The following is a 55,659-nucleotide window of genomic DNA, read 5'->3' on the forward strand; positions in this document are numbered from 1 at the left end:
CCGCTTTGTCGCTGGCCAGCTTGGCCTTGGTGCGGTACTTGCCGTTGGGCTGCAGGGTGGCGAGGTCAAAGGTGTGTTTGGCGATGTCGATGCCGATGACGCTGGGCATGGATTCTCCTCTCGATCCGTTCAGACGCGATCATCACTGCACCCGGCCCAACCTTGTGAATGCGAGCTCAAGGCTCTGGATACCGTTCGGGCTGTTCGAGTGAGTGTGGAGGGGCGGAGCACTATCTACGTTGCAGGCTCGCGGCCTAAGGGTGGGCACGGCTTCCTATCCCTCCCCCGATGATCAGTCGGGGACTATGCCCCTGGGGTGGGGCTGTAGTCGAGATACAAGGGTGGGCTTCAGCCCACCGCTTTCTACGGCACGCCCGACGTTCAACTGACTGCCGCGCATCGCTGATGCCTTCCGCTTCACCCTCCCGGCCGAATCCCTGACTTCTGCTCAGGGCTGCCGGGGGGCGGCGCAACACTTGGAGAAACGCGGTGGGCTGAAGCCCACCCTACGCCTCCCCACGCCTCCCCACGCCTCCCCTACGTCAGCGCGCCGACGACGCCACATACCTGACCGAAAACGCCGCTCCCAGGTGTTATCCACAGGCGGGAGCGGCGCTCGCTTGGTTGCTGTGCTCGGGCCTCAGCCCTGCAGGAACCGCAGTGCATCGGCGGCCGTCTGCTCGGGGATTTCTTCCATGGGGATGTGCCCCACGCCCGGGTAGGTGAGCACCTGGATGCCCGGGACGTCGCGCTGCCAGAGCGGTACGTGCTTGGGCGAGATCCAGCGGTCGCGCTCGCCCCACATCAGCAGGGTGGGTGCCTGGAGGGCGGCGACGCGCTCGGGGGTGCCTGCCAGCTCGTCCTTGTTGACCTTCAGCAGCACGCGGAAGATCTCCATCATCGCGCGGCGGTTGCCGGGGCGGCGGGTCAGGTCGTAGTAGCGGTCCACCACGCCGGGCTTGATCCGCCCCGGCTCGCCGTAGACCTCCTTGATGCCCTGGGCGATCAGCGCGCGGGGCATCCACATCGGCATCGCCACGGTGGCGCCCGGCAGCGCAGCGGCGGCGATCATCCAGGGCACCTTGCGCATCGGGTAGCCGGCCGGGTCCACCAGCACCAGGCGGTTGACCCGGTGCGGCTGCGCCAGGGCGAAGTTCCAGGCGATGTAACCGCCCAGGGAGTTGCCGGCGATGGAGGCCTTATCCACCCGCAGGTGATCCAGCAGCAGGCCGAGGATGCGCACCATGCGCTCGCCGGAGTAGTCACCGCTGCGCTTGGGGCCGGTCAGGCCGAAGCCGGGGACGTCGAAGCGGATGATCCGGTAGTGCGGCGCGAAGGCCTTCACCCAGCCATCCCAGGTGTGCAGCGAAGCGACCACGCCGTGGATCATCACCAGCGCCGGTTTGTCCCGGCTGCCTTCGTCGCGGTAGTGGACGTTGAAGCCGTCCAGCTCGATGTAGCGCGAGCCGGACTCGGCGTTGCCGTAGCGGGACTTGAGCCGGTCGAGCGGCAGCGAACCGAAGCCCAGGCGGGCAACGCCGACGGCCAGCGGGGGCATCATCGGCAGGCTGGTGGCGGTCATGGGAGGCACCTCGTGGTTGTTATTGTCGGTGCCTTATCAGAGCACGCCCCCACGGAGCCGGTGGCCCAGCCTAAGGTTGTGTCACGCCGGCCCGGCCTGGGGGCGCAGGGCGGCGATCAGCAGGTCGCCGAGCACCGCCGTGGCCTGCTCGATCTGCGCACGGGGCGCGGCGCTGGCGAGCAGGTCGAGGGAGGCGGCCTCCAGCGCCCAGATCAGCGCCCGCCCGGTGAGTGGCTCCAGGGCCGGCCCGCTGATCCGCAGGCGTTCGTCGAGCAGCGCCACCAGCGCTTCATGGGCCCGCCTGCGGTGGCTGGCCAGGGGCGAGCCGCTGCGCATGGCCTCCTCCTGCATCAGGCGAATGATCGGCCCGACGGCCAGGTGGTAGTCGAAGAAGCAGCGCACCATGGCGCGCAGCCAGGCCTCGTCGCTGCCGCTGGCTTCGCGCAGGGCGCGGAAGCGTTCCAGCAGCAGCACCACCGAGGTCTGGTAGATGCACGCCAGCACATCCATCTTGTTGGCGAAGTGCTTGTAGAAGGTGCGTCGCGACACCCGCGCCGCCTCCAGCAGGTCGTTCACCGTGGTGTCGTCGATGCCCTTGCGGGCGAACACCGGGATGGCCGCCAGCTGGATGTTGGTCTTCAGCAGGTGCCCCACCAGCGGACCGCCGCCCTCCCCTTGCTGGCGCGCCACGGCGCCGTAGCCGCCGAGGTCTTCGAACACCGCCAGAACGGCCCCACGCTCGCCCCCTTCCATCACGTCTCCTCACCGAACCAAGGCGCGGGTGACGGCGCCGCGCCGCCTCGCTACTCTTGGCGCGCCCCTTCCCGCCGGACCCGAATGCCGATGACGCTATCACGCCGCCTGCCCTGGCCGCTGGCCATCCTTTTGCTGGTGCTGTGCCTGCCGGCCGGCGCCGCCGACCTGTACTACCTTGGGCAGAAACTGCCGGACCTGCAGCGTCCCTGGGGCAGCCCGGAGTACCAGCAGCTGATCGAGGCCCTGGAGCGCATCGACAAGACCCAGGCCAACGCCCTGCCCCGCCGCAGCGGCGAGTTCACCGGGCCGATCTACCAGCGCATGGTCAATGAAGAGAACTTCAAGCCGCAGCTGAACATCTACGCCCCGCTGGAGCTGCGCCAGAACGAGGCGCGGGAGGTGCTGTTCCGCCTCAAGGAGCTGATGCGCCTGTACTTCGACTTCAAGGCCCCGCAGCAACCCTACGGCGCCGAAGCCCTGGGGCTGATGAGCTACTCCCTGCGCCAGCAGGCGGTGCTGTTCTCCCTGACGGTGGAGTTCTGGATGACCCTCTCGGAGAGCGAGCAGACCAGCGCGATCCGCCTCCAGGGCCTGCAGGAGACCAAGGACGCCGCCGCCATGCTCACCTCCAGCGCGCTGGACTACCTGGGCCTGACCAAGCAGTTCAACCGCGAGGACCTGGTGCTCTACGGCGCCGAACTGGCCAAGCAACTGCCGGAGCTGTACATCCACCTGCGCAGCGAGGTGCGCGCCCAGTTGCTGGCACGGGTCGGCGAGCTGGCGGAGAAGCACCCCTACCCCGAGGTGCGCGCCAGCATGAGCAGCCTGCTGCCGGTGCTGGCCGGCATCCAGCAGGATGTGGAAAAACAGCTGGCACAGCCGCCGAAGACCAAGCCGGCGGCACCGGCCCTGGACCTCAGCGCACCGCCGGCAACCTCAGCGCAATAGACCGAGGGCCTTGGCCCGGGCCACGGCCTGGGTGCGCCGCTCGACCCCGAGCTTGCCGTTGATGTGGCGGGCGTGGGTCTTCACCGTGTGCAGCGAGATGAACAGCCGCTCGCTGATCTCCTGGTTGGAACAGCCCTGTGCAATCAGCTGCAGCACCGCCAGCTCGCGGGTGCTGAGCATTTCCCCGCTGCCCAGCGACTCGCCAGGCGCGTCGCCCGCCGAGTCGCCGAGGTGTTCCAGCAGGGTCGCCTGGGGACCATCCGGGCGCGCGGCGATCTGTTCGCGCAACCAGCCACCGCGCTGGGTCAGCAGTACGTGGAACGGCAGCAAGGCGCCGCCGGCCATGGCATCGAACGCGCTGCCCAGGGCGAGTGACGCATCGCGCTCCTTGCCCATTTCCAGCAGCAGGTGCACCAGCGCGACTTGCGCGAACTGGGCCAACAACAGCGCACCGGCTTCCCGGGCGCGCAGTGCCAGGGCCCGCAGGCGACGCTCGGCCTCGGCGGCACGCCCCTCCACCCGGGCCAGGGCGGCCTGCTGCAATTCGACGTACATCGGCAACTGCGGGTGGAACTCCGGCGCGGCGGCCGGCTGCTCGCCGCCGTAGGTTTCCGACAGCCGCACCAGCCAGGCATTGGCCAGTTCCAGTTGCCCCTGGGCCAGCCACAGCTCGCATTTCACCAGGGTGGCCATGGCCAGGTAGTAGACCGGGGGAATGTCCCAGATGTGCATCAGCCGCTCGGCCTCGGCGAGCAGGGCGAAGGCGGCGGCGAAGCGGCCTTCGCGCCCTTCCAGGCTGGCCAGCACGGCGTAGCCGGTGAGCAGGCTGATGTCGCGACAGGCGCGGGCTTCGGCGATCCCGGCGAGCAGGCGGCTGCGTGCCGCCTCGGGCTGCAGGCGCTGGGCCAGCAGGTAGCCCTCGTACATCATCAGCCGTGCCCGTGCCGCGTAGTGGCGCTGGGGTGACAGGTCGCGCAGGCAATCGAGGCCCAGCTGCACTTCCAGGTAGGCCCGGTGCACCTCGCCCCGGGCGTGCAGCAGGCGCGAGCGGTCGTAGTGGGCGACGGCTTCGAACAGCGGGTTGCCGATGCGCTGGGCCAGTTCCAGGGCATCCCGGTTCAGGCCGCGGGCGCGCCACAGGTCGCCGCGCACCACGGCGATGTTGGCCAGGGTCGACAGGCACAGCAGGCGCTGGCCATAGCGCTCAGGGCTGAGGGTAGCGACCGCTTCGGCGCAGTGACGCTCGGCCAGGTCGATGTCGCCGCGCCCCCGGGCGATGACACCGCTCAGGGCGAGCCACTGGGACAGCAGGTTCTGCTGGGCCTGGGCGCTGGGCGCGGGCAGGAAGCGCGCCAGCTGTGCGCCCAGCTCCTCGGCGGCATCCAGCTGGCAGGCCAGGGCCAGCGCCAGGCTGTAGAGCATGATCAGCCGCGGGGTGCTGACCAGCAGGCTGTCGGGCAGGTCCATCTTCCAGCGCAGCAGCATGGCGATGTTCTGCTCGGCCAACAGTTGCTCCTCGGAGAGGTTCTGCACCAGGCTGGCGGCCACGTCGGGCTGGCCGGCGCGCAGGGCCTGTTCGATGGCCTCGTCCAGCAACCCCTGGGCGCTGAACCAGCGGCAGGCGCGCAGGTGCAGGCTGGCCTGGGGCAGGCTGCCGGCGCCGGTCGGCCGCGCCCGCAGCAGGTCGGAGAACAGGTGGTGGTAGCGGAACCAGCGGCCGTGCTCGTCCAGCGGGACGAGGAACACCTGGTTGGCCTGCAGCTGCTGGAGCAGCGCGGCGCTGTCGTGGCTGTCGCGCACGGCGTCGCAGAGTTCGGCGCAGAAGCGGTCGAGGCAGGCGGTGTCATAAAGGAAGGCCTGGATGTCCGCCCCCTGCCGTTCGATCACCTCTTCCAGGAGGTAGTCGCGGATCAAGCCTTCGTCACCGTGGGGGCCACGGGCCAGGGCCTGGGTGTCGCCTTCGTCCTGGCTGGCCAGCAGCCACAGGCGCAGGCCGGCGGCCCAGCCTTCGCTGCGCGACAGCAGGTGTTCGAGGCCGGCGCCCTCCAGCTCGACACCCTGGGCCTGGAGCAGTGCGGCGCTCTCCGCCTCGGTCAGGCGCAGGTCCTGCTCGTTGAGCTCCACCAGCTGCCGCGACAGGCGCAGGCGCGCCAGGTGCCAGTCCGGGCGCTGGCGGCTGGTCACCAGCAGCACCAGGCCGGCAGGCAGGTGGTTGAGGACGAACTGCAGGCAGCGGTCGAGCACGGCGCCCTGGGCAAGGTGGTAGTCATCCAGCACCAGCAGCACGGGCTGGCGGGGGTCAAGCCGGGCGGAGAGTTCGTCCAGCAGGCCGTCGATCCACTGCTCGAAGGCGAAGGGCTGGTGCCGCTGGCGCAGCTTCAGCAGGCCCATGGCCTCCTCGCCCAGACCGGGCAGAAGCTGGCGCAGGCCGTCGAGCAGGCGTTCGAGGAAGCGGCCGGGGTCGTTGTCCCGACGCCCGAGCCCGAGCCACAGGGTGCGCCAGGCCTCGGGCAACCCTTCGCAGAACTCAATGGCCAGGGAGCTCTTGCCGAAACCAGCCGGGGCGCTGACCAGCAGCAGGCGGCCGGAAAGCCCGTCGACCAGGCGGTCACACAGACGGGGGCGGGACAGGTGTCCTGCCGGCAACGGGGGTCGGAAGAAGCGTTCGCCCACCACCGGCATGGCAGTGGGCGCGAAGGACCGCGAACTGGAAAGGTCTGTCATCACCCGGCTTCTAGTAATGGTTATGCCGCGGGGGCGTGGACGTGGTGGCAGCCTATCCCCTCGGCCGATTCATTTGAAGTACCCGGGGAAATCATGGACAAGAAAAAGCCGGCCCGAGGGCCGGCTTTTTTACAACGTCCTACAGGATCAGCGAACGCCTGCCTGACGCAGGGCCGCCGGGGTGTAGTCGCTCTCGGAAGCGCTGTAGTTGAAGTCGTAGGACTGCTTCTCCTCGTTCTTCATGCCCAGGGCCAGGTAACGGCCGGAGAGCAGGTCGTACAGGGTTTCCACGGCGTACCAGGGCACCTGCTTGTCGTAGTAGTACTCGGCATGGGCCTCGGCAACGCGCCACAGGGTGCCACGGCCGTCGTAGTGGTCGATGGCCGCGGCTTGCCAGGTGTCTTCGTCGATGTAGAAGTCACGCTTGGCGTAGATGTGGCGCTCGCCCGGCTTCAGGGTGGCGACGACGTGCCACACGCGGTGCAGCTCGTAGCGGGCCAGGTCCTGGTTGATGTGGCCGGCCTTGATGATGTCGTCGTACTTCAGCTTCGGCGAGTCGAGGCGGTAGCTGTTGTAGGGGATGTAGATCTCCTTCTTGCCTTCCAGCTTCCAGTCGTAGCGGTCGGGCGCGCCGTTGTACATGTCGAAGTTGTCGGACGTACGCAGGCCGTCGGCAGCGGTACCCGGGCCGTCGTAGGACACCTGCGGTGCACGACGGACGCGGCGCTGGCCGGCGTTGTACAGCCACGCCAGGCGCGGCTCCTTCACCTGGTTGAGGGTCTCGTGCACCAGCAGGACGTTACCGGCCAGGCGCGAGGGCGCCGTCACGCGCTGCTTGAAGTAGAACAGCACGTTGCTGGGCTTGCTCGGGTCGTAGTCCTTCAGCTTGTCGCGGAAGGTGAACTCGTCCTGGAAGTACACCAGGCTGTAGGAGCCGTTGGGCTGCGGGGTGGCCTGGGTCACCAGGCGACGCACGCTGCCACCGCGATAGCGGGTGATGTGGTTCCAGATCGCTTCCAGGCCGTTCTGCGGGATCGGGAACGGGTTGGCGGTCTTGAAGTTCTCCAGGCCGTTACCGCCTTCCACCAGCTTGGTGGCGGTGGCGTTGGCCTTGGCGGCGGCGATCACGTCAGCCGGCACGGTGGCCGAACGGTGGGAGGGGAACACCGGCATCTTGTAGGAGTCCGGGTAGCGCTTGAACATGGCGTACTGGCCGGGGGTCAGCTTGTCCTTGTACTGGTCCACGTTCTGCGCGGTGATGGTGAACAGCGGCTTCTCGCTGGCGAAGGGGTCGGCGAGGAAGCCCTTGTCGTCCACCGCACCGGCGTTCTGCGGCAGGCCGCCGGTCCACTCGGGGATGCTGCCATCGGCATTGCCGGCCTTCTCCGCGCCCAGCGGGGTCAGGCTGGTGCCCAGCTTGGCCGCCTCGTCGGCCGGCACCGCCGCCATGACGGCGGAGGCCAGCAGCGACAGCGCCAGGGCACCGGTTTGCAGAAGAGTCTTTGTTGTTTTCATGGTGAGTCCTTGTCTTCCGGAGCCGCTTAGAAGTTCATGCCGAAGCTGAGCGCGAGGAAGTCGCGGTCAGTCAGGGTGTTGTACTTGCCGCCGAAGAAGTCGGTGTAGCTGAGGCTGGCGGTGTAGGTGTTCTGGTACTCGGCGTCCATACCCAGGCTCACAGCCTTGGCGCCTTCGGTGAACAGGCCGTTGGGGCCGTAGCCATGGACGTCGTGGGACCAGACTACGTTCGGCTTCAGGTTGATACCGGCGAAGACGTCGTTGTAATCCCAGACCGCGCGGATGCGGTAACCCCAGGAGGTGCTGGTGACATAGCCGTCGTCTTCGCAGTACTTGCTGACGTTGTCCGGGGAAGTGCCTGCGCCAGAACCGTTGAGAGTGCCCTTGTTCAAGCCCACGCAGGCCGAGTTACTGGCGCTGGCCGGGAAAACAGAGCCTGCACTATTGGGCAGTGTTCCTGGCAGGGGACCAGGGCCGAATACCGGATCACGTCCGTAGCGAACGTCAGAGGTACTCTCAAGCCCACCCACGTGTACAACACCCACCTCACCCACAAGAGTTACGCGCTCAGCGCCCATCACCTGATCGAAGAAGTGAGTCAACGTGGTCTGGAACTGGGTGATCTCCTTGCGGCGATAGCCGTGCTGGTCCTGACCCGGCACCCCACTCAGGAGCGAAACGTTGCTACGTCCAGGTAGAGGCGTAAGCCCGGAGTAGAGAATGTCGGTGGTATTCAGTTGCACCGGCGCGTTGGGGCGGTAGCTGATCTCGCCACTCCAGGCGGTACCGGTTGGCAACGTCGTGGAGAAGCTCAGGCCGTACAGGCGAATGTCCTCGGGGTACTCGATGAAGTAGTTCGAGTTACCTGCCACCACCAGCGGGGTCAAGGCACCGCCCGGACCGACGGATGCATAGCGGGACAGCGGAGCACCCGTGGCACTGAAGATGGGCGCGCGGCTGTGATAGTTCATGAAGAAGGCGCCGAACTCGGTATTCAGCTCATCGGAGAAATACCGAAGTGCGGTACCCCATTGCCCACTGTCTCGGGCATCACGGTCCTTCCCACGGCGCACGAGGACACCTTCCTCGTTGATGTCCACATTGTTGGCGGCCAAGGCCGGCAGCAATGCTGCGTTGATGGTGGAGCGCTTGTTCAACACTCGCAGGTTATCGGTACAGCCATCCGCGACGATATCCGGCTGAGCAAAGAAGGTACCGCAGTTGTCGGTAACGGTCTGGTCCCACTCCAGCTGGTAGAAGGCCTCGGCAGACAGGTTCTCGGTCAGGCTCTGGGACACATAGAACATGTTGACCGGGATCAGGCCTTCCTTGATCTCCGCGCCTGGGCGGCGGAATGCCGAGACATCGATCGGGTTGATGCTGTTGATACTGTTACCGATGAAGGTGCTCTCACCCCAGCTCACCACCTGCTTGCCCAGACGCACGGAGCCCGGCAGGTCGGCGATGTTGTAGTTGTGGTAGATGAAGGCGTCGAGGATCTGGCCGCCGGAGGACTTGGCGCCCTCTTTACGATTGTGGTCGTCGATGTCCTTGAACAGGCGACTCTCGTCTTTCAGCTCGAAGTCGTACCAGTACTTGCCACGAATGAAGACACCGGTATCCCCATACTTCAGCTCCAGGTCGTGGATGCCCTTGAAGATCTTCGAAAAGGTCTCGCCGCGCTTGAAGTTCAGGTGCGAGTCGTCGGAGGTCTGCGACAGGCCGCGACCGCCATTGTTCGAACCGATCAGGTCCTTGTCCGGACTGGCCATGGACCAGCTGGCCCCCACGGACAGCGACGAGTCGAACTGCCCCTCGATCTCACCGATGTTGAAAGTCACGCCGAATGCCGGGGCGGCGAGGGTGGATGCGAGGCTGACGGCTACGGGCAGCCGCGCCAGTCGCCAGATGGGTTTTCTAGTTGTTGTCATCGACGCTACTCCATGTGTGTTTTTTGTTATGGAATGAGCGGACTATAGCCAGCGGGCTATACCGCTTGATCCCTCTAAAGTGTGATTTGCTGCCCTGCGTACGGCCCGAGTCGCTCTGGCTCGCAGGTTTGGAGACTAGACCGAAGTAGCGATAGGTAAAGGCGGGGGTGACGCGGCAAGAGGCCGCAATCACTGGGCCAAGCGTTTGCTTGGTGGCTGGGCCGGGCCTTTCGGCCCGACCCAAGGGTGGGTCAGAGGGCGGAGAGGAAAGCGCTGCCGGAGGCCTGCCATTGGGCGATGTCGGCGCGGATACGTTTCTTGTCCAGTTTGCCCACGCTGGTCTTGGGAATTTCAGTAACAACGGCGATCTGGCTGGGAATGGCCCACTTGTTGATGTGGCCCTGCTCCACGAAGGGCTTGAGGTGCTCCTTCAGTTCCTTCGCATCCAGGGTGCAGCCGTCGCGGACCACCAGCAGTGCGAACGGGCGCTCGCCCCACTGCGGATCGGGCACCCCGACCACCGCCACCTCGCGCACCGCCGGATGACGGCTGACCAGGTCCTCCAGCTCCAGGGAAGAGATCCACTCGCCCCCGGTCTTGATCACGTCCTTGATGCGGTCGCGGATGTCGATGAAGCCCATGCCGTCCAGGGTCGCCACGTCACCGGTGTGCAGCCAGCCGTGCTCCCACAGCTCCTCGCTCTTCTGCGGCTCGTTGAAGTAGCCCTGGGTCAGCCAGGGGGCGCGCAGCACCAGCTCGCCCTGGGTTTCGCCATCCACCGGCAGCAGGTGGCCCTCGGCGTCCATGATGGCCGCCTCCACCAGCGGTACCGGCACACCGGCCTTGATGCGGTAGGTGGTGCGCTCGTCTTCGCTGCCAGCACGCAGTTCCTCGTTGAGGTGGGCGACGGAAATCAGCGGGCAGGTCTCGGACATGCCGTAGGCCGCCGTGAGCTGGATGCCACGGGCCTTGGCGGCTTCGTAAAGGGCGCGGTTCAGCGCGCTGCCGCCGATGATCACCTTGAGCCCACCGAAGTCATGGCCCTGGGCGCTCGGGGTGTTGAGCATCATCTGCAGGATGGTGGGCACGCAGTGGGAGAAGGTCACCTTCTCCTCGCGGATCAGCCGGCAGAGCATCTCCGGCTCGTAGCGCCCCGGGTAGACCTGCTTCACCCCCAGCATGGTGGCCACGTAGGGCACGCCCCAGGCGTGAACGTGGAACATCGGGGTGATGGGCATGTAGACGTCGTCGGTACCCATCAGGCGGATGCTGTCCAGCGCGCCGATGGTGGAGGCCATGGACAGGGTGTGCAGTACCAGTTGCCGGTGGGTGAAGTACACCCCCTTCGGGTTGCCGGTGGTGCCGGTGGTATAGAAGGTGGTGGCTACGGAATCCTCGTCGAAATCCGGGAAGGCGTAGCGGGGGCTGGCGACGGCCATCAGCGTCTCGTACTCGCCGACGAGGTTCGGCAGGTCGGCGCGCTTGTCGGCCGCGTCGGTCAGCAGCAGGGTCTTCTCCACCGTGGTCAGCTGGCCTTCGATGGCCTTGTAGATCGGCACGAACTCGCTGTTGACCAGCACGAAGCGGTCCTCCGCGTGGTTCATGGTGTAGAGGATCTGGTCCGGCGAGAGGCGGATGTTGATGGTGTGCAGCACCGCGCCGATCATCGGGATGGCGAACATGCACTCCAGGTAGCGGTGGCTGTCCCAGTCCATCACCGCCACCGTGTCACCGGCCTTCACACCGGCCTCGGTCAGCACGTTGGCCAGGCGCGCCACGCGCTCGACGAAGGTGGCGTAGCTGTAGCGCACCTGGTCGCGGTAGACGATTTCCCGGGTCTTCTCGTAGCGGCTGCCGGAGAGCAGCAGACGCTTGATCAGCAAGGGGTAGGTGTAGGCGTTGTCGGCCGGTTTGATGACTCGGGTCTGCACCATGGGAAAGCACCTGCGTACAAAGGGGTTTCATGTAGTCATGCGCACTCTAGAGCCCCGCGTCCAGTGCTCAATCAGTCAAAAGAATGATTTGCCACGTGACCCTTTGGCCACTTCCGGTCACGAGATAGAATCGTCCCACCCGGCCGGTCGCGGCCTGTCCCCACAGAGGAATCAAGAAGATGTCCGAGATCGTAATCGTCAGCGGCGCCCGCACCCCCATGGGCGGTTTCCAGGGCAGCCTCGCCGGTGTGTCCGCCGTCGACCTGGGCGCCCTGGCCATCCGTGAAGCCGTGGCCCGCGCCGGTATCGACGCCGCCGACGTGCAGGAAGTGATCATGGGTTGCGTGCTGCCCGCCGGCCTCAAGCAGGGCCCGGCCCGCCAGGCGTCCCTGAACGCCGGCCTGCCCGCCGCCACCGGCTGCACCACCATCAACAAGCTCTGCGGCTCCGGCATGAAGGCCGTGATGCTGGCCCACGACCTGCTCAAGGCCGGCACCAACAGCGTCATGGTCGCCGGCGGCATGGAGAGCATGTCCAACGCCCCCTACGTGCTGGAGAAGGCCCGCACCGGCCTGCGCATGGGCCACGGCGAGATCAAGGACCACATGTTCCTCGACGGCCTGGAAGACGCCCGCACCGGCCGCCTGATGGGCTCCTTCGCCCAGGAGACCGCCGACACGTACAACATCACCCGCGAAGAGATGGACGCCTACGCCATCGAGTCCCTCAAGCGTGCCCAGGCCGCCATCGCCGAGGGTGCCCTCGCCGCCGAGATCGTCCCGGTCACCGTCACCACCCGCAAGGGCGAGACCCTGGTGAAGGACGACGAGCAGCCGCTGACCGCCAACCTCGACAAGATCCCGACCCTGCGCCCGGCCTTCCGCAAGGACGGCACCATCACCGCCGCCAACGCCAGCTCCATCTCCGACGGCGCCAGCGCCCTGGTGCTGATGACCGCCGAGGAAGCCCAGCGCCGTGGCCTCAAGCCCCTGGCGAAGATCGTCGGCCACGCCACCCAGAGCCAGGACCCGAGCGAATTCACCCTCGCCCCCATCGGCGCCATGACCAACCTGTTCAGGAAGACCGGCTGGAGCAAGGACGACGTGGACCTGTTCGAGATCAACGAAGCCTTCGCCATGGTCACCATGCTCGCCATGCGCGAGCACGGCCTCGACCACGCAAAGGTCAACGTCTACGGCGGCGCCTGCGCCCAGGGCCACCCGGTGGGCTCCACCGGCTCGCGCATCATCCTCACCCTGATCAACGCCCTGCGTAACAAGGGCGGCAAGCGTGGCGTCGCCTCGCTGTGCATCGGTGGCGGCGAAGCCACTGCCGTGGCGGTGGAACTGCTGTAACCCGCCCGCGCGGCCAATGAAAAGGGGCTCCCGGACCAACGTCCGGGAGCCCCTTTTCATTCCACCCGGGCGAACCTCAGGCGGGCACCGCCTTGGGCGCGTGAGCCGGCGTCCTCGGGAAGGCCAGCGCCGCCGCGAAGGTCAGCGCACCGAACACCGCCAGCACCAGGTACAGCCCCACCAGCCCATGGCGCGGTTCGATGAAGGCGATCATCGGGATGGCCGCCGCACTGGCGCCGAAGGACAGGAAGTAGCGCAACGCGAAGACCCGCGCCTGCCACTGCGGCGCGACGAAGTTGGCCACCATCGCATCGTTCACCGTCACCTGGCCGAACACCGCGAACATGAAGGCGGCGCCCAGGGCGATCACCGCCCAGCCATCGGCATAGGCCATGGCCACCAGCAATGGCCCCTGGCAGAGGGTCATCACCACGAACGGCAGCTTCAGGCTGTAGCGATCCAGCACGCGGCCCATCAGCAACTGCGCCACGGCACCGAAGGCGTAGGCGATGCTGACGACGATGCCGAGGCTTTCCGGCGAGGCGAACAGGTCCACCAGGCGCTCCTGGAACAGCTTCGGATAGGTCATGGTCGAGGCGTTGAATATCACCCCGCCGGTGGCCGTCACCAGCGCCAGCACACCGAACACCAGGCGCATCGACACCTGCCCCGCCCCGCCACCCCGATGGGTGCCGGCCGCTGCGACGGGAGACGCCTCGTCCCTTACGCAGAGGGCGAACCACACGCCAATGGCCACCGACAAAGCGCCCGGCAGGATGAACGCCGCGCGCCAGCCGAAATGCGCGGTGAGAAAGCCCGTGACCAGCGCCGAGAACGCCACGCCCAGGTTGCCCCACATGCCGTTGATGCCGATCTCGCGACCACGGTTCTGCGCATGGGCCACCAGCATCGCCGTGCCCACCGGGTGGTAGATGGCGGCGAACACGCCCATCAGCCCCAGCCCCAGCACCAGCATCGGCGTGCTGCGGCTCAGCCCGGTGAAGATCGCCGCGCCGCCGATGCCGAGGAAGAACACCAGCATCATGTGGCGGCGGCTCCATTTATCCCCCAGCCAGCCGGCCGGTAGCGAGCAGGCCCCGAAGGCGATGAAGCCGCCGAGGGACAGGCCGATCAGTTCGGCATACGACAGCTCGAAGGTAGCGGTCATGCCCAGCACGGCGGCAGGGAAGATGAGCATGAACATATGGTCGATGATGTGGGCGGCGTTGATGAAGCGGATGACGGTACGCGGTCGGTTCATGGCAGTTTCGCTGCTGTTTGGTTGTTGTGGACCGCCATGCTAGGTTGGCCGCTTAGCAACGTTCTGCCAAAAAGATCATCGGAACAGCCATGTTCATCGACCATCTGCCCCAGGGCCGGATCGGCGCCGTCGCCCTCGACTACCCCGACGGCGCCCATGTCGACCTGCACCTGCACAACCAGGCGCAATTCCTCTACGCGGCGCAGGGGCTGATGCGCCTGGTCACCGAGGCCGGCGCCTGGGTCATCCCGCCGACCCGCGCGGTGTGGATCCCACCGGGTATCGAGCACCAGATCTTCATGTCCGGGCAGGTGCAGATGCGCACCCTGTTCATCGCCGCCGACGCCGCACCACCGAACCTCGATGCCTGCTGCGTGCTGGCGGTACCGCCGCTGCTGCGGGAGCTGATCCTGCGCCTGGTGGCGCTGGAGGCCGGGGATACCGATGACGAACACCGCAGCCTGGTGCAGCGCCTGATCCTCCACGAGATCGCCGCCCTGGAGCGCATGCCCCTGCACCTGCCGATGCCCCAGGACCGACGCCTGCAAGCCATCTGCCTGGCCCTGCTGGAAACCCCGGAGAGCACCCGCACCCTCGACGACTGGAGCCTGGAGGTGGGCGCCAGCACCCGCACCCTCAGCCGGCTGTTCGCCCAGGAGCTGGGCATGAGCTTCAACGACTGGCGCCAGCAACTGCGCCTCACCGAAGCCCTGCCGCGCCTGCTGGCCGGACACGGCGTGCAACAGGTCGCCCACGACCTGGGCTACGGCAGCGGCCGCGCCTTCAGCGCCATGTTCCGCCGCCTGCTGGGGGAAAACCCGAGGGAGTACGTGGCCAGCCTGGGGTTGCTGGCGACGCTGGAGAAAGGCTGATGTGCCAGATGCCGCCTGGTGGAGCGCAGGTGGCGGTGATGCGGTTCGCCGAGTTCACCGCATCCTACGGGATGCACACCACGGCTCCGTAGGATGGGCTGAGCTGTGCGAAGCCCATCGTTGCGAGGTGGAGCGCTTACTTCATCGAGGTGAACGCCAGCTTGATCCCCAGGCCCACCAGCACGGCGCCCATCAGGCGGTCGAACCAGTGGCCCAGGCGGGCAAAACCACTGCGCACACGCTCCTGGCTGAACAGCATCGCCACCAGGCAGAACCACACGGCGGTGGCACAGGCCAGGTAGAGGCCGTAGCCGGCCTGCACCGTCAGCGGGGTGTGGGGGTTGATGACCACGGTGAACAGCGAGAGGAAGAACAGCGTCGCCTTGGGGTTCAGCCCGTTGGTGACGAAGCCGGTGACGAAGGCACCGCGCGGGCTGCGCACCTCGCGGGTGAGTTCCGCCTCGGCCGCCGCCGGGTCGGCCGGGCGCGCCCGCAGGGCCTTGATGCCGATGTACAGCAGGTAGGCCGCCGCCAGCCATTTCAGCGCGTTGAACAGCACGATGGACTGGGAAACGATCAGGCCGATGCCCAGCAGCGAATAGGCCACGTGGACGAAGATCCCCGTGCCCACGCCGATCGCCGTCCAGGTCCCGGCGCGCCGTCCATGGGCCACGCTCTCGCGCACCACGATGGCGAAGTCCGGTCCCGGGCTGGCCACGGCCAGCAGGTGGATCAGGGCAACGGTGAGGAATTCCGTCCAGTACATGGCGCCTCCAGATTCGAGCCAAGGGTCTGTTAGGCTGGCCACCTTACGCCTCCCCAAGCCTCGGAAAAAGGTACAGCTGATGACCAACAGCCTCCGCGCCGTGTTCCTCGACCACGCCTCCCTCGACCTCGGTGACCTCGACCTGACGCCCCTGCGCCAGCTCTTCGGCGAACTGGTGCTGCACGAGCAGAGCGCCCAGGCCGACGTGGTGGAGCGCCTCCGGGGTGCGCCGGTGGCGATTACCAACAAGGTGGTGATCGACGCCGACGCCATGGCCGCCCTGCCCGACCTGCGGCTGATCCTGGTCAGCGCCACCGGCACCAACAACGTCGACCTCGCGGCGGCCCGCCAGCGCGGCATCACCGTCAGCAACTGCCGGGGCTATGGCACGCCCTCCGTGGCCCAGCACACCCTGATGCTGATGCTCAACCTGGCCACGGCCTTCCTCGACTACCAGCGCGACGTGCGCCAGGACCGCTGGCAGAAGGCAAGCCAGTTCTGCCTGCTGGATCACCCCATCGTCGAACTGGAAGGCAAGACCCTCGGCCTGCTCGGCCATGGCGAACTGGGCGGCGCGGTGGCGCGCCTGGCCGAAGCCTTCGGCATGCGCGTGCTGCTGGGTGCGCTGCCCGGCCGCCCCGACCGGGCCGATCGTCTGCCCCTGGAGGACCTGCTGCCGCAGGTGGACTTCCTCAGCCTGCACTGCCCACTGACCGAGCACACCCGCCACCTGATCGACGCCCACGCGCTGGCGCGGATGAAGCGCGGCGCCTTCCTGGTCAACACGGCCCGGGGCGGCCTGGTGGACGAACATGCCCTGGCCGACGCCCTGCGCAGCGGCCACCTGGGGGGCGCCGCCACCGATGTACTGACCCAGGAACCACCGAAGGACGGCAACCCGCTGCTGGCGGTGGACATCCCGCGCCTGATCGTCACCCCTCACAACGCCTGGGGCAGCCGCGAGGCGCGCCAGCGCATGGTGGAGCAGATGACCGAGAACACCGAGGCCTGGCTGGCGGGCACCCCGTGCCGTACGGTCGTCTAGGGCGGGTGAGTTTCTGGTAAAGTTCGCCGCTTTTATCAGGACCGACCCATGGACCCGCGCAGCGAAGTCGTGCTTCGACAGGCCGAACTGTTCCAGGGCCCGCTGCTGGCAGCGGGTCTTCCCGCCGACGACCTGCTCGGCACCCTGCCCCAGGCCCGGGGCTGGAGCTGGCACGCGGGCGAGCACGCCAGCCTGGAAGCCCGCTTCGCCGGCCGCACCACCTTCGGGGTGCAGGCGCCGGACGAGCCCTTCGAACAAGCCCTGCTGTTCCTGCCCAAGTCCCGCGAACTGACCGATTACCTGCTGGCCGCCCTGGCCGCCCGCCTGCCCGGCCGTCAGCTGTTCCTGGTGGGCGAGAAGCGCGGCGGCATCGAGCGTGCCGCCAAGCAGCTGGCCGCCTTCGGCACCCCGCGCAAGCTGGACAGCGCGCGCCATTGCCAGCTGTGGCAGGTGCGCGTCGACCAGGCCCCCGAACGCCCCGACCTGGACAGCCTGGCCCAGCGCTACAGCCTGGAGTTGCCCGATGGGCCGCTGCAGGTGGTCAGCCTGCCCGGCGTGTTCAGCCACGGTCGCCTGGACCGGGGCACCGCCCTGCTGCTGCCGCACCTCGACGACCTGCCCGTCGGCCCGGTGCTGGATTTCGGCTGTGGGGCCGGCGTCATCGGCGCCAGCCTCAAGCGCCGCTACCCGGCCAGCGAACTGCTGCTGCTGGACGTGGACGCCTTCGCCGTCGCCAGCAGCCGCCTGACCCTGGCCGCCAACGGCCTCGCTGCCGAGGTGATCGCCGGCGACGGTATCCACGCCGCGCCCAAGGGGCTGGCCGCCATCGTCAGCAACCCGCCCTTCCACCAGGGCGTGCACACCGACTACCAGGCCAGCGAAACCCTGCTGCGGGCCGCCGGCCAACATCTGCGCGCCGGCGGCGAGCTGCGCCTGGTGGCCAACAGCTTCCTGCGCTATCCGCCCCTCATCGAACAGGCACTCGGCAATTGCCAGACCCTGGCGGAGGGCGACGGCTTCCGCGTCTACCGTGCCCGCCGCTGAGCGGCGGGCGTTCCTGCATCTACCCACGACGAGCGGCTCCGGCCGCCGCGCCCATCCGGCATGAGACCGGACCCCTGGAGTTCTACCTTGACCGACCACACTGCCAACCCGCCGGCCGCCCACGGCCTGCACCGGGCGCTGAAGCCCCGTCACCTGAACATGATCGCCATCGGCGGCTCCATCGGCACCGGCCTGTTCGTCGCCTCCGGCGCCACCGTCGCCACGGCCGGCCCCGGCGGCGCCCTGCTGGCCTACGCCCTGATCGGCCTGATGGTCTACTTCCTCATGACCAGCCTGGGGGAGATGGCTGCCTACATGCCGGTTTCCGGCTCGTTCAGCACCTATGGCAGCCGGTTCGTCGACGATGGCTTCGGTTTCGCCCTGGGTTGGAACTACTGGTACAACTGGGCGGTGACCATCGCCGCCGAACTGGTGGCGGCCCAATTGATCATGAATTTCTGGTTCCCGGACGTGCCCGGCATCTACTGGAGCGGGCTGTTCCTGGCGCTGATGTTCGCGCTGAACGTGGTCTCGGTTAAGGGCTTCGGCGAGAGCGAGTTCTGGTTCGCGCTGATCAAGGTGGTGACGGTGGTGATCTTCATCGGCGTCGGCCTGGCCACCATCTTCGGCCTGATGAGCGGCATGCAGTCCCCGGGCTTCAGCAACTTCACCCAGGGCGAGGCGCCCTTCGTCGGCGGCCTGCAGGCCATGGTCGGTGTGGCGATGATCGCCGGCTTCTCGTTCCAGGGCACCGAGCTGATCGGCATCGCCGCCGGCGAATCGGAGAACCCGCGCAAGAACATCCCCATCGCCATCCGCCAGGTGTTCTGGCGAATCCTGATGTTCTACATCCTGGCGATCTTCGTGATCGGCATGCTGATCCCCTACACCGAGCCCAGCCTGCTGCAGAACGAGGCCAGCGACATCAGTGTGTCGCCCTTCACCCTGCTGTTCGAGCGGGCCGGCTTCGCTGCCGCCGCCAGCGTGATGAACGCGGTGATCCTCACGGCCATCCTCTCGGCGGGCAACTCGGGCATGTACGCCTCGACGCGGATGCTCTACACCCTAGCCCTCCAGGGCAAGGCGCCGAAGCTGTTCGCCCGCCTTTCCGACAGCGGCGTGCCGCGCAACGCGCTGTACGCCACCACCCTGGTGGGCGCGCTGTGCTTCTTCACCTCCATCGTCGGCGACAGCACCCTCTACACCTGGCTGCTGAACACCTCCGGCATGTGCGGCTTCATCGCCTGGCTGGGCATCGCCATCTCCCACTACCGCTTCCGCAAGGGCTACCTGCTGCAGGGCGGCCGCCTGGAAGACCTGCCCTACCGCGCCAAGCTGTTCCCCTTCGGCCCGCTGTTCGCCTTCGCCCTGTGCCTGGCGATCACCCTCGGGCAGAACTACGAGGCGCTGGTGGGCGAGCAGATCAACTGGGTGGGCCTGGCGGCCACCTACATCAGCCTGCCGCTGTTCCTGGTGATCTGGCTGGGCTACCGCCTGCGCAAGGGCAGCCGCTTCGTGCGCTACGCCGAGATGGACGTACGCCCCACCCTCGACTGACCCGGCGGCGGGCTTGCCCAGCGAGCCCGCCTTGTGCAAAATGCGCCCCGTCCTAGGGGAGTAGTCTCCCGCGAGCGCCCTGCTCGCCCGGTCCGCGTCAACACACTTGGTCCACAGACCATGGCGCGGATGACCCCGAGCCTGCACAGACAGGCCAGCGGTTTGACAAGACCTATGACACACACAACCTGACCCGGGGCGGGCAGATTGCGTGTGTCATGGTGATTAGTCGACCCGCCCCCGTAGGAACCCTGATGCTGGAATCCCTGTTCGTCCCCACCCTGATCGTTGCCCTGGCCGAGATCGGCGACAAGACGCAATTGCTCGCCCTGCTCCTGGCTGCGCGCTTCCGCAAACCCTGGCCGATCATCTGGGGCATCATCGCCGCCACCCTGGCCAACCACTTCGCGGCCGGTGCGGTGGGCAGTTGGGTCGCCGGCTTCTTCTCCCCCGCCACCCTGGGCTGGATCCTCGCCGCCTCCTTCGCCGCCGTGGCCCTGTGGACCCTGGTGCCGGACAAGCTGGACGACGACGAAGCCTCCGGCCTGAAGAAATACGGCCCCTTCCTCACCACGCTGATCGCCTTCTTCCTCGCCGAGATGGGCGACAAGACCCAGGTCGCCACCGTGATGCTGGCCGCGCAGTACCCGCACTTCGTGCTGGTGGTCGCCGGTACCACCCTGGGCATGCTGATCGCCAACGTCCCCGTGGTCCTGGCGGGCAACTTCGCCGCTGATCGCCTGCCCCTGGCCCTGATCCGCCGCCTCGCTGCCGTCGCTTTCGGCGTCCTCGCCGTCTACGCCGCGTGGCAGGCCTGGATGCTGACCACCGCGAGCTGATTCGCCACTTGGCTGACGCCGGAACGCCGGCGTTTCAGCCAATGGCAGGCGGCTGGCAACTGGTAGATTCCCGCCGATCTGCAGAACCGGCGAAGGAGACAGCGGATGTCGACCGAAGACCTGAAACGCGTCGTGCGCCAGCACATCGACCTCACCTGGAACAAGGGCCGTCTGGCACTGGCCGAGCAGTTGCAAAGCAAGGACTTCCTCTACAAGAGCTCCTTCCTCGGGCAGACGCTGGACAGCGCCGGCTACGCCGGGATGGTGCAGGAGATCCGCGAGGCCATGCCCGACCTGGAAGTGGTGGTGGAGGAATGCATCGCCGAAGGCCACAAGGTGTTCACCTGGAGCACCCTGATCGGCAGCATCCAGAAGCCCGCCCTGGGCTACCCGCCCAGCGACCGGGTGCTGAGCATCTCGGCCATGGCGTTCTGGACCCTCAACAGCCTGGGGGAGGTGCAGGAGCTGTGCACGATGTTCGACATGGAAAGCTTCCGCGCCCAGCTGGGGTTGGCCAGCCGCGCGTACGCGGAAAAAGCGCTGCCCTGAGGCAATGGGAACCGCCGGCTCGACGAGCCGGCGGTATCGATGGAGCGGTCAGCCGCCCTTGGCCTGCTTGTAGAAGGGCATGACCTTCGGAATCGCCGCCTGCAGGGAAGCGATCCGCGAGCTGGACGAGGGGTGGGTGCTCATGAACTCCGGCGGAGCCCCTTCGCTGGCCTTGCTCATCTTCTGCCACAGGCTGATGGTCGCGTTGGGGTTGTAGCCGGCGCGGGCAGACAGCTCGAGGCCGATCAGGTCGGCCTCGTTCTCGTTGGCGCGGCTGTTGGGCAGCGTCATCAGGTATTTCACGCCGACGTTGGCCAGTTGCAGGTTTTCGTTGCTCACCCCCAGCAGCGAACCCAGCTGGGTCCCCATCTGTAAGGGATAGGCCTTGGACATGGCTTCACGACCGTGCTCGCGTAGGGCGTGGGCGATCTCGTGGCCCATCACCGCTGCCAGCTCGTCGTCGGTGAGTTTGAGCTGATCGATCAGCCCGCTGTAGACGATGATCTTGCCGCCCGGGCCGCAGTTGGCGTTCAGCTCGTCGCTGTCGATCACGTTGGCGTCCCAGGCCCATTGGGCCGCGTCGGGACGGAACACGGACACCTGTCCGATCAGCCGCTTGGCAATGGCCGAGACGCGCTTGGCGTTGGCGCTGCTCTTGTCCAGCACGCCGGCCTGGGAGGCCTCGTTCAGGGTCTCCTGATAGGACTGGGCGTACATCTGGTTCACCTGCTGCTCGGACAGCATGCTGAACATGTACTGCTTGCGCTCGACACCGACGGCGCCGCCGCTGGTGGTATTCACGGCCTGGCATCCTGCCAGAAGGACGGACAGCGCGAGGCTGCCGAGGAAAAGGGGCTTGGCCACTTGTCATTCTCCTGCTTGAACTGCGCGGTACTGTAAGGACCGGACCGATACCAGGCAACCAGGAAGCGGACTAGTGGCCAGGTGACTATCTTTTGTTGTGACAACGGGCTCATGCTCCCGCCCGGTCCGGCCGATAAACCCAGCGCTGGCTGAATAAAGACGCGAACGGAGTTCCCATGAAATTCAGATCGATCCAGTTTTCGGTAGCCACCCTGGCCGGTGCCAGCGTGCTCGCCGTGGTAGTCGCCCTGGTGCTCTACGCCCTCTTCGCCGGCGCCCGGACCCAGGAGCTGGTGCAGTCCCGGACCGAAACCCTGCTGGAGCAGGCCATCGCCGACCGCCTGCAGTCGCTGGCCGCCGCCCAGGTCTCGGACATCCAGCGCGAGCTGGCCGCGCCCATGAGCATCGCCGCCACCGTCGCCCAGACCAACGCCCTGCTGGGGCAGACCGCCGAGGACGGCAGCCCGGCGCTCAGTGCCTCCCGCAAGGAGCTGCTCAACCTGCTGCGCCACCTGCTGTCGAACAATCCCAAGCTGATCGACCTCTATGTCGGCTGGCAACCCAACGCCTTCGGCAACGACGCCGACAACATCGGCACCCCCGGCCACGACGAGGCCGGCCGCTTCATGCCCTGGTTCTACCGCGACGGCAACGCCCTCAAGGTCGAACCGCTGGGCGCCACCCTGGAAAGCGAGAAGCTCCTGCCCACCGGCGTGCGCGAGGGCCAGTACTACCTGTGCCCGCGCGAAACCCTCAAGCCCTGCGTGGTGGACCCGGCCCCCTACGAGTTCGCCGGCAAGATGGTGATGCTCTCCAGCTTCAACGCGCCGATCCTGGTCAACGGCCAGTTCAAGGGCGCAGTGGGTGCGGACCTGTCCCTGGACTTCATCCAGCAACTGCTGGTCGAGGCCAACAAGAAGCTCTACAACGGTGCCGGCGAGCTGGCCCTGCTGGCCAACAACAAGCGCCTGGTGGCCTACACCGCCAACGCCGCCAAGCTGGGCGAGCCGGCCGACCAGGTGCTGGGCAGCGTGATCGCCGACAACCTGCGCAACCTCAGCGGTGACCAGCCGGCCTACGAGATCGACCGCGAGAACGGCCGCATCTTCCTGCTGGTGCCGTTCAAGGTCGCCGGCACCGATTCGCGCTGGATGCTCAGCCTCAACCTGCCGCTGGAAACGGTGATGGCCGACCTGCAAAAGCTCGAAGGCGACCTCACTGCCCAGCGCGACAGCGACATCCTCGGCATGAGCCTGGTGGGCCTGCTGATCGCCGCCCTGGGCCTGGTGATCATCTGGTTCGTCGGCTACGGCATCGCCAGCCCGCTGCGGCAGATGGTGGCCATGCTCGACGACATCGCCAAGGGCGAGGGCGACCTCACCCGCCGCCTGCATTCCGACCGCGCCGACGAACTGGGTGCCATCGCCAACGGCTTCAACACCTTCCTCGCCAAGCTGCAGGCGATGATCAGCCAGGTGGTGACCTCGGTGCAGAAGGTCAGCGACTCCTCCGAGCACACCGCCGACATCGCCATCCGCACCAACCAGGGCGTGCAGAAGCAGCTGGCCGAGATCGAACTGGTGGCCACCGCCGTCCACGAGATGACCGCCACCGCCCAGGACGTGGCGCGCAACGCCACCCTGGCCGCCGAGGCGGCCAACAACGCCGACCAGGCCGCCAACGACGGCAAGCGCATCGTCCAGAGCACCACCGGCGCCATCAGCGCCCTGGCCGAGGAGATCGCCCGCGCCGTGGGCGTGGTGCAGAACCTGGCCAAGGACAGCGAGAACATCAACGCCATCCTGGTGGCCATCCGCGGCATCGCCGAGCAGACCAACCTGCTGGCCCTCAACGCCGCCATCGAGGCCGCCCGTGCCGGCGAGCAGGGCCGCGGCTTCGCCGTGGTGGCCGACGAGGTGCGCAACCTGGCGCAGAAGACCCAGCAGGCCACCGAGGAAATTCAGACCATGATCCAGCAGCTCCAGCAGGGGACGCGCGACGTGGTGCGGGTCATGCAGGACAGCCAGACCAAGACCGACACCAGCGTGCAGTCCGCCAGCGAGGCGGCCCAGGCGCTGGAGTCCATCACCCAGGCGGTGTCGGTGATCAACGACATGAACACCCAGATCGCCAGCGCCGCCGAGGAGCAGAGCGCCGTGGCCGAGGACATCAACCGCAACGTCACCAACATCGGCCAGGTGGCCAACGAGGTGGCCGGCGGCGCCGACGAAGCCTCCGCCGCCAGCGCCGAGCTGACCAAGCTGGCCGAGCAGCAGCGCCGGCTGATCAACCAGTTCAAGGTCTGACCCACGTCACCTCCCCGGCCCACAGGGCCGGGGAGGTCTCCGGAAGATGAACGGCCCGGCACTTCGTCGGAAACGCCCCGTCCCCGCCCCGCCCCTCCGTTAGACTCGCCGCCGTTTTCGTGGCCCGCCCCGGGCCCGCTGGTCGTAGTCGCAGGCTGTGCCTGCCGCGGAGTTGATGATGTCCCTGCAGGCACTCTGGTCCCTCTACCAGGCCCACCCGCACCAGGCGGTCAACGGCCTGGCCCTGTTCTTCGCCGTCATCGGCAGCTGGCTGCTCATGGCCACCCGGCTGCGCGAGCAACGCGCCTCGGCCCGCCTGGTGGTGGAGAGCGATCTGGAAGAACTGGAGCAGGACGCCCCGGTCGACGAACGCAGCCAGAAGATCAACCGCTTCTTCTACGCCTTCGGCAGCTTCACCCTGGCCGTGGCCCTCGGCGTGTCCTGGGCCAGCACCCAGCTCTGACCGCGTAGCCCGCTGCAGAATGAAAAACGGCGACCCGAGGGTCGCCGTTTTGCTGTGGCCTGTTCGCCCTCAGAGCGGCAGGCCCGCCTGGGTGCGGTACTGGTTGCGCACCGGGTTGGCGTACTGCAGCACCAGCCACGGGCGATGCGCCTCGGGGCAGGCGTTCAGGCGGCGCTGCCACTCGGCCCGCGCACGGGCAATCTCCTCGGCCCCGAACAGGCTTTCCAGCGCCGGCACGGCCAGTGCCTCGTCACGCCCCTCCCACATCGCGTAGGCCAGGTAGTGCACCGGGAAAAGGCGGTAGCCGGTGAGGATGCGCCGGTCCATCTCCGCCGCCAGCTGCTTGGCATCCACCGCCTCGTCGACGATCTCGCCACCGAAGGCCACGTGCACCCGGCCCTTGTAGCCGGTGATGCCGAGGGCGATGCTCGCGTCATCCTCGCCCGGCGCCTTCTCGTAGCCGCCGGTGGTGGCGCGGATGTACAGCTCGCGGGCCTTGGCCTGGTCGCAGGGGTCGTATTCGTAGCTGATGGACACCGGGACGATGTGCAGGTCGCGGACCACGTCGGCGAACGCCTCGTCCTTGCGGCTCATGTGGAACATCTTGAGGATCGCCGAATCGGTGCGGTCATCCCCGTCCTTGGCGCGGCCCTCCGCCTGGGCGATCCAGATCGACTGGCCGTCCTCGCGGATCGAATGGTTGATGTAGGCGGACAGCAACTGGTAGGCCGCCAGCTTCTCGCGGCGCCCGGCCAGGTTGCGGTGCACGATGAAGCTCTTGTTCAGGCGCATCAGGTCGCTGACGAAGGGCTTCTGCAGCAGGTTGTCGCCGATGGCGATGCGCGGCGTGGGGATGCCGGCGTGGTAGACCGCGTAGTTGACGAAGGCCGGGTCCATCACGATGTCGCGGTGGTTGGCGACGAACAGGTAGGCCCCGCCGGGCTTGAGCCGGTCCACCCCGGAGTAGGTGACGCCGTCGGTGGCACGCTCGATGGTGGTGTCCACGTAGGGCTCGATCTTGTCCTGCAGCGCATGCACGGACTCGATGCCCTGGAACTCACGGCGCAGCCGATGGGCTATAACAGGCCTCAGCAGCCAGCCCAGCGGACCCGCCAGCCGGGGGAAGCGGTAGCGGGTGAGCGTCCCGATGAAGGCCGGGTCGGCGAACAGGCGTGCCAGAACCGCGGGCACCTCGGCGTCGTCATAGGGTCGGATGGCTTCGAATTCGCCCATCGTGTTCTCTTGTTCTGCTGCGGCTGTGGATAAGGATGTGCCCCGCAATCCGGGGCCAGAAGTAGACCGGCGATTATACCTTCAAGTCACAGGGGAATATGGCGACATGCTGGAGACACAAGCGTACGACTGCCCATATTGCGGCGAAGCGGTGGACACCCTGCTCGACCTGTCCGGCGGCGACCAGCAGTACATCGAGGACTGTCCAGTGTGCTGCCGGCCCATCGTCTTCGACCTGCGCACCGACGGGCTCGACTGGAGCCTGGACGTACGCCGGGAGGACGAGTGATGCAGCGCATCTACGAGCCCCACGACCTGATCGAGGCCCAGCTGCTGCTGGGCATGCTCGCCAGCGAGGGCATCACCGCCCACCTGGCCGGTGCCCACCTGCTCGGCGGCGTTGGCGAACTGCCCGGTGCCGGGCTGCTGGGGCTGATGGTGGACGAGGCGGATGCCGAACAGGCACGGTGCCTGATCGCCACGTACAATGCCGCCTCGCCCGTGCCCGGGGACGAGCCGGAAGGCTGCCCCGGCACCCTGTTGTGCTGAACCGAGAAGCCCATGTCCGGACGTTTCGCCCTGTTCCGCTGGTCCCCCGACTTCGCCGCCCTGCCCGGCTTCCCCGCCGACCAGCGCCCGCACTGGAACCTCGCGCCGAACATGCAGGTGCTGATGCTACGCCAGCAGGACGGCATCCAGCGGCTGGACCTGGCCCGCTGGGGCCTGACCCCGGCCTGGCTGACCGACCTGTCGCGCACCCCCGCCCACGCCCGGGCCGAGACGGTGGCCGAACAGCCGATGTTCCGCGACGCCCTGCGCCGCCGCCGCTGCCTGGTACCGGCCAACGGCTTCTATGAATGGCGCGGGGTGCGCAAGCGGCCCTATTGGGTCAGCGGCGAGACCTCCCTGCTGCATTTCGCCGCACTCTGGGAGCCTTTCCCGGTCGGTGACACCGAGTACCTCAGCCTGGCCCTGATCACCCGCCCGGCCGCCGACCTGCGCCGCCCCCTGGTGCTGGACGCCGACGGCCAACGCACCTGGCTGGACGCCAACACCCCGCAGGAAACAATCCACGCCCTGCTCGACGGCCCCACCCCGCCCCTGCGCGAACGTGCCCTGGCCACCCTGGTCAACGACCCGAAGCTGGATGGTCCCGAGTGCCTGACCCCGGCCTAGGGCGAACCGCAGGCACAAAAAACCCGGCTCAAGGCCGGGCTTCTCGTCATCGACAGGCTTACTGCAGGAGCAGCTGGCCGATGGTCGGGTCCTTGAAGGCGCGGGTCAGCGCATCGCTCAGGACATTGCTCACCAGCTTGGTGTTGGTCTCCTGGTTCGGCGCGGTGCCGAAGCGCTGGTTCAGCGAAGCACCGTAGCGGCCGCTGTAGCGACGGGTGGCGTTCTGCACGTCGACGCGGAAGGTGGCGCTGATGTCCGCCTCGGTCACGTACATGCCTTCCTTGGGCGACTGGTACTTCAGCTCGGCCAGGGTCAGGGTCAGCTGGGGAGCGTTGTAGGCGTTGGGCGACGGGGTGAAGCCCAGCAGACGCACGGCGGCCTCGGCTTCGGCCTGCAGGCGCGGCAGGATGTCCTGGCCCTGCACGGTCACGTTGCTGGTGTCGGCGTACAGGCCGCCACGGGTGCCCAGCACCGGGGAAGGACGACCATCGGCGACCCGCACCACCACCGGCTGGCCCTGGCCGACCGGAGTCAGCGGGCCGGTGAGCTTGGGTTGCGGGCTGAGTTGTTGCGGGCTGAGGGCACAGCCGACCAGGGTCAGGCTGAGGGCGGCCAGCAGGCCGAGCAACGCGCGGTTCAGCATGCTTGATTCTCCAGGTTCGGAAACGAAAGGCCGGCAGTATAAGCGAGCCGGCGGGCCCGCCGACAGAGCACACGCCGATGGCGTTCTGACAGCGCCCGGGGCCGCGCGGTTCCTGTCATGACCCTGTCACGCCCAAGTGGGATAACGGTGCCGAACCCAAGGAGAGCCCGACGATGATGTCACTCTGGTCCCTGCTGGCCCCCCGCGCCAAACCCCGCCACTTCGCCCTGCTGGACGAGGCCGGTATCTGCCGCGGCCTGCACCAGGCCACCCAGGCCCCGGTACGCGGTCACTGGGTCGAGGTGGACGAGCCCTCCCCGTCCTGGATCGGCCAGCCCCTGCCGGTGCGTGCACGCCTCTCCCAGGCCACTCGGGACGCCCGCAGGCCCCGCGCGTTGGCGGCCTGACCGATGGATGAATAAAAGTCACGGGAAACGCTCAACACGCCCGCTTTCTCCGCTACAATCGCCCCCCGATTATAAGGTCGACTCCTGATCGGGCCCCGCAACACCCGCCGCGCCTCGCGCCGGCACTTCACACAGCCCCACAGAGAGCCGCCCACTATTCGCGCTGCCAACTACTGGCCTGCTGCTGTTTCCGCCCGATATGCAAACGCTTTTGCATGGACGTAGCGTGTCATCGCGCGATGGAAGCGGCCTGCCTCCAGGCAGGCGATTCTTTTGAGGTTCACGTCTCCAAAAGAGCGTGAGATGACGGTTTTTCACTACTTCACGAGAGAGTGGCGAGCAATGGCGCAAAACGAGAACGAAGCAGTGGACGTGTTGCTGGTCGGGGCCGGCATCATGAGCGCCACCCTGGCGACACTGCTGAAGGAACTCGATCCGGGCATCAAGCTGGAAATCGCGGAACTCCGCGAATCCGGTGCCGTGGAGAGCTCCAACCCGTGGAACAACGCCGGTACCGGCCATGCCGGGCTGTGCGAACTGAACTACACCCCCCAGGCAGCCGACGGCTCCATCGACATCAAGAAAGCGGTGCTCATCAACACCCAGTTCGAAGTGTCCAAGCAGTTCTGGGCCTACATGAGCGGGAAGCCGGCCTTCGGCAGCGCCCGTGACTTCATCAACCCGGTTCCGCACCTGTCCTTCGTGCGCGGCAAGGACATCCCGTTCCTGCGCAAGCGCTTCGAGGTGATCAGCCAGCACCACGCCTTCTCGCACATGGAGTATTCCGAAGAGCGCGAGACCCTGGCCAAGTGGATGCCGCTGATGATGCAGGCCCGCCCGGCCAACGAAGCCGTGGCCGCGACCCGTGCCGAGAACGGCACCGACGTGAACTTCGGCGCCCTGACCAACAAGCTGCTGGCCTACCTGACCACCCTCCCGGGTACTGCGGTCAGCTACTTCCAGAAGGTCACCGGCCTGAAGCGCACCGACAGCGGCTGGTCGGTCAGCATCCGCAACACCCAGAACGGCAGCACCCGTGAGGTGTCCGCACGCTTCGTCTTCCTCGGAGCCGGCGGTGGCGCCCTGCCGCTGCTGCAGATGTCCGGCATTCCGGAAGGCAAGGGCTTCGGCGGCTTCCCGGTCAGCGGCCAGTGGCTGCGCTGCGACAACCCCGAGGTGGTCAAGCGCCACCAGGCCAAGGTCTACAGCCAGGCCGAAGTGGGCGCCCCGCCGATGTCCGTGCCGCACCTGGACACCCGCGTGGTGGATGGCAAGAAATCCCTGCTGTTCGGGCCCTACGCCGGCTTCACCACCAAGTTCCTCAAGCACGGTTCCTTCCTCGACCTGCCGCTCTCGGTACGTCCCGGCAACCTCGGCCCGATGCTGGCCGTGGCCCGCGACAACATGGACCTGACCCGCTACCTGATCAAGGAAGTGATGCAGTCCCAGGAGCAGCGCCTGGACGCCCTGCGCAAGTTCTACCCGGACCTGGATCCGGCGGACTGGCGCCTGGAGATCGCCGGCCAGCGCGTGCAGATCATCAAGAAGGACGCCAAGAAAGGCGGCATCCTGCAGTTCGGCACCGAGCTGGTCTCGGCCGAGGACGGCAGCATCGCCGCCCTGCTGGGCGCTTCCCCGGGTGCTTCGGTCACCGTGTCGATCATGCTCAACCTGATCGAGCGCTGCTTCGGCGAACAGGCCCGCTCTGCCGAGTGGAGCAGCAAGCTGAAGGAGATCTTCCCGGCCCGTGAAAAGGCGCTGCAGGACGACGCCGAACTGTACCGGCAGATCAGCCGCCAGTCCGACGCCCGCCTCGGCCTGATCGACGCCCAGGCACCGGAAGCCACCGCTTCCGCCGGCTGAGCCGGGTGCCAAAGAAAAAACCGCCCTTCATGGGCGGTTTTTTTTATGGCCATGCCGACTCTCCGTTACGACCGCTGCTTACCAGGCCAGCGGGCGCTCCTCACTCTTCCAGAACAGCCACCGCCGCCGCTCCCGGTGATTGCCGGTGCCGATCTGCCACGCCGGGCGCCCGGCTTCCAGGTCGATGATCGACACCACCCCCGCGTAGCTGGCCACCACCAGGGTGCGGCCGTCGGCGGACAGGTCCATGGCGCTCAGGGTCGAGCCCAGGTAGTGCTGCCACACCGCATTGCCCGCCGCGTCCACGCAGCGCAGGTAGCCATAGGCATCGCCGAGGACGAAGCGGTCGCCCATGGACACCCCGGCATACACCCGCGCGCCCGGTTCGATCAGGGTCACGCCCTCGACGTCCTCGTAGTAGTCGGAATCCAGGCCCGGCGCGCGCGCCAGGTCCACGGCGATGGTGCCGCCGTTGTAGAAGTGGCAGGCATTGAAGGCCACGCTGCGGCCATCGCCGCTGAACAGCGCGAAATGCGGGTACTCGCCGTGGGGGCCGATCTGGGCGACGGGGTTCAGCTCGCCGTCGAACAACTGGTGGCGCCCGTCCTGCGCACCGAAGGCGATCCAGCGGCCATCCGCCGACACCGCGCCATGCTCCATGGACAAGCCGGTGCCCTGGGGCTCGTCAGGCTCGGCGGACTCCAGCAGCATGGCGTTGTCCGGGTACAGCCGCCGAGCGCCGTCGGCCGCCAGCACGAAGATGCCGTCGGCACTGACCAGCAACACGCGCCGGCCATCCGGGAACGGCTGCAGGCGCGTCGGCCGGGGGAAGCCCTCGATGGGCTGCAGCGCCACGCCCTCCGGGGCGTTCTCGGTGCCAAGGGGCCAGGCACAGCGCAGCATCTCGGGGCCCTCCCAGCCCTCACGCACCACCACGCCGGCGGCATCGGCGGTGGCGTAGAACCGGCGGTTCGGGCAGGCACCGAAGTACTCCAGCCCCGGCAGCTCCTCCACCCGGTCGGCGTGGATGCGCACCACCCGGCCGGCTTCCCAGGTGGCACCGACGCGGGCGAGCACCGAACCGTCGTCCAACAGCGCCAGCTGGGCGATGCACTGCCCTTCCTCGTTGACGTGCCCGAACAGCGGCTCGTGGGCCGGCGGCCAGGCGTCGCGCAGTGCCTCCACCTGCCCATTGCGGTTGGCGTCGCGCAACGCGTCCAGCAGGTGCGGCACCAGCGCCTCGCGCCCCTCGGCGCTGGGCTCCTTGCCGGCGTTGTCCCAGCCGTCGCGCTGGCCGCGCTCCACATAGGCGTTGATCGCCTGGGCGTAGGCGAGGGTCTGTTGCTGCCACTGGCGCTGGGCGTCGTCCCTGGTCATGGTTCACTCCATTCGGTTCGGGGGTTCGTGTGCTGGGTCACGGTTTTTCCGCGGCCCATATATGCAGAAACCCGCACGAGGGCGGGTTTCCGGTGGACAGGTCGTAGCGCGTCAGCCACGGGCCGCCTGGACGGCTTCGATGTAGGGCTCGGCCTGGCGCTGGTCGCGGATCAGCGCGATGAAATCCTGGCCCTGGGCGTCACGGGCATCGAGGTCCAGGCCCGCTTCACGGAAGAAGCCGAGGAAGCGCTCGAAGTCGTCGATGCGCAGGCCACGGTAGGCCTTGACCAGCTTGTGCAGGGAGGACGGGGTGCCGTCGGCGGGCTCGAAGTCGAGGAACAGCTTGATCGCGTCGTCGCTCATCTCTTCGCCAATCACCTGCTTCTTGTCTTTGCGCATCGTTCGCTCTCTCTGGCCGCACGTTGGGGGCCGGCAGTGTACCCCCGGGCCGGGCCGGGGCTCAACGCACCCGCACCGGCCCCAGGTGCAGGTCGGCCCACACGTGGCCGTTGGGGTAGCTGAGGAACTGGCAGTAGATCGGCCCGCCGTTGCGCAGCAGGTCGAGCACCGGGCGGTACTGGGACAGCGGGTAGTTCAACGTGAGGGTGCGCGACTCGGCGTCGTAGGCGGCCTTCTTCAGGCTCTTGCCGTCCGCCTCGAAGTGGATCAGCACCGTGCTCAGGTCACCGGCCCTGGCCGCCTTGCTCACCGGTTTGGCGCGCAGCTTGACCAGGGTCGGCGTGGTGATCGGGATCGGCTGCTGGCTGGACTGGCGCTGGTTGCCGAGGGTGACGCTGAAGTCCACCACCTGCAGCAGCACCTGCTGGTCCGGCTGTTCGCTGCGCAACCCGGCATCGTCGGGTGGCAGGAAGGCGGCGTGGGGCGGGGCGGCGGGAGCGGTCGGAGCCGGCGCGGCGGCCAGCGGCAGGCTGGTCAGCAGCAGCAGGGCACAGGCAAAGCGGGTACGGCGAGACATCGGCAACTCCCGGCTGGGTCAAGCCGGGCACTCTAGGGGCTGTCGCTTCCCTGACGCAAGCCGCCCGATCAACACCGCTCAGTGGTGACCGCCCTATAATCCGGCCTTCAGCCAAGGAGCCGCCATGACGCCCAACGTGCCGCTGTTCGCCGCCCTGCGCCAGACCCTGCGTGCGGGCTATTCGTGGAAGAGCCTGCGGGGCGACCTCGGCGCCGGGGTCACCGTCGGCATCATCGCCATCCCCCTGGCCATGGCGCTGGCCATCGCCGTGGGCGTGGCGCCGCAGCACGGGCTCTACACCGTGCTGGTGGCGGCGCCGCTGATCGCCCTCACCGGCGGCTCGCGCTTCAACATCTCCGGCCCCACCGCCGCCTTCGTGGTGATCCTGCTGCCGATCACCCAGCAGTACGGTCTCGGCGGCCTGCTGCTGTGCACGCTGATGGCCGGGCTGATCCTCCTGGCCATGGGCCTGGGCCGACTCGGGCGGCTGATCCAGTTCATCCCCTACCCGGTGATCCTCGGCTTCACCGCCGGCATCGGCATCGTCATCGCCACCCTGCAGGTGAAGGACCTGTTCGGCCTGAGCCTGCCGCACACGCCGCAGCACTACCTGGAGCAGGTGGAGCTGCTGGCCCTGGCACTGCCCGGCGCGCACCTGGGCGACACCCTGGTGGCGATGGTGTGCCTGGCGGTGCTGCTGGTCTGGCCGCGCTTCGTGCCCAAGGTGCCGGGCCACCTGGTGGCCCTGGCGGTGGGCGCCCTGCTGGGCCTGCTGCTGGAGGCCCTCGGCCTGCCGGTGGCGACCCTGGGCGAGCGCTTCAGCTACACCCTGGACGGCGTGAGCCACCCCGGCATCCCGCCCTTCCTGCCGGACTTCGCCTGGCCGTGGAACCTGCCCGGCGCCGATGGCCAGCCGCTGCGGCTGTCCTTCGAGCTGATCCGCCAGCTGCTCGCGCCGGCCTTCGCCATCGCCATGCTCGGCGCCATCGAATCCCTGCTCTGCGCGGTGGTGGCCGACGGCATGGCCGGCACCCGCCACGACCCCAACGCCGAGCTGGTCGGCCAGGGCCTGGGCAACCTGGTGGCGCCGCTGTTCGGCGGCATCACCGCCACCGCCGCCATCGCCCGCACGGCGGCCAACGTCCGCGCCGGGGCCTTTTCGCCCCTGGCGGCCATCATCCATGCCGGGGTGGTGCTGACCGCCATGCTGCTGCTCGCCCCGCTGTTCAGCTACCTGCCGATGGCGGCCCTGGCCGCGCTGCTGGTGATGGTGGCGTGGAACATGAGCGAGGCACGCCATGTGCTGCACACCCTGCGCATCGCCCCGCGCAACGACGTGGTGGTGCTGCTGGTGTGCCTGGTGCTGACGGTGCTGTTCGACATGGTGCTGGCGGTGGGCGTCGGTCTGCTGCTGGCGGCGGGCCTGTTCATCAAGCGCATGAGCGAGCTGACCGACACCCAGCCCATGCCCGGCCATGCCCAGCGCGCGCTGGGAGAACTGCCGGCCAGCGTGGTGCCCTACGTGATCAGCGGCCCGCTGTTCTTCGGCGCAGCCGACAAGGCGCTGAGCGTGCTGCGCATGCTCAACCCGCAGGTACGTGTGGTGGTGGTGGAGATCAGCGCCGTGCCGCTGCTGGACATGACGGCCCTGGCGGCCCTCGAAAGCCTGCTGGAGGACTACCGCCGGCAGGGCATCGGCCTGGTGCTGGTGGGCACCACGCCGCGCGTGCGCCTCAAGCTGCGCCGCGCCGGCATCCGCCGCGAGGAGGGCCGCCTGGCCTATGTGCAGACCCTGGAACAGGCGCGGGCCAAGGCGCTGCGCTGGGTGGGTGAGCCGGCGGGGTGAGTCAGGGGAACTGCGCGCGCATCCAGGCCAGGTAGTCCGTGACACCCGGTTCCCCTTCCCAAGGGGCGATGTAGGTGCCGGGCTGGAGGCCCACCGCCAGGCGGTGGCAGGGCTCCTCCATGGCGTGCAGGTTGTGGTGCTGGCGCAGGCGCGGGCTGGCCGCGGCGCCTGCGGCCAGGCCATCGAACAGCGCCTGGTCGAGGAAGCGCGCGGCCACGGGGGTCACATGCCCTTGACGGCGAAGATGCCGGCGGCGTTGCGCCAGTAGCCCTTGTAGTCCATGCCGTAGCCGAAGATGTAGCGGTCTTCGCAGTCCAGGCCCTTGTAGTCGGCCTTCAGGTCCGGGCGGGCCTTGCGGTCGTGGGTCTTGTCCATCAGCACGGCGGTGTGCACGCGTGCGGCACCGGCGTGTTTGCAGAAGTCGATGATGGCGGCGAGGGTGTGCCCCTCGTCGAGGATGTCGTCGATGATCAGCACGTCGCGGTCGATGAAGGAGATTTCCGGCTTGGCCTTCCAGAACAGCTCGCCGCCGCTGGTTTCATTGCGGTAGCGGGTGGCGTGCAGGTAGGACAGCTCCAGGGGGAAGGCCAGCTTGGGGAGCAGCTTGCCGGCGAAGATCAGGCCGCCGTTCATCACGCAGAACACCACCGGGTTGCGTTCGGCCAGGTCGACGTTGATCGCGGCGGCGACCTGGTCGATGGCGGCCTCGACTTGGGCATCGGTGAACAGGCAATCGGCTTCGGCCATTACCTGGCGGATGTGGGCGAGATCGACGGGCATGGCGAGGGTTCCTCAGGTCGGCTGGTCGGGCCCCGCTTCCGACGGAAGCTGTCCGGGGCGTCAATAAAAAAAGGGCGCAACGTTACCCATCCGCCCTCCTCCCGGCAAGCCCTGCCGGACGAGTGAGCGATGGTGCGCCAAGCGCGCCCGCAGAGGAAGCCCGCGGCCCTGTGACCCATGAGTCATCTCACGACATGGCACGGGCAATGCTTTAATCTATCGCGATTTTTTTGCCAGCCCGCCGGAGTGATTCCACATGCCCATTCGAGAGATCCGCCACCCGCTGATCCGCCACAAGATCGGCCTCATGCGCCGCGCCGACATCAGCACCAAGAACTTCCGCGAACTGGCCCAGGAAATCGGCGCCCTGCTCACCTACGAAGCCACCAACGACCTGCCCCTGGAGAACTACGAGATCCAGGGCTGGGCCGGCCCGGTGCAGGTGGAGAAGATCGCCGGCAAGAAGATCACCGTGGTGCCCATCCTGCGCGCCGGCATCGGCATGCTGGACGGCGTGCTCAGCCTGGTGCCGGGGGCCAAGGTCAGCGCCGTGGGCGTGGCGCGCAACGAGGAAACCCTCGAAGCCCACACCTACCTGGAGAAGCTGGCGCCGGAGATCAACGAGCGCCTGGCGCTGATCATCGACCCGATGCTGGCCACCGGCGGCTCCATGGTCGCCACCATCGACCTGCTCAAGCGTGCCGGCTGCCGGGAAATCCGCGCGATGGTGCTGGTGGCCGCGCCGGAGGGCATCAAGGTGGTCAACGACGCCCACCCGGACGTGATGATCTACACCGCCTCCATCGACCAGAAGCTCAACGAACATGGCTACATCATCCCGGGCCTGGGCGATGCCGGTGACAAGATCTTCGGCACCAAGCAGAAGGACACCTGATCCATGAGCGACGACTACAACGATCCGCTCTGGCGCCAGGTGCTGTCCGGCGCGCAGATGCTCTTCGTGGCCTTCGGCGCCCTGGTGCTGATGCCGCTGATCACCGGCCTGGACCCGAACGTCGCACTGTTCACCGCCGGCATGGGCACCCTGCTGTTCCAGCTGGTGACCGGGCGCCAGGTGCCGGTGTTCCTGGCATCGAGCTTCGCCTTCATCACCCCCATCATCCTCGCCAAGGGCCAGTTCGGCCTGGCCGCGACCATGGGCGGCGTGGTGGCGGCGGGTTTCGTCTACACCTTCCTGGGCCTGGCGGTGAAGATCAAAGGCACCGGTTTCATCGACCGCCTGCTGCCGCCGGTGGTGATCGGCCCGGTGGTGATCTCCATCGGCCTGGCCATGGCCCCCATCGCCGCCAACATGGCCATGGGCAAGGGCGGTGACGGCACCCAGCTGATCCCCTACGGCACCGCCATGTGGATCTCCATGCCGGCCCTGCTCACCACGCTGATCGTCGCGGTCTTCGGCAAGGGCATCTTCCGCCTGGTGCCGATCATCGCCGGCGTGCTGGTGGGCTTCGTCCTGTCCTTCTGGTTCGGCGTGGTGGACACCGCCAAGATCGCGGCGGCGCCCTGGCTGGAGCTGCCCAACTTCGTCGCCCCCGAGTTCAACTGGCAGGCCATCCTGTTCATCGTCCCGGTGGCCCTGGCCCCGGCGATCGAGCACATCGGCGGCGTCATCGCCGTGGGCAGCGTGACCGGCAAGAACTACCTGAAGACCCCGGGCCTGCACCGCACCCTGCTGGGCGACGGCCTGGCCACCTCGGCCGCCGGCCTGTTCGGCGGCCCGCCCAACACCACCTACGCGGAAGTGACCGGCGCGGTGATGCTGACCAAGAACTACAACCCGAAGATCATGACCTGGGCGGCGGTGTTCGCCATCGGCCTGGCCTTCATCGGCAAGTTCGGCGCCATCCTGCAGAGCATCCCGGTGCCGGTCATGGGCGGCATCCTCTGCCTGCTGTTCGGCTCTATCGCCGCCGTGGGCCTGAACACCATGATCCGCCACCAGGTGGACCTGGCCGAGGCGCGCAACCTGGTGATCGTCTCCGTCACCCTGGTGTTCGGCATCGGCGGCATGCTGGTGGGCACCGGTACCGGCCAGGACGACTTCGGCCTCAAGGGCATCGCCCTCTGCGCCATCGTCGCCATCGCCCTCAACCTGATCCTGCCCGGTCACCAGACCTGGAAGCACAAGGCTGCGGACGACACACCGGACATCTGAGTCCTGCCCCAATAAAGAGCCCCGCCATCGCGGGGCTCTTTATTGGGGGCTCGTGCAACACCACACGGGCCAACCGACAACGCGCAGGGTGGGCTTCAGCTCACCATTCCCCCCTCCCCGGATCAGGCATCCGCCAGCTTCACCGCCGGCATCACGCTGGGCGCCACCCATTGCTTCAGCCGCTCGACACTCTCCCGATACGGCTTGAGGCCCATCCACAGCAACACCACGGAGCTGCCCACCGCCAGGGTGGTGACGATCAGCAGCGACCAGCGCAGGGCCAGGTCATCGGCGAAGATGAAGTCGGTGACCAACGCCACCGCCGTGGGGCCGAGCCCGAGACCGATGAGGGTGATGACGAACAGGTAGATGGCCGAAGCCTGGCCGCGCATGGTGTTGGGCATGATCTCCTGGATCGCGGCCGGCGCCACGCCGAAGGGCATGCTCAGGCAGAACACCGTCGGCGCCATCACCACGGTCACCCAGGCGGCATCGTCGAGGAGCGGGAACAGGATCACCAGCGGCAGCGCCCCCAGGGCGGCGAGCAGGCCGACGCGCATGTTGGCGTCGCTGCGGCCGCGCTTGGCCATCCAGTCCGCCAGGCGCCCGCCGAACACCACGCCCAGGCAGCCGAACACCGCCACCAGGGAGCCGTAGACGACGCCGACGTGCCCGGCATCCCAGCCGTGGGTGCGGATGTAGTAGGTGGGAATCCAGGCCGCGCTGCCGTAGCCGGCGAAGGACAACCCGGCGAAGCCGAGGTTGTGGCACAGCACCGTGCGGCGGTTGCTGCGCAGGTAGCGGCCGACTTCCGACAACGGCACCGCGACGCCGGAGCCGACGCCCCGCCGCTCGGGCTCGCGCACCGCCAGCATCAACAAGGTGAACAGCACCCCGGCGGCGCCGAGGATGAGGAAGATCAGCTGCCAGGGCCGCACGTCCCCCAGCAGCGGCAGGTGCACGTCGCCCTGGGCCGAGGCGAACTTGATCACCAGCCCGCCCACCAGGAACGCCAGCCCAGAACCCAGGTACACCCCCATGGAATAGACGCTGATGGCGGTGGCACGGCGCTCCCGGGGGAAGCTGTCGGCGATCAGCGAATAGGCCGCCGGCGACAGGGCTGCCTCGCCGACGCCCACGCCGATGCGGCAGACGAGGAACTGCCAGTAGAGCTTGGCCAGCCCGCAGGCGGCGGTGGCGGCGCTCCAGAACAGCACGCCGATGGCGATCAGCCCGCGTCGGCTGCGGGTATCGGCCAGGCGCCCGAGGGGGATGCCGCACACGGTGTAGAACAGCGCGAAGGACAGCCCCATGAGCAGGCTCATCTGGGTGTCGCTGATGACCAGGTCGCGGCGGATGGGGCCCACCAGCAGGTTGAGGATCTGCCGGTCGATGAACGACAGCACGTACGCCACCATCAGGATGGCGACGGTGGTCCAGGCTCGCAGGCCCGAGGGATAGCCGTTGTTGTTGTTCTGCATGGGCTCTCCTCGGCGCCGCCGGTGCGGCGCACGACGGGTGGAAGGAGCGCCCAGCTTAGGTGCAGGCGGGATGAGGCAGCGGCCTTATAGGCCAGGCGAATGCCCGGGCTGCCCCCGGGCTGATGCTCAGAGCAGGCGCTGGGCCTTGCCGGAAAGACTGGCCAGGGCCTGGGCCCATTGCGGGTGGTCGTTCATGCAGGGCACCAGCACCAGGTCCTCGCCGCCGGCGGCGATGAACTGCTCGCGCCCACGGTCGCCGATCTCTTCCAGGGTCTCGATGCAGTCGGCGACAAAGGCCGGGCACATCACCAGCAGTTTCTTCACCCCCTGGGCCGCCAGTTCGTCGAGGCGGCTTTCGGTGTAGGGCTCGATCCACTTGGCGCGACCCAGGCGCGACTGGAAGGACACCGACCACTGCCCCGGCTGCAGCCCCATGCGCGCGGCGAAGCCTTCGCTGGTGCGGTAGCACTGGGCGCGGTAGCAGCGGGCGAGCACCTGGCCCTCGGCGCGCTGGCAGCAGTCCGCGCCCTTCAGGCAGTGGCTGCCGCTGGTGTCGGCCTTGTGCAGGTGACGCTCGGGCAGCCCGTGGTAGCTCATCAGCAGGTGGTCGAAACCCTGCTCCAGGTGCGGGCGGGCACTGGCCACCAGGGCGTCGAGGTACTCGGGCTGGTCATAGAAGGGGTCGAGCACCTGCACCTGGAGCTTGAGGCCATGGGCCGCGATGACCCGGCGCGTCTCCTGCTCGACGGTGGTGGTGGTGCTGTCGGCGAACTGCGGGTACAGCGGCGCCAGCGTCACGCGCTTCACGCCCTGGCGCACCAGCTCCTGCAGGGTGTTCTCGATGGAGGGCTCGCCGTAGCGCATCGCCAGGGCCACCGGCCCGTGGGGCCAGAACGGCCGGGTGGCCTCTTGCAGGCGGCGGCTGAGGGTCACCAGTGGCGAGCCCTCGGGCCACCAGATGGAGGCGTAGGCATGGGCCGACTGCGCCGGCCGCTTGATCAGGATCAGCGACACCAGCAGGCGGCGCAGCGGCCAGGGCAGGTCGATGACGTAGGGGTCCATGAGGAACTGGTTGAGGTAGCGGCGCACGTCCTCCACCGAGGTGGACGACGGCGAACCCAGGTTCACCAGCAGCAGCGCGTGATCGGTCATGGAACATCCTTCTTGGGCCCGACCAGGTCAGCCAGCGCCCGGTCGAGGTCGTTGAAACGAAAGGTGAAGCCGGCCTCCAGCAATCGGCTGGGCAGGGCCCGCTGGCCGCCGATCATCAGGATCGACATTTCCCCCAGCAGAAGCCGCAGCACCGCGGCCGGCGTCGGCAGCCAGACCGGCCGCCCGAGGGCACGGCCCAGGCTGCGGGCGAAGTCGGCGTTGCGGGCCGGCTGCGGCGCGCACGCATTATAGGGACCGCTCGCGCCGTCCAGCCGCAAAAGAAAATCCATCGCGGCGATTTGATCTTCCAGATGAATCCACGGCCACCACTGGCGTCCGCTGCCCATGGTGCCGCCGAGGCCGAAGCGGAACTGCGGCAGCAGGCGCGACAAAAAGCCGCCACGGGGCGACATCACCAGGCCGATGCGCAGCAGCACCACGCGGATGCCCAGGGCTTCGGCGTCACGGGCGGCGTCTTCCCAGGCCTGGCACAGCTCGCTGGCGAAATCGCCTTGTCCGGGCGGGGCGTCCTCGCGCAGCTCACGCTCACCGCCGTCGCCGTACCAGCCCACCGCCGAGCCGTTGAGCAGCAGCGCCGGGCGCTGGCTGCGGGTACCCAGCCAGGCCACCAGGCGCTCGGTCAGCGCCACGCGGCTGGCCAGCAGGCTGGCCTTGCGGGCACGAGTCCAGGGGCGGTCGGCAACGGGTTGGCCGGCAAGGTTCACCACCGCGTCCAGCGGGCCGTCCCCGTAGTCTTCCAGCCGGGCGATGCCACGCACCGAAGCGGTGCACAGGCGCGGTACATCCTGGGGCCGACGGCTCAAGACCGTCAGTTGGTGGCCTTCGGCAACCCAGCGCCGGCACAGGGCGCTTCCAATAAGCCCAGTACCGCCGGTCAGCAATATGTGCATGGCATCCTCCTCGCATGGCACCAACTGGAAATATCGCCCTAGTCTGAATCATGACGGGGCACAGGTTGGCTCCATCACGGTCACACCCCTTGAAGGCATCGCGATTGGAACCGATCATCCCTGTACAATTCAAGCAATCTGTACAGGTTTGTCAGCCCGACCTGCAGTCACGCACAAAGGTATCGAGGTAGACCATGAACACACCCATCGCAATCATCGGGACCGGCCTCGCGGGCCTCTCCGCCGCCCAGGCGCTGAGCGCCGCCGGGCATGCCGTGCAGCTCTTCGACAAGAGCCGCGGCAGTGGCGGACGCATGGCCAGCAAGCGCAGCGACGCCGGCTCCCTGGACCTGGGCGCGCAGTACTTCACCGCCCGCGACCGCCGCTTCAACGAAGTCGTCCAGCAATGGCGCGAACGCGGCTGGGTCGCCGAATGGACGCCCACCCTCTACAACTTCCGCAACGGCACCCTCGCGCCCTCCCCGGACGAGCAGGTGCGCTGGGTCGGCACCCCACGCATGAGCGCCATCACCCGGGCCCTGATGGGCGCGCTGCCGGTGAACTTCAGCTGCCGCATCACCGAGGTGTTCCGGGGCGAGCAGCACTGGAGCCTGCTGGACGCCGAGGGCCAGAGCCACGGCCCCTTCAGCCACGTCATCATCGCCACCCCCGCGCCCCAGGCCACCACCCTGCTGGCCGCCGCCCCCAAGCTCGCCGGGGTCGCCGCCAGCGTCGCCATGGAGCCCACCTGGGCCGTGGCCCTGGCCTTCGAGAAGCCGCTGGAGACGCCCGTCGAAGGCTGCTTCGTGCAAGGCAGCGGGCTCGACTGGGTGGCGCGCAACCGCACCAAGCCGGGTCGCGACAACAGCCAGGACACCTGGGTGCTGCACGCCACCAGCGCCTGGAGCCGCCAGCACCTGGACCTGCCCAAGGAAGCGGTGATCGAGCAGCTCTACGGCGCCTTCGCCGAGCTGATCGGCTGCGCCGTGCCGCCGCCGGCCTTCACCCTGGCCCATCGCTGGCTCTATGCGCGCCCGGCCCAGGCCCACGAATGGGGCGCCCTGGCCGATGCCGACCTGGGGCTCTACGCCTGCGGCGACTGGTGCAGCTCCGGCCGCGTGGAAGGCGCCTGGCTGAGCGGGCAGGACGCCGCCCGCCGCCTGCTCGAACACCTCTGACGGTCGCGCACCGTCCCACCGGCGACCCCGGACAGGTCGCCGGGAAAGTTGTACAAGGCTATTGATTTGTACAACGGCACGCCTATGATGAACACAGGTTGTACAAACCACAGAACCTGTACAAGTTCATCCGAGGCACCGCATGTCCAGCGCCCCCACCGCCCAGCCCCCCAAGATCGGCATCAGCGCCTGCCTGATGGGCGAGGAAGTCCGCTTCAATGGCGGGCACAAGGAATCCCGCCTGTGCAGCCAGTTCCTCGCCCGCCACCTGGAATTCGTCCGCGTCTGCCCGGAGGTCGGCATCGGCCTCGGCACGCCGCGCCCGACCCTGCGCCTGGTAGGCGACCCCGCCGCCCCGCGCGCCGTGGGCAGCCGCGACGAGCGTGACGTCAGCGATGCCCTGCGCGACTACGGCCGGCAGACCGCCGAGCGCCTGGACGACCTGGACGGCTTCATCTTCATGCAGAAGTCGCCCTCCTGCGGCCTCTACCGGGTCAAGGTCTACCAGGACAACGGCTACCCCGCCGAAGGCGGCGGGCGCGGTCTGTTCGCCGAGACCTTCTGCGCCGCCCGCCCTGACCTGCCGGTGGAGGAAGAAGGCCGCCTGTGCGACCCGGTGCTGCGGGAGAACTTCCTCACCCGCGTCTACGCCCACGCCGAATGGCGCGCCCTGCAGGCCGAGGGGCTGACCCGGCGCGGCATCCTCGAATTCCACGCCCGCTACAAGTACCAGCTGATGGCCAGCGACCCCGCGCGCTACCGCGCCCTGGGGCGGATGCTCGGCGGCATCGGCGAACACCACCCCGAGGAACTGGCGCCGCGCTACTTCAGCGAGCTGATGAAGGGCCTCAGCCGCTGCGCCACCCGGGGCACCCACAGCAACGTCCTGCAGCACCTGTCGGGTTACCTGAAGGACGCCCTGTCCCGCGAGGAGAAGGCCGAAATGCAGGCCCTGATCGACAAGTACCGAGCCGGCATCGTGCCGCTGGTGGTGCCCATGACCCTGCTCAAGCACCACTTCGCCCGCCACCCGCACCCCTACATCGCGCAGCAGGCCTACCTGCAACCGCATCCCGAAGACCTCAGCCTGCGCAACGCCATCTGACCATGGACGAACAGGACGACATCCCCCTCGACGCCGAGTGCCAGGCAGCCCTGGAACGCGGCCTGCTGCCGATTCGCGACGTATCGCGGCTCACCGGCGTCAACGCCGTGACCCTGCGCGCCTGGGAACGGCGCTACGGCCTGGTGCTGCCCCACCGCACCGCCAAGGGCCACCGCCTCTACGACGCCGGGCACCTGGCGCGCATCCGCGCCGTGCTCGCCTGGCTGGACCGCGGCGTGCCGGTCAGCCAGGTCAAGGCGCTGCTGCGCGGCGGCCAGAGCCCGGACATCGACATCACCTCCCAGTGGGACGAACAGCGCGCCAAGCTGCTGGAAGCCATCGACGCCCTCGCCGACCGGCGCCTGGACGAGCGCTTCAATGCCGCCCTGTCGCTCTACCCGCCCCACACCCTGTGCCAGCAGCTGCTGCTGCCCCTGCTCACCCAGCTGGAAAGCCGCTGGCGCGACCAGTACGGCGCACGGCTGGAGCGGGTCTTCTTCAATGCCTGGCTGCGCAGCAAGCTGGGCACCCGCATCCACCACAACAACCGCCAGAACAGCGGCGCGCCGCTGCTGCTGATCAACCCCTGCGAGCAGCCGATGAACCCCGGCCTCTGGCTCACCGCCTGGCTGGCGAGCAACACCGGCTGCCCGGTGGAGGTGCTGGAGTGGCCGGTGCCGGTGGCCGAGCTGCCCCTGGCCCTGGCCCGCATGGAGCCCCGCGCCCTGGCCTTCCACGCCGACCACGCGTTGAACGGGCAGCTGCCGCGCCTGCTGATGGGCCACGCCTGCCCGGTGCTGCTCAGCGGCGCCGCCGTGCGCATCCACCGCGAAGCGCTGGCACCGCTGGAACACGACCATCCCGACATCCACCTGGCCGACGACCCGGTCGCGGCCCTGAACACCCTGTACGGGCTCGGCCTGCTGGCCGGCTCCTGAGGTTCCCATGCAGCAACTGATCTGGTTCCGGTGCGACCTGCGGGTCCACGACAACACCGCCCTGACCGCCGCCCTCCAGGCCGGCCCGACCCTCGCCCTGTTCCTGGTCAGCCCCGGCCAGTGGCAGGCCCACGACGACGCAGCGGCCAAGGTCGACTTCTGGCTGCGCAACCTCGTCGAACTGCAACGCGAACTGCAGGCCCTGAACGTACCGCTGCTGGTGCGCCACATCGACCACTGGGACGAAGCCCCCGAGACCATCGCCCGACTGTGCCGCGAGCATTCCGTGGGCAGCGTCCAGGTCAACGAGGAATACGGCATCCACGAGCAGCGCCGGGACGAGGCCGTGCGCGCCCGCCTGGCCCGCGACGGCACCACCCTGCACAGCCACCTCGACCAGTTGCTGCTGCGCCCCGGCAGCGTGCTGACCCGCACCGGCGGCTACTTCCAGGTCTACAGCCAGTTCCGCAAGGTCTGCTACGAGCGCCTGCACAGCGCCCTGCCCCCGTGCCTGCCGCTGCCCGCCGCCCAGGCGCCGCTGACTGTGCCCAGCGACCCGCTGCCGGAAGCCGTGGACGGCTTCCCGACCCCGCCGCAGAGCCTGCGTGACCTGTGGCCCGCCGGTGAACGCGCAGCCCTGGCCCGCCTGGCGGCCTTCGCCGAGGACGACCTGCACGGCTACCGTGACCGCCGCGACCTGCCCGCCGAGCCCGGCACCAGCCAGCTCTCGCCCTACCTCGCGGCCGGCGTGGTCTCCCCGCGCCAATGCCTGCACGCCGCCCTGACGCAGAACCGCGGCGAGTTCGACAGCGGCAGCGAAGGCGCCGTGACCTGGATAAACGAACTGCTCTGGCGCGAGTTCTACAAGCACATCCTGGTGGGCTATCCCCGCGTCAGCCGGCACCGCGCCTTCCGCCCGGAGACCGAAGCACTGCCCTGGCGCAATGCCCCGGCCGACCTGGAGGCCTGGCAGCAGGGCCGCACCGGGGTGCCCATCGTCGACGCCGCCATGCGCCAATTGCTCGCCACCGGCTGGATGCACAACCGCCTGCGCATGATCACCGCCATGTACCTGACGAAGAACCTGCTCATCGACTGGCGCGAGGGCGAGCGCTGGTTCATGCGCCACCTGGTCGACGGAGACCTGGCCGCCAACAACGGCGGCTGGCAGTGGAGCGCCTCCACCGGCACCGACTCCGTGCCCTACTTCCGCGTGTTTAACCCGGTCACCCAATCCCGTCGCTTTGATCCCAAGGCGCGCTTCCTGCGGCAGTGGCTGCCGGAGCTGGGCCGCCTGGACGACGACGCCGTGCACGACCCATCCGCCCTTGGCGGGCTGTTCGGCGTGCAGGGCTACCCGCGCCCGCTGGTGGACCTGGCGACCAGCCGTGACCGCGCCATCGCCGCCTTCCGCGACCTGCCCAAGGAGCCCCGCTGATGGACGCCTTCCTGCCGCGCTTCGCCGAGGACTTCGCCGCCATCGGCCGCGACAGCCTGGACCGCCTGGGCCAGCTCTACAGCGACGACGTAGTGTTCCAGGACCCGCTGCACCGCATCGAGGGCCTGACCGCCCTGCGCCGCTATTTCGCCGAGCTGTACGAGAACGTCGAGGCGCTGGCTTTCCAGTTCCACGGCCATGACAGCGTCGGGGAGGGTGAGGGCTACCTGCGCTGGACCATGCGCTACCGCCACCCGCGCCTGGCCGGTGGCCGCGAGATCGCCGTGGAAGGCTGCTCACACCTGCGCTGGCGCGACGGCCGCGTGTACCACCACCGTGACTATTTCGACGCGGGCGCACTGCTCTACGAACACCTGCCGCTGATGGGGCGGGTCATCCACTGGCTGAAAGGGAGATTGGCATGAGTACCCGACGCATCTGGCTCACCGGTGCCAGTAGCGGCATCGGCGCCGCGCTGGCCGAGTGCCTGCTGGAACAGGGACACCACCTGGCCCTCACCGCGCGCTCGCTGGCCGCGCTGCAAGCCTTCGAGCAGCGCTACCCCGGCCAGGTACTGGCCTTGCCCGGTGACCTCGGCGCCCGCGGCGTGGCGGCCGACATCGCCGAGCACATCAAGGCGCACTGGGGCGCGCTGGATACCGCCATCCTCAACGCCGGCACCTGCGAATACCTCGACGCCCGCCAGTTCGACGCCGACATGGTGGAACGGGTGGTCAACCTCAACCTGGTGGGCAGCGCCCGCTGCATCGAGGCGGCCCTGCCGCTGCTGCGGGCCGGCCGCGACCCGCACCTGGTGGGCGTGGCCAGCGCCGTGACCCTGTTCGAACTACCCCGTGCCGAAGCCTATGGCGCCTCCAAGGCCGGCCTGCGCTACCTGCTGCAATCGCTGCGGGTGGACCTGGCCAGCGAAGGCATCGACGTCACCGTGGTCAGCCCCGGCTTCGTCGACACCCCGCTGACCCAGCGCAACGACTTCCCCATGCCCATGCGCTGGCCGGTGGAGCGGGCCGCCCGCTACATCGCCGAGCGCCTGGAACGCCGCCCGCTGGACATCGCCTTCCCGCGCCCCTTCATCCTCACCCTCGGCCTGCTCGGGAGCCTGCCCGCGCGGCTGCGACTGGCCATCGGCAAACGCCTGTCGCGCAACGGAGCCCCTTCATGAAGATCGCCATCATCGGCAGCGGCATCGCCGGCCTCACCACGGCCTACCTGCTCAACCGCCGCCACGACATCCAGGTGTTCGAGGCCAGCGACTGGATCGGTGGCCACACCCACACCGTGGACGTCACCCTGCACGGGCGCAGCTACGCGGTGGACACCGGGTTCATCGTGTTCAACGACTGGACCTACCCGAACTTCATCCGCCTCATGGAGCAGCTCGGCGTGGCCCACCAGCCCACCGAGATGAGCTTCTCCGTGTGCGACCCAGCCAGCGGCCTGGAATACAACGGCAACAACCTCAACAGCCTGTTCGCCCAGCGCAGCAACCTGCTCTCCCCGGGGTTCTGGGGCATGCTGCGGGACATCCTGCGCTTCAACCGCGAATCCCTGGCCGACCTCGACAGCGGCCGCGTCCCCACCAGCGCCACCCTCGGCGACTACCTGCGCGAGCGCGGCTACGGCCAGCGCTTCCGCGACCACTACCTGGTGCCCATGGGTGCGGCCATCTGGTCCACCTCCCTGGAGGACATGCTGGCCTTCCCCCTGGCGTTCTTCGTGCGCTTCTTCAAGAACCACGGGCTGCTCTCGGTCAACGACCGCCCGCAGTGGCGGGTCATCAGCGGCGGCTCGCGCAGCTATGTCGCGCCCCTGACGGAAAGCTTCGCCGAGCGCATCCGCCTGGCCTGCCCGGTCAGCCGCGTGGAGCGCGATGCCGACGGGGTGACCGTGCACAGCGCCGCCGGTGCCGAGCGTTTCGACCAGGTGGTGTTCGCCTGCCACAGCGACCAGGCCCTGACCCTGCTGGCCGAGCCGAGCCAGGCCGAGCGCGAGATCCTCGGCGCCCTGCCCTACGCCGACAACGAGGTGGTGCTGCACACCGACGCCCGCCTGCTGCCCCGCCGCAAGCTGGCCTGGGCCAGCTGGAACTACCGCCTCGGCGGCCCGGCGCATCAGCCGGCGGCCGTGACCTACGACATGAACCGCCTGCAAGGCATCGAGGCGCCGGAGACCTTCTGCGTCAGCCTCAACCAGACCGACGCCATCGACCCGGCACGCATCCTCGCCCGCTTCACCTACGCTCATCCTCAGTACAGCCTGGCCGGCATGCAGGCCCAGGCGCGTTGGGGGGAAATCAGTGACCAGCAGCACAGCCATTTCTGTGGCGCCTACTGGGCCAACGGCTTCCATGAAGACGGCGTGGTCAGCGCCCTGCGCGTGGCCCGTGCATTCGGGGAAAACCTGTGAACAGCGCCCTCTACAGCGGCTGGGTGCAGCACCGTAGGCACAGCCCGCGGGCCCATGCCTTCCGCTACCGCATCGGCCTGCTGTACCTGGACCTGGACGAACGCGAGGCGGTACTCGGCCTGTCGCCCCTGGCCGGCAGCGGGCGCTTCGCGCCCTTCTCCTTCCGCGAGCGGGACTACCTGTGCGCCTACACCGCCAACGGCCAACCCCTGGCCGAAGCGGCCCGCCAGCTGGTGGCCGAGGCCCTCGGCGAGCGGCCGGAGGGCCCGGTGTGCCTGCTCACCCAGGTGCGCAGCTGGGGCCTGGCCTTCAACCCGGCGAGCTTCTACTACTGCCACCACGCCGACGGCCGCCTGGCGGCCATCCTCTGCGAGGTGACCAACACCCCCTGGCGCGAGCGCTACCACTACGTGGTGCCGGCCCAGGGCGACGGTGCCCAGCGCATCCAGGTGGACAAGGCCTTCCACGTCTCGCCCTTCATGCCCCGCGACATGACCTACCGAATGGCCTTCACCCCGGTGAGCCAGCGCCTGGGGGTGCACATCGAGAACTGGCGCGAGGGTCAGCGCGCCTTCGACGCCACCCTCGACCTGACCCGCGAGCCGCTGGACCGGGGCAGCCTGCACCGCTACCTCGCACGCTTCCCCTGGATGACCGCCAAGACCGGCCTGGCCATCTACTGGCAGGCCCTGCGCCTGCTGATCAAACGCACGCCCATTTTCAACCATCAGGTGGCGGCGGACGCTTACCGCGTCGCCGTCCCGCTTTCCCAGGAGCATGACCATGAAAAACCCTAGCCTCGCCCGGACCGGACTGTTCGGCGGCAACGGCCTGGCCAGCGGCCTGCTGAGGCGGCTGGTGACCTCGCGCCTGGCGCAGCTGCGCCACGGCCAGCTCACCGTGCTGGAAGACGGCGAGGAGCACGTCTACGGCGACCCGCGCGCCACCCTGCGGGCACGCATCGAGATCCTCGACCCGGCAGCCTGGGCGCTGGTGGCCAGCAACGGCTCCATCGGCTCCGGCGAAGCCTACGTCCACGGCTACTGGACCACCCCGGACCTGACGGCGGTGATCCGCGTGTTCGTCGCCAACCTCGACGTGCTGGACGACATGGAGGGCGGCCTGGCGCTGCTCGGCCGTCCGCTGCTGCACGGCCTGCACTGGCTCAACCGCAACACCCGCGCCGGCTCCCAGCGCAACATCTCCGCCCACTACGACCTGGGCAACGACCTGTTCGAGCGCATGCTGGACCCGACGATGATGTACTCGGCGGCCCAGTACGAGCACCCGGAGCAATCCCTGGAGGCCGCGCAGCTGAACAAGCTGGAACGCATCTGCCAGAAACTGCGCCTGACCCCCGACGACCACCTGCTGGAGATCGGCAGCGGCTGGGGCGGCATGGCCATCCACGCCGCCACCCGCTTCGGCTGCAAGGTCACCAGCGTGACCCTCTCCCACGAGCAGCACGCCCACTGCCAGAAGCGCATCGCCGAGCTGGGCCTGCAGGACCGGGTGGAGGTGCTGCTGAAGGACTACCGCGACCTGGAGGGCCGCTTCGACAAGCTGGTCTCCATCGAGATGATCGAGGCCGTGGGCCACCGCTTCCTGCCCACCTACTTCGCCCAGTGCGCACGCCTGCTGAAGGACGACGGCCTGATGCTGCTGCAGGCCATCACCATCCGCGACCAGCGCTACGAGCAGGCCAAGCGCAGCGTGGACTTCATCCAGCGCTACATCTTCCCGGGCGGTGCCCTGCCCTCGGTCACCCGCATGCTGCAGGTGGCCACCGAGGCCAGCGACCTGAACCTGGTGCACATGGAAGACTTCGGCACCGACTACGCCCGCACCCTGCGCGCCTGGCACGAGAACCTCGCCCGCGCCCGCAGCGAACTGGAAGGCCTCGGCTACGACGCCTACTTCTACCGGCTGTGGGAGTTCTACTTGTGCTACTGCGAAGGCGGCTTCCTGGAACGTGCCATCGGCACCGCCCAGCTGCTGCTGGCCAAGCCCGGCGCCCGCCACGCCCCGCTGCTCGGCCAGCTGGATGCGTGAGCTGCCGCCGCTGCTGGCGAACGGGCTGAACGCCCTGGCCTTCCAGGCCGGGTGGTTCGCCTGCGTGTTCGCCAGCCAGCACCCGCTCCTGCTGCTGGTGCCGCTGGCTGCGCTGGCGCTGCACCTGGGCCTCGTCGCCCACTGGCGCCAGGAGCTGCCGCTGGTGGCGGCTGTCGCCCTGCTGGGTGCGGCGCTGGACAGCCTGCTGCTCAACCTGGGGCTGTTCGACTTCGCCGGTGAGAGCCGCTGGGCGCCGGCCTGGCTGATCCTGCTCTGGGCCCTGCTGGCCACCACCCTGCGCCACTGCCTGGCCTGGAGCGCGCGCCCGCTGTGGCTGTCGGCGCTGCTCGGCGCCCTCGGCGGGCCGCTCTCCTACTACGCCGGCGCGCGCCTGGCGGACGTGGGCCTGCCACTGGGCCAGGCGGCGAGCCTGGCGCTGCTGGCGGTGATCTGGGCGCTGGTGTTCCCGCTGCTGCACGCACTGGCAGCCCGGCTGGTGCCCGCGCGCTGAGGCGCGACACGGGGTGACCGGTGCTCGCGGCGCTGGAAATCAATCGATGAGAAACAGAACGCCCGCTCCCCATTGGGGAGCGGGCGCTTGTCGTGCCTGTGGCTGCGCGCCCCGGAGACGCGCAGCCGATGACAGGCAGGCCCTTAGAAGGCGACGCGGTAGTGCAGGGTGTAGGCCTCTACGCCGTCGTTGGGCTGTTTGATGCCCGCGTTGGAGTAGTGGATGGCGCGCACGCCGACTTCCTGGCCGTTGAAGCGCAGGCCCGCGCCGATGCGGTCCTCGAACTGGAAGGAGGAGCCCAGCTTGTTGTCTTCCAGCTCGGTGCTGGAGAACAGTGCCACGCCGATGCCGGCCTCGACGTAGGGCTTCACGGTCTCGCCGACGAATTCGTAGACGAACACCGGGGCGAAGGAAATGCTGTGGTTGCTGGCGGTGTCGTCGCCGTCCCAGTAGGTGTAGCCCGCATCCCAGTAGCCGGTGACATGGCCGACGCTGCTTTCCAGCCAGCGGGTGCCGAAGTCGAACTGCGTACCCAGGCGGTAGACCATGGTGGAGTCACCGGTCTGGCCGATGTCGAGGGAGACGTCGGCGGCCTGGGCGCTGATGACGGGACCCACGCACAGGGCTGCGAGGGCAGCCAGGGAAAACAGTTTCTTCATGATGGAAACTTCCTTATTAAAAAAGGCTGATCAGGAGGGGATACCACGCTAGGAATTGCGCGAATTATAGAGTGGCTGGTTCTAAGAGAAAGGCGACGAACGGAGAGTTCAGAGTTTTTTTACACCGGCAGCGGCTGCACGTCTTCGCCGTATTCCCCCCACAACACCGGCAATACCGCCTGCAACGCGCCGGCATCCCCGGAACTCCAGAAACGGCAGGGTGCTGCTTCGCCTTCGGCGAGGGCATTGCCAGCCTGCAGCAGGCGCTGCAGCTGACGCGCCACGGCGGCGCCGGTGTCCACCAGGCTCACCGACTCCGGCACCAGCTCCCGCAGCAGCGGGCGCAGGAAGGGGTAATGGGTGCAGCCGAGGATCAGCGTGTCGCAGCCCGCCTCCAGCAGGGGCTGGACGTAGCCCTGCAACAGCGCGCGGGTCGCCGGTCCGGCCAGGTCGCCGGCCTCGATGCGCTCCACCAGGCCCGGGCAGGGCTGGGTCACCACCTTCACATCCCCGGCGAAGCGGTCGAGCAAGGCAGCGAACTTGGCGCTCCTGAGGGTACCGGTGGTGGCCAGCACGCCCACCACGCCGCTGCGGGTGGCACGGGCCGCCGGCTTGACCGCCGGCTCCATGCCGACGATGGGCAGGTGCGGATGGCGCGCCCGCAGGTCGGCCACGGCGGCGGCGGTGGCGGTGTTGCAGGCCAGGACCAGGGCCTTGGCGCCCTGGCCGAGGAGGAAGTCGGCGATGCGCTGGCTGCGCTCGCGGATGAAGTCGGGGCTCTTTTCGCCATAGGGCACGTGGCCGCTGTCGGCCACGTAGAGCAGGGATTCGGCCGGCAGCAGCGCGCGGATCTCGCGCAGCACCGAGAGGCCGCCCACGCCGGAGTCGAAGACCCCGATCGGCGCCCGATCAGGCATGGCGCTCGCCACAGACGCTGCAGGCCGGGTCGCGCTTGACCCGCAGCTCGCGGAAGCGGGTGCCGAGGGCATCCACCAGCAGCAGCCGGCCCACCATCGGCTCGCCGAAACCAGCCAGCAGCTTGAGCGCCTCCAGGGCCTGCAGGCTGCCCACCAGGCCCACCAGCGGGCCGACCACGCCGGCCTCGCTGCAGGTCAGCTCGGCTTCGCTGCCGTGGCCGTAGAGGCAGTGGTAGCAGGGGCTGTCGTCGCGGCGCGGGTCGAACACCGAGAGCTGGCCGTCGAGGCGGATGGCGGCGCCGGACACCAGCGGCTTGCCAGCCGCCATGCAGGCGGCGTTGACCGCCTCGCGGGTGCCGAAGTTGTCGGTGCAGTCGAGCACCACGTCCACCTGGGCCACGGCAGCCGCCAGGCTGTCCTCGTCCAGCGCGCGGGTGATCGGCACCAGGCGCACGCCGGGGTTGAGGGCGGCCAGGCGGGTCATGGCCGACTCCACCTTGAGCACGCCGACGCTGGCGCTGTCGTGGATCACCTGGCGTTGCAGGTTGGTCAGGTCGACGCTGTCGAAGTCGGCCAGGTGCAGCTCGCCGACGCCGGCGGCGGCCAGGTAGAGGGCGACGGGCGAACCGAGGCCGCCGAGGCCGACGATGAGCACGCGGCCCTGCTTGAGCCGGAGTTGCCCGTCGACGTCGATCTGCGGCAGGAGGATCTGCCGGCTGTAGCGGAGCAGTTCCTCGTCGCTCAGCATGGCCGGCGGCCCAGGCTGATGCGTTCGTGGCCGCCCAGGTCGCGGCGGCTTTCCACGGCTTCGAAGCCTTCGCGGGCGAGCAGTTCGCGCACCGCGGCGGCCTGGTCGTAGCCGTGTTCCAGCAGCAGCCAGCCACCGGCATTCAGGTGTGCGGGGGCCTGGCTGACGATCAGGCGGATGTCGTCCAGCCCGTCGGCACCGGCCACCAGCGCGCTGCTGGGCTCGAAGCGCACGTCGCCCCGGGCCAGGTGCGGGTCCTGGGCGGCGATGTAGGGCGGGTTGCTGACGATCAGGTCATAGCACTCGGCGCCCAGGGCGCTGAACCAGTGGCTTTCACGGAAGGCGGCATTGCCCAGCCCGAGGCGCTCGCGGTTGCGCTCGGCCAGGGCCACGGCCTCGCTGATACGGTCGACGCCGGTGACCTGCCAGCCGAGGCGCTCGCAGGCCAGCGCCAGGGCGATGGCCCCGGTGCCGGTGCCGAGGTCGAGCACGCGGGCCTGGGGCAGCGTGACCAGGGCCAGGGCGGTCTCCACCAGCAGCTCGGTGTCGGGGCGGGGAATCAGGGTGTGCGGGGCGACTTCCAGGTCCAGGCTCCAGAAGCCCTGGTGGCCGAGGATGTAGGCCACCGGCTCGCCCTGGCGGCGGCGTTCGAGGTAGCTGGCGTAGCGCTCGGCGGCCTCGCCGCTGACCACCCGTTCGGGCCAGGTGTGGAGGAAGCTGCGCGGCTTGCCGAGGGCGGCGGCGAGCAGCAGTTCGGCGTCCAGGCGGGGGCTGGGCGAGTCCGGCAGGCGGGGGTCGCTCAGCAGGCTGGCGATGATGCTCACGGTCAGTCTCCGAGGGCGGCCAACTGGTCGGCCTGGTATTCCGCCAGCAGCGGTTCGATGACGGCTTCCACGCTGCCGGCGAGCACGTCGTCCAGGGCGTAGAGGGTCAGGTTGATGCGGTGGTCGGTGACCCGGCCCTGGGGGTAGTTGTAGGTGCGGATGCGCTCGGAACGGTCCCCGGAGCCCACCAGCAGCTTGCGGGTCTCGGAGATTTCCTTGTGGGCGGCGGCTTCCTGCTGGTCGTTCAGCTTGGCCGCGAGCCAGGCCATGGCCTTGGCGCGGTTCTTGTGCTGGGAGCGCTCCTCCTGGCACTCGACCACGATCCCGCTGGGGATGTGAGTGATGCGCACGGCGGAGTCGGTCTTGTTCACGTGCTGGCCGCCGGCGCCGGAGGAGCGGTAGGTGTCGATGCGCAGGTCCGCCGGGTTGATCTCGATGGCGGCCTGTTCGTCCGGCTCGGGGAGCACGGCGACAGTGCAGGCGGAGGTGTGGATGCGACCCTGGGACTCGGTCTCCGGCACGCGCTGCACGCGGTGGGCGCCGGATTCGAACTTGAGCTTGGCGTAGACGTTGTCGCCCTCGACCCGGGCGATCACCTCTTTATAGCCACCGTGTTCGCCCTCGTTCTCGGAGAGGATCTCGACCCGCCAGCCCTGGCGTTCGGCATAGCGCGAGTACATGCGGAACAGGTCGCCGGAGAAGATCGCCGCCTCGTCGCCGCCGGTGCCGGCGCGGATCTCGAGGAACACGTTGCGGCCGTCGTTGGGGTCCTTGGGCAGCAGCATGCGCTGCAGGCGTGCCTCCAGCCCCACCAGCTGTTCGCGGGCCTGGGCGACTTCCTCTTCGGCCATCTCGCGCAGGTCCGGGTCGCTGTCCTTGAGCAGCGCCTGGGCGCCTTCGAGGTCGTCCTGCACCTTGCGGAACTCGCGGAAGGCAAGGATGACCGGCTCGACCTCGGCGTACTCCTTGGAGTAGGCGCGGAAGCGGGTCTGGTCGCTGATGACCTCGGCATCGCCGAGCAATGCGGTGAGCTCCTCGTAACGATCCTGGAGGATGTCGAGCTTCTTGAGCAGTGACGCTTTCATTGAGGGTGCTTGTCCGGGCCCTCGTCGAGGGCGAAGAGTTCCTGGGCCACGGCCAGCGCATCGAAGCGGCCGTCGGCGGAGAGTTTCTTCAGCTGCACGCTGGGGGCGTGCAGCAGCTTGTTGGTGAGGCCACGGGCCAGCTGGGCGAGGACATCCTCCGGGGCGGCACCGTTGACCAGCATGCGCTGGGCCTTGGCCAGCTCCTCGTCGCGCAGCCGCTCGGCCTGCTGGCGGTAGGCGCGCAGCACGTCCACCGCGGCCAGCTCGCGCAGGCGCTGCATGAACTCGTCGACACCGCCGCTGACCAGTTCCTCGGCGGCCTGGGCAGCGCCCTGGCGGCTCTTGAGGTTCTCCTCGACCACGTCGTGGAGGTCATCGACGGTATAGAGGTAGACGTCGTCCAGCTCGCCCACTTCAGGCTCGATGTCGCGGGGGACGGCGATGTCGACCATGAAGATCGGCTTGTGCTTGCGCTGCTTCAGCGCGCGCTCCACGGCGCCCTTGCCGAGGATCGGCAACTGGCTGGCGGTGGAGCTGATGACGATGTCGCTGTTGACCAGCTCGTCCGGGATGTCGGCCAGCAGCACCGCGTGGGCACCGAACTGTTCGGCCAGCAGGCTGGCGCGCTCCAGGGTGCGGTTGGCGACGACGATGCGCTTGACGCCCTGCTCGTGCAGGTGGCGGGCGACCAGGGTGATGGTCTCGCCGGCACCGATCAGCAACGCCTGGCTGCGGCTCAGGCTGGAGAAGATCTGCCGGGCCAGGCTGACGGCGGCGAAGGCCACGGAGACGGGGTTCTCGCCGATGGCGGTGTCGGTGCGCACGGTCTTGGCGGTGCTGAAGGTGGCCTGGAACAGGCGCCCCAGCAGCGGCCCGACGGTGCCGGCCTCACGCGCCACGGCGTAGGCGGATTTCATCTGCCCGAGGATCTGCGGCTCGCCCAGCACCATGGAGTCCAGGCCCGAGGCCACGCGCATCATGTGGCGCACGGCGGCGGCGTCGTGGTGCACGTAGGCGCAGGCGCGCAGCTCTTCGAGGCTGAGGTTGTGGTAGCCGGCCAGCCAGGTCAGCACCTCGTCGGCGCAGATCTCGTCCTGCTCCAGGTAGAGCTCGCTGCGGTTGCAGGTGGAGAGGATCGCCGCCTCGCGACTGGGAGTGAGGCTGCACAGCTGCTGCAGGGCCTCGACCAGCTGCTCGGGAGTAAAAGCCACGCGCTCGCGCACATCCACGGAGGCGGTTTTGTGGTTGATACCGAGGGCTAGAAAGGCCATGCAGGGTCGCTAACGGATACGGAAGGCGCGCAATTGTCCTACTTCGATTCAGTGAGAACAACCACCGCTTGCCATTGTCACAGGCCTGTATACGCGCCATGCAATCTATAGGGCCCGGCCCCATGGGCTTGCCTGGCGGCTTGTGTCATGATGCTCCGACCGCAGGTTAGTCGC

At 68.3% G+C, this 55,659-nt stretch carries 52 protein-coding genes, 1 pseudogene and 1 riboswitch; of the genes and pseudogenes, 28 read left to right on the plus strand and 25 right to left on the minus strand.

Annotated features, from left to right (window positions below; genetic code table 11):
- Positions 1-640 precede the first annotated feature (640 nt).
- Both BM198_RS25370 and BM198_RS25375 read right to left on the minus strand, forming a co-directional pair.
- Complete coding sequence (locus BM198_RS25370; RefSeq protein WP_069563974.1) at positions 641-1,582, minus strand: alpha/beta fold hydrolase; 942 nt, start codon at positions 1,580-1,582, stop codon at positions 641-643.
- Between the two features lie 81 nt (positions 1,583-1,663).
- Positions 1,664-2,335 carry a TetR/AcrR family transcriptional regulator gene (locus BM198_RS25375; protein ID WP_074973432.1) on the minus strand — a complete coding sequence of 224 codons (672 nt, stop codon included), beginning with the start codon at positions 2,333-2,335 and terminating at the stop codon, positions 1,664-1,666.
- Between the two features lie 84 nt (positions 2,336-2,419).
- Between BM198_RS25375 and BM198_RS25380 the strand changes: the two genes are divergently transcribed.
- Positions 2,420-3,286, plus strand: coding sequence for a hypothetical protein (locus BM198_RS25380; RefSeq protein ID WP_074973433.1), 867 nt, complete (start codon positions 2,420-2,422; stop codon positions 3,284-3,286).
- On the opposite strand, the gene BM198_RS25385 is transcribed toward BM198_RS25380, so the two are convergent.
- The 4 genes from BM198_RS25385 to BM198_RS25400 form a co-directional block, all read right to left on the minus strand.
- Complete coding sequence (locus BM198_RS25385; RefSeq protein ID WP_074973435.1) at positions 3,275-6,010, minus strand: winged helix-turn-helix domain-containing protein; 2,736 nt, start codon at positions 6,008-6,010, stop codon at positions 3,275-3,277. The two genes, BM198_RS25380 and BM198_RS25385, sit on opposite strands and share 12 nt — an antisense overlap.
- 147 nt (positions 6,011-6,157) lie before the next feature.
- On the minus strand, positions 6,158-7,525 hold the full coding sequence (locus tag BM198_RS25390; protein WP_074973437.1) for a DUF1329 domain-containing protein: 1,368 nt from the start codon (positions 7,523-7,525) through the stop codon (positions 6,158-6,160).
- Positions 7,526-7,551: 26 nt separating this feature from the next.
- Positions 7,552-9,456: a DUF1302 domain-containing protein gene (locus BM198_RS25395; RefSeq protein ID WP_044403265.1), complete on the minus strand. Its 1,905-nt coding sequence runs from the start codon at positions 9,454-9,456 to the stop codon at positions 7,552-7,554.
- A 251-nt stretch (positions 9,457-9,707) separates the two neighbouring features.
- Positions 9,708-11,390, minus strand: coding sequence for a fatty acid--CoA ligase (locus tag BM198_RS25400; protein WP_074973439.1), 1,683 nt, complete (start codon positions 11,388-11,390; stop codon positions 9,708-9,710).
- A gap of 179 nt (positions 11,391-11,569) precedes the next feature.
- On the opposite strand from BM198_RS25400, the gene BM198_RS25405 reads away from it, so the two are divergent.
- Positions 11,570-12,745, plus strand: a complete 1,176-nt coding sequence (locus BM198_RS25405) for an acetyl-CoA C-acyltransferase (protein ID WP_044403260.1) — start codon at positions 11,570-11,572, stop codon at positions 12,743-12,745.
- Between the two features lie 76 nt (positions 12,746-12,821).
- On the opposite strand, the gene BM198_RS25410 is transcribed toward BM198_RS25405, so the two are convergent.
- Positions 12,822-14,006 (minus strand): MFS transporter, encoded by a 1,185-nt coding sequence (locus tag BM198_RS25410; protein WP_074973441.1) that lies wholly within the window; start codon positions 14,004-14,006, stop codon positions 12,822-12,824.
- Between the two features lie 89 nt (positions 14,007-14,095).
- Between BM198_RS25410 and BM198_RS25415 the strand changes: the two genes are divergently transcribed.
- Positions 14,096-14,878, plus strand: coding sequence for an AraC family transcriptional regulator (locus tag BM198_RS25415; protein ID WP_074973443.1), 783 nt, complete (start codon positions 14,096-14,098; stop codon positions 14,876-14,878).
- 136 nt (positions 14,879-15,014) lie between these two features.
- Here the strand turns inward: BM198_RS25415 and BM198_RS25420 are convergent, their stop codons facing one another.
- On the minus strand, positions 15,015-15,644 hold the full coding sequence (locus BM198_RS25420) for a LysE family translocator (protein WP_074973445.1): 630 nt from the start codon (positions 15,642-15,644) through the stop codon (positions 15,015-15,017).
- 79 nt (positions 15,645-15,723) lie between these two features.
- Between BM198_RS25420 and BM198_RS25425 the strand changes: the two genes are divergently transcribed.
- The 5 genes from BM198_RS25425 (at position 15,724) to BM198_RS25445 (ending at position 20,678) form a co-directional block, all read left to right on the plus strand.
- Entirely contained in the window at positions 15,724-16,689 is a 966-nt protein-coding gene (locus tag BM198_RS25425; protein WP_074973447.1) for a 2-hydroxyacid dehydrogenase, read from the plus strand.
- A gap of 48 nt (positions 16,690-16,737) precedes the next feature.
- Positions 16,738-17,733, plus strand: coding sequence for a class I SAM-dependent methyltransferase (locus BM198_RS25430; RefSeq protein WP_074973449.1), 996 nt, complete (start codon positions 16,738-16,740; stop codon positions 17,731-17,733).
- A 60-nt stretch (positions 17,734-17,793) separates the two neighbouring features.
- On the plus strand, positions 17,794-19,290 hold the full coding sequence (locus BM198_RS25435; RefSeq protein WP_074973451.1) for an amino acid permease: 1,497 nt from the start codon (positions 17,794-17,796) through the stop codon (positions 19,288-19,290).
- 43 nt (positions 19,291-19,333) lie between these two features.
- Positions 19,334-19,454, plus strand: a riboswitch (yybP-ykoY riboswitch).
- 93 nt (positions 19,455-19,547) lie between these two features.
- Complete coding sequence (locus BM198_RS25440; protein WP_107330527.1) at positions 19,548-20,129, plus strand: TMEM165/GDT1 family protein; 582 nt, start codon at positions 19,548-19,550, stop codon at positions 20,127-20,129.
- Positions 20,130-20,234: 105 nt separating this feature from the next.
- Positions 20,235-20,678, plus strand: coding sequence for a ketosteroid isomerase-related protein (locus tag BM198_RS25445; protein WP_044403238.1), 444 nt, complete (start codon positions 20,235-20,237; stop codon positions 20,676-20,678).
- A 48-nt stretch (positions 20,679-20,726) separates the two neighbouring features.
- Here the strand turns inward: BM198_RS25445 and BM198_RS25450 are convergent, their stop codons facing one another.
- The gene (locus tag BM198_RS25450) at positions 20,727-21,542 is read right to left on the minus strand and encodes a M48 family metallopeptidase (RefSeq protein WP_074973456.1); all 816 of its coding nucleotides are present in this window, start codon (positions 21,540-21,542) and stop codon (positions 20,727-20,729) included.
- Positions 21,543-21,718: 176 nt separating this feature from the next.
- Between BM198_RS25450 and BM198_RS25455 the strand changes: the two genes are divergently transcribed.
- On the plus strand, positions 21,719-23,848 hold the full coding sequence (locus BM198_RS25455) for a methyl-accepting chemotaxis protein (protein WP_074973458.1): 2,130 nt from the start codon (positions 21,719-21,721) through the stop codon (positions 23,846-23,848).
- Between the two features lie 178 nt (positions 23,849-24,026).
- Positions 24,027-24,311 carry a hypothetical protein gene (locus BM198_RS25460; protein WP_069562258.1) on the plus strand — a complete coding sequence of 95 codons (285 nt, stop codon included), beginning with the start codon at positions 24,027-24,029 and terminating at the stop codon, positions 24,309-24,311.
- A 69-nt stretch (positions 24,312-24,380) separates the two neighbouring features.
- On the opposite strand, the gene BM198_RS25465 is transcribed toward BM198_RS25460, so the two are convergent.
- Positions 24,381-25,544: a 1-acyl-sn-glycerol-3-phosphate acyltransferase gene (locus BM198_RS25465; RefSeq protein ID WP_044407403.1), complete on the minus strand. Its 1,164-nt coding sequence runs from the start codon at positions 25,542-25,544 to the stop codon at positions 24,381-24,383.
- Positions 25,545-25,650: 106 nt separating this feature from the next.
- Here BM198_RS25465 and BM198_RS25470 point away from each other — a divergent pair, with 106 nt between their 5' ends.
- The 3 genes from BM198_RS25470 to BM198_RS25480 are packed head-to-tail and all read left to right on the plus strand — an operon-like array spanning position 25,651 to position 26,720.
- Positions 25,651-25,833 (plus strand): CPXCG motif-containing cysteine-rich protein, encoded by a 183-nt coding sequence (locus BM198_RS25470; protein ID WP_074973461.1) that lies wholly within the window; start codon positions 25,651-25,653, stop codon positions 25,831-25,833.
- A complete protein-coding gene (locus tag BM198_RS25475; protein ID WP_074973463.1) occupies positions 25,833-26,093 on the plus strand; it encodes a putative signal transducing protein in 261 nt (86 codons plus the stop codon). Before BM198_RS25470 ends, BM198_RS25475 begins: the two co-directional genes overlap by 1 nt.
- Before the next feature lie 12 nt (positions 26,094-26,105).
- Entirely contained in the window at positions 26,106-26,720 is a 615-nt protein-coding gene (locus BM198_RS25480) for an SOS response-associated peptidase (RefSeq protein WP_074973465.1), read from the plus strand.
- Positions 26,721-26,778: 58 nt separating this feature from the next.
- On the opposite strand, the gene BM198_RS25485 is transcribed toward BM198_RS25480, so the two are convergent.
- The gene (locus BM198_RS25485; RefSeq protein WP_044407415.1) at positions 26,779-27,363 is read right to left on the minus strand and encodes a YajG family lipoprotein; all 585 of its coding nucleotides are present in this window, start codon (positions 27,361-27,363) and stop codon (positions 26,779-26,781) included.
- A gap of 173 nt (positions 27,364-27,536) precedes the next feature.
- Here BM198_RS25485 and BM198_RS25490 point away from each other — a divergent pair, with 173 nt between their 5' ends.
- Positions 27,537-27,770, plus strand: a complete 234-nt coding sequence (locus tag BM198_RS25490; protein WP_074973466.1) for a hypothetical protein — start codon at positions 27,537-27,539, stop codon at positions 27,768-27,770.
- Positions 27,771-28,112: 342 nt separating this feature from the next.
- Positions 28,113-29,633: a malate dehydrogenase (quinone) gene (gene mqo / locus BM198_RS25495; protein ID WP_074973469.1), complete on the plus strand. Its 1,521-nt coding sequence runs from the start codon at positions 28,113-28,115 to the stop codon at positions 29,631-29,633.
- Between the two features lie 78 nt (positions 29,634-29,711).
- Here the strand turns inward: mqo and BM198_RS25500 are convergent, their stop codons facing one another.
- The 3 genes from BM198_RS25500 to BM198_RS25510 all read right to left on the minus strand — a co-directional run bounded on the left by BM198_RS25500 (position 29,712) and on the right by BM198_RS25510 (position 31,986).
- A complete protein-coding gene (locus tag BM198_RS25500) occupies positions 29,712-31,010 on the minus strand; it encodes a WD40 repeat domain-containing protein (protein ID WP_074973471.1) in 1,299 nt (432 codons plus the stop codon).
- Between the two features lie 111 nt (positions 31,011-31,121).
- Positions 31,122-31,409, minus strand: coding sequence for a PA4642 family protein (locus BM198_RS25505; protein ID WP_074973473.1), 288 nt, complete (start codon positions 31,407-31,409; stop codon positions 31,122-31,124).
- Between the two features lie 61 nt (positions 31,410-31,470).
- Positions 31,471-31,986 (minus strand): hypothetical protein, encoded by a 516-nt coding sequence (locus BM198_RS25510; RefSeq protein WP_044407430.1) that lies wholly within the window; start codon positions 31,984-31,986, stop codon positions 31,471-31,473.
- Positions 31,987-32,110: 124 nt separating this feature from the next.
- On the opposite strand from BM198_RS25510, the gene dauA reads away from it, so the two are divergent.
- A complete protein-coding gene (gene dauA, locus BM198_RS25515) occupies positions 32,111-33,832 on the plus strand; it encodes a C4-dicarboxylic acid transporter DauA (RefSeq protein WP_074973475.1) in 1,722 nt (573 codons plus the stop codon).
- Positions 33,833-33,893: 61 nt separating this feature from the next.
- On the opposite strand, the pseudogene BM198_RS25520 reads toward dauA, so the two are convergent.
- Both BM198_RS25520 and BM198_RS25525 read right to left on the minus strand, forming a co-directional pair.
- Positions 33,894-34,049 (minus strand): annotated as a pseudogene (locus BM198_RS25520) (WbuC family cupin fold metalloprotein); the annotation flags it as partial.
- A gap of 5 nt (positions 34,050-34,054) precedes the next feature.
- Positions 34,055-34,612 (minus strand): hypoxanthine-guanine phosphoribosyltransferase, encoded by a 558-nt coding sequence (locus tag BM198_RS25525; protein ID WP_044407436.1) that lies wholly within the window; start codon positions 34,610-34,612, stop codon positions 34,055-34,057.
- Positions 34,613-34,868: 256 nt separating this feature from the next.
- Between BM198_RS25525 and upp the strand changes: the two genes are divergently transcribed.
- On the plus strand, positions 34,869-35,507 hold the full coding sequence (gene upp / locus BM198_RS25530; RefSeq protein WP_074973477.1) for a uracil phosphoribosyltransferase: 639 nt from the start codon (positions 34,869-34,871) through the stop codon (positions 35,505-35,507).
- Between the two features lie 3 nt (positions 35,508-35,510).
- Positions 35,511-36,788 carry a uracil-xanthine permease family protein gene (locus tag BM198_RS25535; RefSeq protein WP_044407442.1) on the plus strand — a complete coding sequence of 426 codons (1,278 nt, stop codon included), beginning with the start codon at positions 35,511-35,513 and terminating at the stop codon, positions 36,786-36,788.
- Between the two features lie 122 nt (positions 36,789-36,910).
- Here BM198_RS25535 and BM198_RS25540 read toward each other — a convergent pair whose 3' ends face one another.
- From BM198_RS25540 to BM198_RS25550, 3 genes are all read right to left on the minus strand, one after another.
- Positions 36,911-38,269 (minus strand): spinster family MFS transporter, encoded by a 1,359-nt coding sequence (locus BM198_RS25540; RefSeq protein WP_074973479.1) that lies wholly within the window; start codon positions 38,267-38,269, stop codon positions 36,911-36,913.
- Positions 38,270-38,395: 126 nt separating this feature from the next.
- The gene (gene hemH / locus BM198_RS25545) at positions 38,396-39,421 is read right to left on the minus strand and encodes a ferrochelatase (protein WP_044407447.1); all 1,026 of its coding nucleotides are present in this window, start codon (positions 39,419-39,421) and stop codon (positions 38,396-38,398) included.
- On the minus strand, positions 39,418-40,332 hold the full coding sequence (locus tag BM198_RS25550) for a TIGR01777 family oxidoreductase (RefSeq protein ID WP_044407450.1): 915 nt from the start codon (positions 40,330-40,332) through the stop codon (positions 39,418-39,420). Before BM198_RS25550 ends, hemH begins: the two co-directional genes overlap by 4 nt.
- 194 nt (positions 40,333-40,526) lie before the next feature.
- Between BM198_RS25550 and BM198_RS25555 the strand changes: the two genes are divergently transcribed.
- The 10 genes from BM198_RS25555 to BM198_RS25600 all read left to right on the plus strand — a co-directional run bounded on the left by BM198_RS25555 (position 40,527) and on the right by BM198_RS25600 (position 49,981).
- Complete coding sequence (locus BM198_RS25555; protein WP_074973481.1) at positions 40,527-41,510, plus strand: NAD(P)/FAD-dependent oxidoreductase; 984 nt, start codon at positions 40,527-40,529, stop codon at positions 41,508-41,510.
- Between the two features lie 142 nt (positions 41,511-41,652).
- On the plus strand, positions 41,653-42,615 hold the full coding sequence (locus BM198_RS25560; RefSeq protein WP_044404505.1) for a YbgA family protein: 963 nt from the start codon (positions 41,653-41,655) through the stop codon (positions 42,613-42,615).
- Positions 42,616-42,617: 2 nt separating this feature from the next.
- A complete protein-coding gene (locus tag BM198_RS25565; RefSeq protein ID WP_074973484.1) occupies positions 42,618-43,553 on the plus strand; it encodes a MerR family transcriptional regulator in 936 nt (311 codons plus the stop codon).
- Positions 43,554-43,560: 7 nt separating this feature from the next.
- The gene (gene phrB, locus BM198_RS25570; protein ID WP_074973486.1) at positions 43,561-44,991 is read left to right on the plus strand and encodes a deoxyribodipyrimidine photo-lyase; all 1,431 of its coding nucleotides are present in this window, start codon (positions 43,561-43,563) and stop codon (positions 44,989-44,991) included.
- Complete coding sequence (locus tag BM198_RS25575; RefSeq protein WP_069562636.1) at positions 44,991-45,416, plus strand: nuclear transport factor 2 family protein; 426 nt, start codon at positions 44,991-44,993, stop codon at positions 45,414-45,416. Before phrB ends, BM198_RS25575 begins: the two co-directional genes overlap by 1 nt.
- On the plus strand, positions 45,413-46,174 hold the full coding sequence (locus BM198_RS25580; RefSeq protein ID WP_074973488.1) for an SDR family NAD(P)-dependent oxidoreductase: 762 nt from the start codon (positions 45,413-45,415) through the stop codon (positions 46,172-46,174). Before BM198_RS25575 ends, BM198_RS25580 begins: the two co-directional genes overlap by 4 nt.
- Positions 46,171-47,418, plus strand: coding sequence for an NAD(P)/FAD-dependent oxidoreductase (locus BM198_RS25585; RefSeq protein ID WP_074973490.1), 1,248 nt, complete (start codon positions 46,171-46,173; stop codon positions 47,416-47,418). Before BM198_RS25580 ends, BM198_RS25585 begins: the two co-directional genes overlap by 4 nt.
- Entirely contained in the window at positions 47,415-48,215 is an 801-nt protein-coding gene (locus BM198_RS25590) for a DUF1365 domain-containing protein (RefSeq protein WP_044404488.1), read from the plus strand. The genes BM198_RS25585 and BM198_RS25590 overlap by 4 nt, the downstream gene beginning before the upstream one ends.
- Positions 48,202-49,470 (plus strand): SAM-dependent methyltransferase, encoded by a 1,269-nt coding sequence (locus BM198_RS25595; RefSeq protein WP_074973492.1) that lies wholly within the window; start codon positions 48,202-48,204, stop codon positions 49,468-49,470. Before BM198_RS25590 ends, BM198_RS25595 begins: the two co-directional genes overlap by 14 nt.
- A complete protein-coding gene (locus tag BM198_RS25600; protein WP_074973494.1) occupies positions 49,463-49,981 on the plus strand; it encodes a DUF2878 domain-containing protein in 519 nt (172 codons plus the stop codon). The genes BM198_RS25595 and BM198_RS25600 overlap by 8 nt, the downstream gene beginning before the upstream one ends.
- Before the next feature lie 143 nt (positions 49,982-50,124).
- On the opposite strand, the gene BM198_RS25605 is transcribed toward BM198_RS25600, so the two are convergent.
- The 6 genes from BM198_RS25605 to hemA all read right to left on the minus strand — a co-directional run bounded on the left by BM198_RS25605 (position 50,125) and on the right by hemA (position 55,485).
- Positions 50,125-50,640 carry an acyloxyacyl hydrolase gene (locus BM198_RS25605; protein ID WP_074973495.1) on the minus strand — a complete coding sequence of 172 codons (516 nt, stop codon included), beginning with the start codon at positions 50,638-50,640 and terminating at the stop codon, positions 50,125-50,127.
- A 119-nt stretch (positions 50,641-50,759) separates the two neighbouring features.
- Entirely contained in the window at positions 50,760-51,557 is a 798-nt protein-coding gene (gene murI, locus BM198_RS25610; protein ID WP_074973497.1) for a glutamate racemase, read from the minus strand.
- Entirely contained in the window at positions 51,550-52,305 is a 756-nt protein-coding gene (locus tag BM198_RS25615; RefSeq protein ID WP_074973499.1) for a molybdopterin-synthase adenylyltransferase MoeB, read from the minus strand. Before BM198_RS25615 ends, murI begins: the two co-directional genes overlap by 8 nt.
- Positions 52,299-53,129 (minus strand): peptide chain release factor N(5)-glutamine methyltransferase, encoded by an 831-nt coding sequence (prmC, locus tag BM198_RS25620; protein ID WP_074973500.1) that lies wholly within the window; start codon positions 53,127-53,129, stop codon positions 52,299-52,301. Before prmC ends, BM198_RS25615 begins: the two co-directional genes overlap by 7 nt.
- 2 nt (positions 53,130-53,131) lie before the next feature.
- A complete protein-coding gene (gene prfA / locus BM198_RS25625; protein WP_044404472.1) occupies positions 53,132-54,214 on the minus strand; it encodes a peptide chain release factor 1 in 1,083 nt (360 codons plus the stop codon).
- Complete coding sequence (gene hemA, locus BM198_RS25630) at positions 54,211-55,485, minus strand: glutamyl-tRNA reductase (RefSeq protein ID WP_044404469.1); 1,275 nt, start codon at positions 55,483-55,485, stop codon at positions 54,211-54,213. The genes prfA and hemA overlap by 4 nt, the downstream gene beginning before the upstream one ends.
- Positions 55,486-55,659: the final 174 nt, after the last annotated feature.

The sequence above is a fragment of the Metapseudomonas otitidis genome, assembly GCF_900111835.1.
Taxonomy (GTDB): Bacteria; Pseudomonadota; Gammaproteobacteria; order Pseudomonadales; family Pseudomonadaceae; genus Metapseudomonas; species Metapseudomonas otitidis.

Excerpts from the sequence above, each read along its gene's own strand:
- dauA (WP_074973475.1), top strand. The coding sequence starts at position 32,111 with ATGACGCCCAACGTGCCGCTGTTCGCCGCCCTGCGCCAGACCCTGCGT.
- BM198_RS25600 (WP_074973494.1), top strand. The coding sequence starts at position 49,463 with ATGCGTGAGCTGCCGCCGCTGCTGGCGAACGGGCTGAACGCCCTGGCC.
- BM198_RS25385 (WP_074973435.1), bottom strand. The coding sequence starts at position 6,010 with ATGACAGACCTTTCCAGTTCGCGGTCCTTCGCGCCCACTGCCATGCCG.
- BM198_RS25380 (WP_074973433.1), top strand. The coding sequence starts at position 2,420 with ATGCCGATGACGCTATCACGCCGCCTGCCCTGGCCGCTGGCCATCCTT.
- BM198_RS25585 (WP_074973490.1), top strand. The coding sequence starts at position 46,171 with ATGAAGATCGCCATCATCGGCAGCGGCATCGCCGGCCTCACCACGGCC.
- BM198_RS25540 (WP_074973479.1), bottom strand. The coding sequence starts at position 38,269 with ATGCAGAACAACAACAACGGCTATCCCTCGGGCCTGCGAGCCTGGACC.
- BM198_RS25410 (WP_074973441.1), bottom strand. The coding sequence starts at position 14,006 with ATGAACCGACCGCGTACCGTCATCCGCTTCATCAACGCCGCCCACATC.
- BM198_RS25375 (WP_074973432.1), bottom strand. The coding sequence starts at position 2,335 with ATGGAAGGGGGCGAGCGTGGGGCCGTTCTGGCGGTGTTCGAAGACCTC.
- BM198_RS25510 (WP_044407430.1), bottom strand. The coding sequence starts at position 31,986 with ATGTCTCGCCGTACCCGCTTTGCCTGTGCCCTGCTGCTGCTGACCAGC.
- BM198_RS25555 (WP_074973481.1), top strand. The coding sequence starts at position 40,527 with ATGAACACACCCATCGCAATCATCGGGACCGGCCTCGCGGGCCTCTCC.
- murI (WP_074973497.1), bottom strand. The coding sequence starts at position 51,557 with ATGCCTGATCGGGCGCCGATCGGGGTCTTCGACTCCGGCGTGGGCGGC.
- BM198_RS25465 (WP_044407403.1), bottom strand. The coding sequence starts at position 25,544 with ATGGGCGAATTCGAAGCCATCCGACCCTATGACGACGCCGAGGTGCCC.
- BM198_RS25370 (WP_069563974.1), bottom strand. The coding sequence starts at position 1,582 with ATGACCGCCACCAGCCTGCCGATGATGCCCCCGCTGGCCGTCGGCGTT.
- BM198_RS25505 (WP_074973473.1), bottom strand. The coding sequence starts at position 31,409 with ATGCGCAAAGACAAGAAGCAGGTGATTGGCGAAGAGATGAGCGACGAC.
- hemA (WP_044404469.1), bottom strand. The coding sequence starts at position 55,485 with ATGGCCTTTCTAGCCCTCGGTATCAACCACAAAACCGCCTCCGTGGAT.
- BM198_RS25500 (WP_074973471.1), bottom strand. The coding sequence starts at position 31,010 with ATGACCAGGGACGACGCCCAGCGCCAGTGGCAGCAACAGACCCTCGCC.
- BM198_RS25595 (WP_074973492.1), top strand. The coding sequence starts at position 48,202 with ATGAAAAACCCTAGCCTCGCCCGGACCGGACTGTTCGGCGGCAACGGC.
- BM198_RS25435 (WP_074973451.1), top strand. The coding sequence starts at position 17,794 with ATGAGACCGGACCCCTGGAGTTCTACCTTGACCGACCACACTGCCAAC.
- BM198_RS25550 (WP_044407450.1), bottom strand. The coding sequence starts at position 40,332 with ATGCACATATTGCTGACCGGCGGTACTGGGCTTATTGGAAGCGCCCTG.
- BM198_RS25445 (WP_044403238.1), top strand. The coding sequence starts at position 20,235 with ATGTCGACCGAAGACCTGAAACGCGTCGTGCGCCAGCACATCGACCTC.
- BM198_RS25615 (WP_074973499.1), bottom strand. The coding sequence starts at position 52,305 with ATGCTGAGCGACGAGGAACTGCTCCGCTACAGCCGGCAGATCCTCCTG.
- BM198_RS25455 (WP_074973458.1), top strand. The coding sequence starts at position 21,719 with ATGAAATTCAGATCGATCCAGTTTTCGGTAGCCACCCTGGCCGGTGCC.
- mqo (WP_074973469.1), top strand. The coding sequence starts at position 28,113 with ATGGCGCAAAACGAGAACGAAGCAGTGGACGTGTTGCTGGTCGGGGCC.
- BM198_RS25525 (WP_044407436.1), bottom strand. The coding sequence starts at position 34,612 with ATGCCCGTCGATCTCGCCCACATCCGCCAGGTAATGGCCGAAGCCGAT.
- BM198_RS25475 (WP_074973463.1), top strand. The coding sequence starts at position 25,833 with ATGCAGCGCATCTACGAGCCCCACGACCTGATCGAGGCCCAGCTGCTG.
- BM198_RS25420 (WP_074973445.1), bottom strand. The coding sequence starts at position 15,644 with ATGTACTGGACGGAATTCCTCACCGTTGCCCTGATCCACCTGCTGGCC.
- BM198_RS25425 (WP_074973447.1), top strand. The coding sequence starts at position 15,724 with ATGACCAACAGCCTCCGCGCCGTGTTCCTCGACCACGCCTCCCTCGAC.
- hemH (WP_044407447.1), bottom strand. The coding sequence starts at position 39,421 with ATGACCGATCACGCGCTGCTGCTGGTGAACCTGGGTTCGCCGTCGTCC.
- prfA (WP_044404472.1), bottom strand. The coding sequence starts at position 54,214 with ATGAAAGCGTCACTGCTCAAGAAGCTCGACATCCTCCAGGATCGTTAC.
- BM198_RS25490 (WP_074973466.1), top strand. The coding sequence starts at position 27,537 with ATGATGTCACTCTGGTCCCTGCTGGCCCCCCGCGCCAAACCCCGCCAC.
- BM198_RS25565 (WP_074973484.1), top strand. The coding sequence starts at position 42,618 with ATGGACGAACAGGACGACATCCCCCTCGACGCCGAGTGCCAGGCAGCC.
- BM198_RS25390 (WP_074973437.1), bottom strand. The coding sequence starts at position 7,525 with ATGAAAACAACAAAGACTCTTCTGCAAACCGGTGCCCTGGCGCTGTCG.
- BM198_RS25405 (WP_044403260.1), top strand. The coding sequence starts at position 11,570 with ATGTCCGAGATCGTAATCGTCAGCGGCGCCCGCACCCCCATGGGCGGT.
- BM198_RS25460 (WP_069562258.1), top strand. The coding sequence starts at position 24,027 with ATGTCCCTGCAGGCACTCTGGTCCCTCTACCAGGCCCACCCGCACCAG.
- BM198_RS25395 (WP_044403265.1), bottom strand. The coding sequence starts at position 9,456 with ATGACAACAACTAGAAAACCCATCTGGCGACTGGCGCGGCTGCCCGTA.
- upp (WP_074973477.1), top strand. The coding sequence starts at position 34,869 with ATGCCCATTCGAGAGATCCGCCACCCGCTGATCCGCCACAAGATCGGC.
- BM198_RS25480 (WP_074973465.1), top strand. The coding sequence starts at position 26,106 with ATGTCCGGACGTTTCGCCCTGTTCCGCTGGTCCCCCGACTTCGCCGCC.
- BM198_RS25485 (WP_044407415.1), bottom strand. The coding sequence starts at position 27,363 with ATGCTGAACCGCGCGTTGCTCGGCCTGCTGGCCGCCCTCAGCCTGACC.
- BM198_RS25535 (WP_044407442.1), top strand. The coding sequence starts at position 35,511 with ATGAGCGACGACTACAACGATCCGCTCTGGCGCCAGGTGCTGTCCGGC.
- BM198_RS25560 (WP_044404505.1), top strand. The coding sequence starts at position 41,653 with ATGTCCAGCGCCCCCACCGCCCAGCCCCCCAAGATCGGCATCAGCGCC.
- BM198_RS25430 (WP_074973449.1), top strand. The coding sequence starts at position 16,738 with ATGGACCCGCGCAGCGAAGTCGTGCTTCGACAGGCCGAACTGTTCCAG.
- BM198_RS25415 (WP_074973443.1), top strand. The coding sequence starts at position 14,096 with ATGTTCATCGACCATCTGCCCCAGGGCCGGATCGGCGCCGTCGCCCTC.
- BM198_RS25400 (WP_074973439.1), bottom strand. The coding sequence starts at position 11,390 with ATGGTGCAGACCCGAGTCATCAAACCGGCCGACAACGCCTACACCTAC.
- BM198_RS25470 (WP_074973461.1), top strand. The coding sequence starts at position 25,651 with ATGCTGGAGACACAAGCGTACGACTGCCCATATTGCGGCGAAGCGGTG.
- phrB (WP_074973486.1), top strand. The coding sequence starts at position 43,561 with ATGCAGCAACTGATCTGGTTCCGGTGCGACCTGCGGGTCCACGACAAC.
- BM198_RS25575 (WP_069562636.1), top strand. The coding sequence starts at position 44,991 with ATGGACGCCTTCCTGCCGCGCTTCGCCGAGGACTTCGCCGCCATCGGC.
- BM198_RS25580 (WP_074973488.1), top strand. The coding sequence starts at position 45,413 with ATGAGTACCCGACGCATCTGGCTCACCGGTGCCAGTAGCGGCATCGGC.
- BM198_RS25605 (WP_074973495.1), bottom strand. The coding sequence starts at position 50,640 with ATGAAGAAACTGTTTTCCCTGGCTGCCCTCGCAGCCCTGTGCGTGGGT.